This is a genomic window from cf. Phormidesmis sp. LEGE 11477 (assembly GCF_015207105.1).
Classification (GTDB): domain Bacteria; phylum Cyanobacteriota; class Cyanobacteriia; order Phormidesmidales; family Phormidesmidaceae; genus Phormidesmis.
Window position 1 is genome coordinate 1 of sequence record NZ_JADEXO010000015.1, and the last position, 57,671, is coordinate 57,671.

Sequence of the window (57,671 nt, forward strand, 5' to 3'; positions counted from 1 at the left end):
TCATTGAAGTTCTACAGGCGTTTGATGTGAATACGATTGTGATTGACACCAGCAAAATTGGCCCTGTGACTGAGCAGGTAAAGAATGACGTTGCTGTTATCAGCAGCTACTTTGCAGAAGACTCACAGCCAAGCGAAGCAGAATAAACTAGCGACTCTAGCTATCAGCAACCGCTGAGAAATCTTGTAACGTAGGCGATTCGCAAGCCTTTTTACGAATCGCCTTAGTAGCGCGGCTCCTATGTCTTTTGGGGCTCGTAGCAGTGCTTAAACAGCTTTTAGTTTTTCTACCCAATCGATGTCTTTAGATTTTATTTCTTTTGCTTTGGGCATTTTGCGTAGGCGCATCAGCTCCGAGATGGCAGCGATATCGCGATCGCGTCCAATGCCAGAAACTGCCATCGCCTGCTCACCTTCGACGTAAAATGCGAGAAAAGACTTATCTTCCAAGCTGCCTTGGATAACAATATCGTCGTAGTTTTCTGAATGGCCAACATACCGTAGCTTTAGATCAAACTGTCCGGTCCAAAAGAAAGGAACCGTTTCAAACATCACCTGCTGTCCGGTCATATTGCAGGCGGCAATTCGACCCTGCTGCATGGCTAGCTGCCAGTGCTCTATGCGTGTTGGCTGACCTGTGATGAAATGGGGAAACCGCGCGATGTCGCCTGCTGCGTAGACATCGGGTTTTGCCTGCAGGTACTGATTAACTAGAATGCTGCCGTCCTTTTCATTCATCAATAGCCCTTCTACAAAGTCTGTTGCAGGCTTTACCCCAATCCCGACAACAACCATATCAGCGGATAAAACTTCACCACTTTCTAGCTCGACGGTTTCTACCTTACCGTTGCCTCTGAGAGCGGTTGCCTTTTCACCCAGCTTAAACTTGACGTCGTTGTCGTCGTGAACCTGCCGAAAGAGTTTACCGACCGGTTCTCCTAGCACCTTTTCAAAAGGGACTTGATCAGGAGAAACAACAGTGACCTCTAGTCCTTGCTGCTTTAGGCTAGCAGCGGTTTCCATGCCAATAAACCCAGAGCCGATAATCACAGCTTTCTTCGACTGCTTTGCCGCTTTGAGGATAGCCTTGGCATCTTCTGCTCTACGCAGTGTAAAAACGTTGTCTAGTTCACTGCCCTCAACGGGCACCTGTTTAACCGCGCCACCAGTAGCGAGCAAAAGCGCATCGTAGCTGAGCGTTTCACCCGCGCCATAGGTGATCTGTTTGGCCTCTACGTCCAAGCCTGTTACTTTGGCAGACGTTCTGATTTCGATATCGTGCTGTTTGTAGAAATCGGCGGAGCGGAGCTTGGAGACTTCCCCAACTTCATCAGCTTGCAGATAGGCTTTGCTGAGCTTGGTGCGATCATAGGGAATCTCTTCTTCTGCGGTCAGAACGATAATCTTTCCTTGGTAGTCATTCTGTCTGAGTGTTTGCGCCGCCATATCACTAGCCGCGCCACCGCCAACGATAACAAAGGTGCGTCTGTCTATCTCAAAATCTGCTGCAATTAACTCCGGTGTGACGTGCTCGGTAATCTCTTCGGGTAGCTCGACGTAGACGGTGTCAGATTCGATATGAACTGGAAACTTCGCAAGGTTATCGCGACCGGGGGCGCTAAGGTGAGTGCCTGTGTCGGCACTAAAGCAGGCGTTGTGCCAGGGGCAGACGATGCGGCCATTGTGCATAACGCCTTCGGCGAGGGGTGCGCCGTAATGAGAGCAGTGAGGTGCGATCGCGCTAATTCCATGCTCAGTTTTTGCCAACAGAATCTCTTTGCCAGCGATGGAGAACTGCCGCATCTCTCCTATTTTGAGATCACCGACCTGACAAACTGATACTTGCTGAACGCCCATGAGAGTAATTTTTCTATTTTTTGGTCACCGGATGTATCTGAGCCTAAGGAAAAGCCCGTTTACTCACATCTCTCATCAGAGATATTCAGAGGTTAGTTCTTTGCGCTGACATCACTTTGATGCCTAAAGCTGATTTCGCCCAACGATCCAGAACAGGAAGACCAGCATCAGGCTCATGGCCCCAATCAGGTGCTCGAATCGCTCAACTACGCGAGGTAATTTAACCGATAGCTTTTGAAAAATCAGAAGATAGGCCAGCCAGCCGGCAGCAATAGTGAGCAGGGGTTTGACAATATTGCTCAAGCTATAGGCGTCATAGTAAAGAGCATTGGCCAAAACCAATCCGCCCAGCAGTAACACCAAGGCTGGCCAGAAACCGGGTTTGACTTTGTCTGCAGATGGCGCTGAGGTATGGGGTAGAAAAATGAACTTGGCAAATGAGATCGCGGTGCCTAACGCCGCGATATTCATGCTGACAACCTGCCAGGGAACTAGATTCTTTGAGGTCAAGACTTTAGCGCCAAACCCTGCTAGCAGTGGAAAACCCGAGATAGAAAAGCTTGCGATCACTAGCGTGATCCAAACGGGCGTAGGGATAGGATTTTCTTTGAGTACTTTGATATTGCGGCTCGGCAAGTTGCCAGTAATCAGAAACAGGGCTGATTTCACCAGGCCGTGAGTGAGGGCATAGAAGCCGCCTACAGCCGGTGCCGCCAAGATAAACCCGATCTGGGAGACCGTATGGAAGGCAAGAATGCGCTTACTATCTTTAGAAAATACGGCATAGCCAACGCCCAACAGTGCGGTTGATACTCCGAAGAAACGCACGATCGGATCGATCTCAGGCACTATGAGGGCAAACCGAATCATGGGGTAGACGCCTGTTTTGACCACTACGCCCGACAGCAGAGCGGATACGGGTGATTCCGATTCAGAGTGGGTGAGTGGTAGCCACAGCCCTGATACAAAGATGCCGCCTTTGGTTAATAGGCCAATAAAGATAAAGGCAATCGCCTCAGTTGGCGCGTTAGCTAACCCTGCAAAGGCAAACGAATTGCTTGACTGATACACCAGCACTGCCCCCAGCAGGTAAAACAGCATCGCTGTATTACTGACGAATAGATAACGCAGCCCTACCCAAACGGAACGATCAGTGCGAGGGTAGGCAATCAGCAAGAATGAGGCAACGCCAATCACTTCTAGAGCAACATAGACGCTGATTAGATCGGCGCTGACAAAAACAGCGTTAACGCTGCCATGCAGAATGATGACTTCGGTATAGAAGAACGAGCATTTATCGCTTTGCCAGCAGTAGAGAATAACCGCTAAGGTGACGACGGCATTGGTCAGAATAAAGAACCCGCTGAGATCGTCGATCAGCAAGCTGACCCCAAAGCTGTCTAATAGCTGAAAGCTGATAGGTGCTGGGTTGAGCACATGCCATAGTCCATAGGCCAACGAAAGCAATGAAGCTGTGATAGCCAAAATGCGATCAAGTCTGGGCAGCAGAGAGATGCTAAATCCCACAAATAAGGGCAGGGCAATCCAAGTCAGGCTCAAGTCAGCATGGTCTAATATCATGGTTGCGTTTAAAGCACTCTGTTGTATGGATAGTATTGGGTGGGCTAGCGGCTGTTACTCAGCATCAACCAACTTTCAAAACTAGATTTAGTGCTTACTTTAGGGTTTATGGCAGTTTATCAGACAGCATGGAGAGGAGAAATTCGGAAAGCATCTATAGTTCAACCATACAAGGCTTTCGGCATACAAGCAGGCTTTTGACATACAGGCTACACCTCGAACGAAGAACCAAAACTATGCCAAAACTACATTAGTGTGACTGTATTAGTGTGACTGTATCAACGTAGCTAGAGTTTTTGGATGGAGCGGTTTAACTTTAAGGTTTTCAGGCGGTTCTGGGCGATCGCACGTCCCTACTGGATAGGTGATGAGAAGTGGAAAGCGAGAGGGCTTTTGTTGCTGATCGTGGTGCTGCTGCTGGGCTATACCGGATTGAGCGTCGTACTAAACAATCAGCGAGGCGAGCTGATCTCGGCCCTGTCTGCAAAAAGTGAAAGTCGATTTTGGACGACGGTAGGCATATTCGTTGGCGTGCTGGTGGCCTATGCGCCGCTGTTGGCAGGCTACACCTATTTGCGCGATCGCCTGGGGTTAGAGTGGCGGCGCTGGTTGACCAACAGCTTTATCGGACGCTACTTCGAGGCGCGATCGTTCTATCAGATCAATCAGTTCAACCCAGAAATTGACAACCCCGACCAGCGGATCGCAGAAGATGTCAAAAGCTTTACGCAAGAGTCGCTGACGCTGGCACTGGTCGTGACCGATTCTGTTCTAGAAGTCATTGCTTTTAGCGGCGTACTGTGGGGAATTTCTCAAGAGCTGGTTTTGTTCCTGGTCGCTTACGCTGTGGTAGGAACCGTGCTGACCGTAGGCATCTTTGGTCAACCGCTGGTAAAGCTAAACTTTGAACAGCTCAAGAAAGAGGCGAACTTCCGCTTTAGTTTGGTGAGGGTGAGAGAGAATGCGGAGGCGATCGCGTTCTATCAAGGAGAAGAACAAGAATCCAATCAGATAAAAGAGCGCTTTCTCGCTGCTTTTAACAACTATAAAAGTCTGCTGATCTGGGAGCTGAGCCTGAACGGGCTGACAAACTTTTACGAGTTCATTCCCTTTGTATTACCTGCTATTGTCGTCGCGCCAGGCGTGTTTAGCGGCGATCTAGAAGTGGGCAAAGTCAGCGAGGCGCAGGGTGCGTTTATTCGAGTTTTCTTTTCTTTCAATGTGATTGTGGCTCGGCTTCAATCTCTGACGGCCTTTGGAGCCGGTATCGATCGCCTGTATGAATTCTCTGAGGCGATTGGATACGGAACAACAGAAGCCGCCGAAAAAGAAATAGCTGTAGAGAAAGAAGTAGCTGTAGAGAAAAAGATAGCTGAAAAGGAAATAACTGTAGAGAAAGAAATAGGCCGCGCTGAAGATCAAAATCGCGCTGAAGACAAGCGTGATGGAGCCACTGCGACAGCGGATCAAACGGTGGACGTAGAAGCCAAGCAGCCAAAGATTAGCTTTGAGACCTCTGGTGAACTGACGCTGCAATCATTAACCTTACAAACGCCAAACTACCAGCGCACCCTCATCGAAGATCTTTCGCTGTCGGTGGATGGGCAAAGCTCGTTGCTGGTGATGGGGCCAAGCGGCTGTGGCAAGAGTTCTTTGATGCGGGCGATCGCCGGGCTTTGGACCTCTGGAGAGGGGACAATTGCACGGCCTGAACTCGAAGATCTGCTATTTTTGCCGCAAAAGCCCTACATGATTTTAGGGAGCTTGCGTCAGCAGCTACTCTATCCCTACCCCCATGTAGAGATAGAAGACGATCAGCTCACTCAGGTACTGCAGCAAGTAAATTTACCCAACTTGGAAGCGCAGTTTGGTCTAGAGGCCGAAGCCGAATGGAGCGACGTGCTTTCGCTAGGCGAGCAGCAGCGGCTCAGCTTTGCCCGTATACTGCTTCACCAGCCCAAGTACGTCGTTTTAGACGAAGCCACTAGCGCACTAGACACCGCGAATGAAGCGCAACTGTACGACCAGCTAGCTAAGGCCAAGACCGCCTACTTAAGCGTTGGACACAGAGAGTCTTTGAAGCGCTACCATCAGTCCCTCTTACGCTTAGCAGAAGACCATAGCTGGCAGGTACTAGATCTCTAGCAATCTACGATGAGATCGAACCGTTATCAGATGTGGTCTTTTGTAATGCACGAAGCGCTATATAAAAACCGAGCTATAGAACTCCTATAGCTCGGAGAGATTGCTTCGTATTCGAGGTCAGACTGGCGTGTGAATGCAGCCGACGCTAGCTACAGATGAGCGCCAGCGTAAGCAACCCTACATCTATGCGTCAGCGACAAGCTGCTTAAAGCCTTTACCAGCAGAAAAGGCAGGGACAGTGGTTGCGGGAATTTTGATAGTCTCACCTGTTTGGGGGTTGCGGCCATCACGGGCTTTGCGATCGCGAGGTTCAAAGCTGCCAAACCCTACCAAGCTAACCTTGTCGCCCTTTGCGACAGATTCCATGATTGAATCGATCACCGCTGTCAAAACAACATCGGCATCCTTCTTCGAGACATCTGCCTTTTCTGCGACCATATCAATTAGTTCAGCTTTGTTCATGAAAGTGAGTGCCTAAAAACTTCGATAGTATTTGTAGCATAAGAACTCGATAGGTCACAAGTACTATAGGGTCAAATAAGCCCGTGTTTCCGGGGAAAAATCAAAGATTATCCGTTCTTGTGTGATATTTGACCAGTGAAAATCGATCAAAATTGCAAAATTAATCGTTTTTCTTTCGTTTGTTGCTTTCTTTTGCCTATAAATAGGGCTTTCGGGCTAGTTATAAGCCAATCGATTAAGAATGTTATCTTTTAAATTAATTAATGTTTTGGCCCGTGTTTTAGCCATTTTTCTCTTCACAGCAGCTCTTCAGATACGAAGGGCTAGACTCAAAGGCTGGCGTTAGAAACTCAATAGCGTTGTTTGTTTGGTGTGCGATCACATCAGAGAAACGTCATGAAACGCCATATTCAAGAGGACTTCAATTTCTCTAACGTCTGCTTGATCTGTTCTAATCCTTCTTTAGTACCTTGCTGGTCGTACGCATCACCCGCTTTTAGCAGACTTCTCACCGCCTTATTGTTATCGCCGACGTTGGCATAAGCCAGCCCCAGATTATGAAAAGCTTCAGCGCAGTTAGGCTCTTGGTTCAGTAGCTCAGTAAACTGCTCAATAGCGCCTCGATAGTCTCCCGCTCTGTAGGTGCCGACCGCCGCGATATAGAGCGTTTGCGCCGCTGTAGATAGCGGAATAGACGATGTTTCGACAACTGAATTGGGGAAGGGGACCTGATCGATTGGCCGCCGATAGGCACTCACCATCGAGAAAACTGCAAAGCCTGCTATGCCAAGCACGACAGCTATCCAAACCAGTAGATTGGGTAGCAAAGCTGGCAGAGAATTAGACGCTTCCATAAGATCCGCGCAAAAATTTCAATAGTTAAGGTCATCAGTTTACAAGCTTACTTGTCTGCATTTACTTGTCTGCACTTAACTTGATCTAGGCGATGTTATCTATCGGTTTGGCATACGCACTTAGAATCGCTCTATGATAGGAAGACAGACTTTTCACACGACGATCAGAGATGACGGCCCAATCGACCAGCTCGCCCCCCGCGTCCCTTTCTCCCGACGGCTCTGTTAGTAGCAGCTCCGATAGTAGTAGCTCCAACGGCAGTAGCTCCAACGGCAGCAGCTCTAACGGTAGCTACTCTACTAGCACCTCAGTGGGTGATTTAACCAGTCAGATCAAAAAAGCAGCCGCCTCAACATCTGGCAATCGCTACACCGGAGAAAAGCTCACCTGGGACTGGCGCGGCTACGACATCAAGTACGTTGCTCATGGCGACGGTCCACCGATTGTGCTGCTGCATGGATTTGGTGCCTCTATCGGGCACTGGCGTAAAAATATTCCTGAGCTGGCAGCGGCAGGGCATCGCGTCTATGCCATAGACCTGCTTGGCTTTGGCGATTCAGACAAGCCCGATCTGAGCTATAGCTTAGAGTTTTGGGTGAAGCTGATTCATGACTTTTGGAAAACGCAGGTTAGAGAGCCAGCGGTCTTCGTCGGCAATTCTATCGGGGCGCTGATGGCGCTGATGACCCTAGTCACCTACCCTGAAACGGCAAGCGGTGGCGTGCTGCTAAACTGTGCGGGCAGTTTGAACCATCGGCCAGAGGATCTGCCGGGTGGGCTGAGCTTTGTCATGGGTGCATTTGCCAAGCTAGTGAACTCTAGAGTGACTGGCCCACTGCTATTTAACCAGGTGCGTACGAAGGGGCGAATTCGTGGTTCTTTGAAGCAGGTGTATGGCAACCGCGAGGCGATCACTCCAGAACTAATCGATATTTTGCACGGCCCTGCCTGTCAGCCTGGCGCACAAAGGGTGTTTGCCTCTATTTTGAGCGCACCGCCAGGCCCGCGTCCTAGTGAACTGTTGCCCCAAGTGACTCAGCCTCTGCTGGTGCTGTGGGGAGAAAAAGACCCTTGGACACCGATCAAGGCAGCCGATATCTATCAGGAATTAGCAGCCGATCTCGATACAGGCGTCACCTTTCATTCAATTCCAGACACGGGCCACTGTCCACATGATGAACGGCCCGAGGTGGTAAATCGGATGATATTGGACTGGTTGAAGAAGATAGGGGATAGGAAATAGGGAATGGGGGATGAAGGATAGAGGTTGGAGGGTTGTTTGATGATTGATGAAGGCTATATCAAGTATCGGTGTGAATGGATTGAGAAAGATGCGATCGCACCCCAAACAGTCACAGACCTCACCCGCTACCGCAATGCACTGCACCAGCTTCAGCTAATCGGCGAATATCCCAACGGCATCGGATTCGGCAACCTCTCCCAAAGAACACTCCTTTCCCCCATCCCCCATCTCTCCACTCCCCGTTTCATCATCACAGGCACCCAAACCGGCCACCTCCCGACGCTTGCCGCCGCCGACTACGCCCTGGTTACCGACTTCAATCCCGCTCAAAACACCCTTACCTGCAAAGGGCTAAAAAAAGCTTCTTCCGAATCTTTAACGCATGGCATTATCTACAGCGCTCATCCAGGCATTGGCGCGATCATTCACGTACATAACGCTCGGCTTTGGCAGCAGCTACTGCATCAGGTGCCGACAACGAGTGCGGACATCGCGTATGGTACGCCCGAGATGGCAGCAGAAACGCAGCGTTTGTTTGAAGAAACACCTTTATTGCAACAAAAAATTTTCGTGATGGCAGGACACGAGGAAGGCGTGGTTACCTTTGGTGAAACGTTGCAGACGGCCTACCGAGTGCTGATCAACTGGGGAATGATGCTAGGCATCGTATCGGAATCTGCTCTGCAGCTACCACATGAACCAACTAGTTGAAGCGGGTAGTGCGGATTAGAAACTGGTGCGGATTAGAAATCAGACTCTCGATGTCCACAACTGCTAAGCGCTTGGCATAGTTTATCTATCCGGCTCTAGATCCCTAGCTCTAGATCCAGCGACGTAGGTATCTTTAAATCAGCCCGTCGGCCTCTCGTAGAATAGCTTAGGGCCAGTTCAATCGGCTCCGGCGGTAGATGGGTCAATCGCTCAGACCATTCGATCGCCACAATGCCGGGTTCTACCTCGATGCCTTCCCAGTAGGTTTCTAAGTACAGACCGTTTGTTTCAGCCGCAGACAGCCGATATAGATCTATGTGATATAGCGGCACTCGTCCTTTTGTATATTCATTGATCAGTGTGAACGTGGGGCTATCGATATCTTCAACGCCTAGGCCAGCGCCTAAACCCTGCACCAGCGTTGTTTTGCCACTGCCTAGATCGCCCTTTAGCAATAGCACGCTGCCAGTGGGCAACTGCTCACCCAGCGATCGCCCCAGTGCCTGCGTCGCCTGGCTGTTTGGCAGCTCAATGATCATCTGTCTACCTTCGACTCCCTGACGCCAACCCAATCCTGCTGTATAAACTATATACATTGGCCTCGGATCTAATCTTTAAATGATCATCACCGTAGCTAGTTTTAAGGGGGGCGTCGGCAAAACGACGAGTGCGATTCACCTGGCGGCCTTCTTGCAGGGGCAGGGGGAAACGGTGCTGATTGACGCTGACCCTAACCGTTCAGCATTGGGCTGGGCGAGCAGAGGCGAGCTGCCGTTTAGCGTCGTTGACCAGTGGGATGCAGAGGAAACCATCAAGCCTAGTAGCAATGTGGTGATAGATACGCCCGCTAGACCGATTCCAGAAGATCTTGCAGCCCTGGCTAGAACCTGTGATTTGCTCGTGCTGCCGACCACGCCAGATGTACTAGCGTTAGATGCGCTGGTGCTGACTGTGGAATACCTCAAGGCAATTAGTACCAGCCATTACCGCATTTTGATCACCTCTATTCCACCCAGACCCAGTAAGGCTGGACAGGAAGTCAAAGAACTTTTACAAGAAGCTAATCTACCTATCTTCGATCAGGGTATTCGACGGTTTGCAGCGTTTCAAAAGGCGGCGCTGCAGGGCGTTCCTGTCTATATGGTCAAAGACCAGCGGGCGGAGACTGGCTGGCAAGATTACGAAAATGTAGGCGGTGAGATTCTAGAAATTATGAACGTGCGAGATTTGGAAAACAACGCGACAGAAGAGCCTGAAGTGAAAGATTTCTTTTGAGGTGGATTGAATACAGCACCATTGAGACCCAACCCAATAGAAACTGAACTGTCATCGGGAAACCTTTGAATAGGACACTTTGTATAAAGGTAGACATTCAATGGGTTCGGTAAATACTCGCTCAAAACGATCAATCGCTAGTCTGGTAGGAATTAGCTACTTGATGGTTAGCATTCCTGCAGGCTCTTTCGGATTGGGCGTTGCCAAAGCGCAGACAACCAGCGCGGAGACAACCAGCGCAGAGACGGCGCAGAGCCCTAGAAGCGGTCACCAATGCTATGACCTGGCCACAGAACAGCCAGAACCGCTAGGTGAATTTAGAACCCGCCTACTCGACACAGCAGCAGTGGCAGCGCGGCGGGCTGACACGCCTGGGGAGAAGGCAGCCGCGCTGGTAGATGTCAGTAGAAGCTATGCGTGTTTAGGGCAGCGGGAACTAGCAGCTGCTCTGGCGGAAGAATCCTTGCCTATTGTTGAAGATTTGGCAGATGTCGGTGAGAAAGGGAGGTTGTTGGGTGCGATCGCTAATATCTACGGCGAACGGCTAAACGACCTAGAAAGGGCGAATGATATATTGCTTCAGGTAATCGAGCTAACTAAAACTACTGCTGAAGACTCAGCACTTCATCATCAGCTATCTCAACAAATTGTTCGTACGTATGCTGTTACGGGACAATACGCCAATATTCGTCGCTACATTGATTCTATTGAGACTATCTCTAGTCGAGAGAATGCACTGCGGCTAGCTGAATACACGCTAATGAACTCGGAAGCAGACAGCGATTTGATTGAAGAACTGTTTCCAGAATTTTTGCTAGAAGAAGAGCACTTTGAACATAGCGTACGGCCTATCTACTCTCACTTATTTTCACTTTCGGGCAGAGGTGAGGACGGTAGTGCGCCGCTTCAACAATCAGCAATTGATGACCTTATTGAGCAAGAAATTCAGACTATTGAGCTAGAGCAGAATGATTTTCATAGAATCTATAGCTACACTAATCTTGCTGATAGCTTACACAGGGCAGGATACTCAGAGAGAGCTGTCTCTGTCTTAGAGAAGGCTATAGAGTCGCTGGAAGACTTACAAAATTCAGAAGAGTCTTCTAATAGCGACTCATCAATGTATTTGGGTTCACAGGAGTTGCTACTCTACAGCAGTATCGTCGGTACCTTTTTTAGAATGGGTGAAGCTGATAGAGGGCTCGCCTTAATCGAGCAAATAGAAGATTCACCTGAAGGCTCAATGAAAAAGATAAGTATTCTGTTTCCACTGATCTTCTCTTTTGGTGAATCAGTTCTACCTGCCCAGGCAAGCAGCCTTATTGCAGAGCTAGAGCAGACAATTCGAGCATCTAATCAAACAGCCGACGAAACAGCCACTCATTTAGTGCTGATTGCCAACGCATACGGACAGATTGGAGAGGTTGAAAATGTTCGGCGCATTACGAGAGAACTATTAACTAGTGATGTTGACAGACTCGAAGCTCTCACAAGTTCTGGTTCTGTGATTCTCTTGTTATCTACCATAGGAGACTATGAGGATGCGATCGCGCTGGCATCCTCAATTGACGACGACGACGTTTATTCCGCACTAGCCATTAATCTTGCTACTCAATCCCAAGAAGATTTGGCGCAGCGAGTCTTCAGTGACATCACATCACCTGTACAACAGATACAAACGTTGACTTTGATGGCAGAGGAATATCATCGCCTAGAACACTCAGACATCGCCTTTGATCTATTTGTACAAGCGCTCAGTATTGCTGAGACTGCCGAATTAGAAAGCGGCGAAGCATACCTTGACTACTATGAGAATTCAGAATCTTGGCGTAGGGGGCTGATTAGAGATATCGTCTATTCGGCAGACAGACTGGGTTTTTCTGAACGAGTACAGCCATTGATTGAAAATGATTCTATTCGGATAAACTTTGGGCTGGACTCGACTGACCTAGAGACTGTCTTGGCAAAGGAAGGGGATATTCTAGCGCTACCGCTTGAGGATAGTGTCTTACGATCGATTGCTAGCCAAGCCGCACAAGAGCAGATGTTTTCTTTGGCAATCGAGGCCGTTGCCGCAATGTCGTCAGCCTACGAGCAGGTGAAAATTCTGACCACGATTACAGATTGCTACGTGACTAGCGAAACCACCGCAGATGCTGAAACCATCCGGCTGCTAGAAGCCTTGGCCGACAGCTACCGCTAGCAATCAGCTTCAGGATCGCAACTTCCCACGCAAGGAGTTTCAGTCTGAATCTTCCCGCCTCATGGCACAATTGGTAGAGCCAGAGAAATAAAACGCCGGATGATGAAAGACCTATTTAAGATGCTGAAGCGATTTGCCCTGCTGTTTGTGATTGTGCTGGCCCTGGGTCTGCAAAGCTGCTCACCAGGAGTCAGTCTGCAATCTTATAACGACAGCTACGAAGGCTATGAGTTCAAATATCCGACTGGCTGGGTACCCGCTCAGGTAGAAGGTGGCCCGGATACGGTATTTCACGACATCATCAGAGCTAGCGAAAATGTCAGCGTCGTCATCAGCCCCGTTTCTGGTGGCAAGACGCTACCCGATCTGGGCACGCCCTCAGAGGTTGGCTACACCCTAAAAGCATCACCTCTTTCGCGCCCGACGATCGCAATGTAGAACTGGTCAATGCTCAATCTTTTGAAGCTGGCGACAAGCTCTACTACATTCTTGAATACGTTGCTAACTTGCCCTCTGGTCAGCGTCACGACCTGGCTAGCGTCATTATTCGACGCGGCCAGCTCTATACGTTCAATGCTTCAATCCCCGAAGCTCGCTGGGAGAAGATGAAGGACACGATGAAGCAGACGGTGGCATCTTTCTCTGTCTACTAAATACTCTCTTGCTAGGTAGCTACGTTTAGCCGCTGCTTTGCTGCTTTTGCCAAAGACGCTCGGAAAAACCAAAGACTACTAAAGACGCGCTCATTCAGTTCCTTCCACTGTGAGTGCGTCTTTTTGCATTGTTTCTTGTTACGCTAGTTTCCTACGTTTCGCCCTAAAAAAACGCTTATGGCTGATATTCAATTCGTGCTGGCCTCTGCCTCGGTTGCCCGTCGAAATCTGTTGATAGAAGCAGGTATTCAGCCGTTTGTCTGTCCTAGCAACTTTGATGAAGATGCGGTGGTAATTAGCGATCCGCGAGAGCTGGTAGAGGTGTTGGCTCTGGGCAAGGCTGAGATGGTCGCACCCCAGTTCAAGAGTGCGCTAGTGTTGGGATGCGATTCTGTTTTGTCGATTAATGACGTTCCTTATGGGAAACCGGAAAGCAGGCAAGAAGCGATTGACCGATGGCGGTCTATGCGGGGTGGTTCGGGTGAGTTGCTAACCGGGTATGCGCTGATTGCGCCTGGACGAAAGCCCTTAGTGCGCCATCGAATGACGCGGGTGTTTTTTGCTAATCCTTCGGACCAAGAGATTGAGGCGTACATCGATACAGGTGAGCCGATGCACTGCGCGGGGGCGTTTGCGACGGACGGCAAGGGCAGTATGTTTGTGGAAAAGATCGAAGGCTGTCATACGAATGTAGTGGGCTTAAGCATCCCGATGCTGCGGCATATGATGGGAGAGCTAGGCTATCGGGCGATTGACTTTTGGGGGCAGTAGGCTATGAGCCGAGCGCAGGGCAGCTATGTAGATAGAAGTTTGAACTATCCGGCTAGACGCCGAAAAAGCTGGGCCCGTGTTGGGCGTAACGGCCTGATTACCGGCTTTTTGGTGCTGCTGCTGGCCTATGTTGCGACGTACTACTGGGCGGAAGGACTGTGGTTTGAGGAACTGGACTTTTTGTCTGAGTTTTTGCTGCGATCGCGCACTCAAATCCTACTGGGTGCGATCACTCTGTTCGGCAGTCTGGGCTTTGTCTTTGCCAATTTCAACGCCGCTGAGCAGCTCAAGTTCAACCGCAACTGCCTGCTGCCTAACCAGGCCAACCTCAGCATCGGTCTCGGACTAAGAACGCTGCTGCCGATTCTGTTCTTTCTGGGCTTTGCTATCAGTGGCAACTTATTACATCACGCTCAGATCGCAATCACTGAGCTGACGACGACAAGGGCAGCTATTCCGACACCGCTGGGCCTAAGCTTTCGTGAGAATTGGAAGCTAGTGCTCGATCTGATCGCTCAGCCGATTTTATTGGCTTTGGTAGTTGGCAGTGCGATCGCGCTAGTCACTTTTCCACTGAGTCTATTGCGCGTCGTGGCGGTTGTTCTTAGCCTCTGCTTCAGTATCATCGCCGTCGAAGAATGGGCGCGTGTTTTGCCAGCGCTGAATCCTTCTTCTTTCGATCAAATCGACCCGGTCTTTAAAGAAGAACTCAGCTTTTATATTTTTCGGTTGCCGCTGTGGGAACTCATAGAGTTCTGGCTCTCAGGGCTATTCGTATTTATGCTAGCAGCGGTGATGCTGGAGTACTTGCTAGCAGGCAATACCTTTAGTCAAGGACGCTTTGCCGGATTTTCTTCGGGCCAGCAGCGACATCTGTCTGCGATCGCCTCTGGGCTGCTAGCTGTCACCGCTATGGGCGATTGGATTCGCCGCTACGAACTGCTCTATTCTCCGCAGGGCGTTAGCTATGGCGCGAGCTTTACCGATATCTATGTGGGACTACCTGTGAATACAGCCCTGAGCTTTATTGCTTTGGGATTGGCCGTGACTTTGGCGGGTAGAGCCCTCGGCGGTAAGTTTTTGACTAGGCGAGTGAGGATCAGCGGCGGCATATTGAAAGCTAGGCCAATAGTGGGTGCGATCGCGATCTACCTGCTGCTAACTCTCATTGGCAATACCCTCGCCCCCTGGCTAGTTCAGCGCCTGATTGTCCAGCCCAACGAACTACAGCGCGAAATTCCCTACATCGAGCGCACCATTGCCTTCACCCGCGACGCCTTCGATCTGGCCAATATCGAAGCCAAAGAATTCGATCCGCAAGGTACCCTCACCACCACCGAACTAGAAGCCAACGAATCTACCATCGACAATATTCGTCTGTGGGATACCCGGCCCCTGCTAGAATCCAACCGCCAGCTTCAGCAGATCCGGCTCTACTATGAATTTGCCGACGCCGATGTCGATCGCTACAGCTTTGCCGAAACTGCTACCCCTGATGCCGACACCATCAGTCGCCGCCAAGTCCTGATCTCAGCGCGCGAGTTGAACTATGAACGAGTTCCCGCCGAAGCTCAAACTTGGGTCAACGAACATCTGATCTACACTCACGGCTACGGCTTCACCATGAGCCCGGTCAACACGGCGGGGCCTAGCGGTTTACCCGAATACTTCATCAAGGATATCGCCCATACGCCTAGCTCAGAAGCCGTCCGGCGCTCTATTCCAGTAGAAAAACCCCGCCTCTACTATGGCGAACTGACTAATACGTATGTCATGCCGAGTTCGCGCGTGCCCGAGCTAGACTTTCCTAGCGGCAGCGAGAATGTCTACAACCGCTACGACGGTCAAGGTGGCATCAACATCGGCCCGAGGTGGAAGCGCTTCTTGTTTGCCAAGCACCTAGGCGACTGGAAAATGCTGCTGACTGACGACTTTACCGCCGACACCAAGTTAATGTTTCGGCGCAATATCAAGCAGCGAATCAATAGAATTGCACCCTTTCTTCAATTCGATGAAGATCCCTACCTAGTCATTGCTGATGCGGGCGCTAATTTTGCGACGCCCGGCGAAGAGTCTGGAACCAACTATCTGTACTGGATGATCGACGCCTATACGACGAGCGATCGCTATCCTTACGCCGATCCGGGTACCAACCCCTACAACTACATTCGCAACTCAGTGAAAGTTGTGGTCGATGCCTACAATGGCTCCGTTCACTTCTATATTGCCGACGAGCGCGATCCCATTATTCGCACCTGGGCTCAAATCTTCCCGGCTATGTTTGAGCCGCTCTCAGCCATGCCAGAAACGCTAAGAGCCCACATCCGCTATCCGCAAGACTTTTCTCTGGTGCAATCTGATCAGCTATTGGCCTATCACATGACCGACCCGCAAGTCTTCTACAACCGAGAGGATTTGTGGCGTGCGCCCAACGAAATCTACGCTAGCGAAACCCAGGTTGTGAAGCCCTACTACCTGATTATGGAGCTGCCAGAAGAAGACGACACCGAGTTTGTTCTTTTGCGTCCATTTACGCCAGCCCAAAGAAACAACCTAGTCGCCTGGCTTGCCGCTCGTTCAGACGGGCAACAATACGGCAGGCAGCTTCTTTATCAGTTTCCCAAACAGGAGCTAGTCTTTGGCCCCGAACAAATAGAAGCCCGCATCAACCAAGAACCTGATATCTCGCAAAGAATCTCGCTTTGGAATACCCAGGGATCGCGCGCGAATCAAGGTAATCTTTTAGTCATTCCCATCGAACAATCTCTTCTATATGTAGAACCGCTCTATCTAGAAGCAGAACAAAACCGTCTGCCTATCCTGGCAAGAGTCATTATCGCCTATAAAAATCGGATTGCCATGGCACAGACGCTAGAGCAAGGTCTGCAGGCCATCTTTGGCGGCGAAGAGAGCGCTAGTCCAGCCATCATTAGAGAGTTAGATCAGCCCGACAGTGTTGAAGAACTGCTGTTACCCAGTGAAGACCCAGCTACGCCAGATGATAGCGCTCCAACAGAAGATAGCTGAGCCTTCTCCGATCGCCTTTACCACTCAACGCCTATGCATCACACGGGTACGAAGTGGCTCATCGTCAGATCAACCGCTGCCACCCCAGAGAGCCTAGCCAAGGTTTGATCTTCATGTTGGATCATTGTATTTCGACCCTTTTGAACAACATCTATGTTGTAAAAAGAGAGATCTCTAGCCAAGCCGATAAAGTCTATACCGACTTCAAAATCTCGAATAATATCGATCCCTTCTCGTTTTGCCAGCACAAAGGTATCACTATCTTCCCCGCCGTATAGCTGATCTTTGCCGTAGCCACCATAGATGATATCGTCACCCTGCTCGCCTCGAATGACGTCGTTGCCAAAATCGCCGTAGAGCCTGTCATTGCCGATGCCACCTAGCAGGTGATCGCGCTTATTCCCCCCGTACAAAACATCATCGCCACCCTCACCGCTGAGCATATCTCTGCCATTACCGCCCAGCAGGATATCGTTACCCAGCTTGCCTGCGAGCACATCCTTGCCGCCATCGCCTCTTAGCAAGTCACTGTCATCGGTGGCCGTCCTATTCGGGCCCCCCGTAACCGGAGCAGTAGGATCTTCTAGCACATCGATAAAAACAGCCGTTGGCACGCCGTATGTCCCGTCTGCGGCCATACTTTCAACAAAGATAGTATGCCGCCCAGGGGTCAGCCCCGACGTATCGATTCTAGGAACTTTCAGTCGCTCTACAGTATCGTCCAGCGGATTGCTAGCCGGTATCAGCTCAAACAGCTCTGTACCCGGTACCCACGAAGGCGTATCAAAGCTGTAGCGAGCCCCGGCAATATCTTTGAATTCTGGCAACTCTAGCCCTTCGGTAAAGCCTTCGGAACTCAGGTTGCCATCGTCGTAGCGAGTAGCATTAGACCTGATGTTGAGCGAGACAGGCATCCCTGCAAACACAGTTGGCAGATCCAGCTTGACATCTAGAGAGTCAGGTCCGGCGGACGTTTGATAGGGTCGAAAGGCTGACTTTGCCGCATAGTAAAGCGCGGGAGTAAACTCTGGCACAATAGTGTTTTCAAAATACTCAGAGTCTTCAAAAAACTCGGTGCCCAGCTCAATCGTGTAGGCGGCTGTGCCGAAGGTGTTGTACACCCAGCCGTCAGTCGTACCGTCCGTAGCATATAGTCCAATCGCCTGTTGAATGTCATAGGCTTCACCCTCAAGACCAGTAAAATAGCCAAACTTTAGGCCCAGATTACGCAGTCCCTCGCTATTGGGAGCGGGTTCTTCTGTATCGCCAAAAGGGTAGAGGACTAGATTGCCAAAGCTGTGAACATCGAGATAAACGCCTGTAGTATCGTCGGGTGCAGGTGCGAATTTGTCTTCAGGCTTTTGATCTGGAAACAGGTCTAGCAGGTAGTCGCGAGCGGCCTGACTTTCAGGTTCAGAGAAAGGAAAAGGGCCGCGATAGACATTAGAGCCAGGATTACCGCTAGAGCCACCAGGCACCTCGCCAAAGCTAGAGTCGTAGTTGCGGTTTAGATCTACGCCGTAGGTTGGAAAAGGAGCGGCTTCCAAATCTGGATCTGGATTGGGGTTGGCATTCTTGCGCCAGGAATACCCTTGCTCTGCCAGCTTGCGTCCGTCTGGGTTGAGAATTGGAACAATGTGAATCTGAGTGTAGTCCAACAGCCAGGTCGCTTCTGGGTCGGTGCCATAGCCACTGACTATCTCTTCTGCAAAGCGTGTCACCAATTCGGTCGTCGTATACTCACGGGCGTGAATAGCGCCCTGCACATACAAAATTGGCTTTTCGTAACCAGGAATATCGGTTTCTTTGTTAGTGAGCTGTAGCGCTTTGATATCGTAGCCCTCTGGGCCACCCGGTGTGACTTTGTTGTAGCTATCGCCAATGTCTACCCAACTAGCTAGGGTAGAGTTTTCGTCAGCCAGCGATTCTAGATTGCTATAAGTTTCTTCTACCGTGCGATAGCTGGTGAATCCGGGTATGGTGCTATCTGTAATTTGAACGGGAACATCTTCTAGCTGAAGGCCATTGTAAGCAGGGTCGTCGCTAACCACTTCAATCTGGACATTGCTGATTTGGTTTTCACCTTCATCGATGTCGTCTGCAACCGCACTGACAACAGACAATTGCGACTCAGACCAGTTTTGTGGTGTGAATGTCATTGAGTCGATGGACTGAAGCTGCTCGCCATCTACTATGAAATTTAGCGTTACATCCGAGCTAGGCCGACTCTGTAGCGCCAGTTCAAAATTTAAAGGATCGGGCACGTCGTCTTCACTAACCCCTACGTCTCCTGCTGGCAGAATCACGCCCGGCGGCAGATAGTCGACGATTTCAATATTGTCTACAGCCCAAGCGAATGACCAGTCGCCATCGAAGCGAAAACGAATCTGTGCCTCTTCGCTGCCAGCGACGGTTTCAGTTAGATCAACTAGCTGAGGGCCGCTGAACTGTCCAGCGCCATCTTCGAGATAGGCGACATCCCAGGTTGTCCCGCCGTCAGTCGAGGTTTCGATGTAGATTTGGCTGTCATATTCTGGGTCGGTAAAGCCAAAATACCACTGGTCGTATTGCAAAAAAGCGCCTTGAGCGTCGCTGGCATCGAAAGTAGGAGAGATCAGAACGGCGCTTTCTTCGACATCATCATTGGATAGCGCGTCGCTGTCGTAGATGGCGACAGGATCGTCGAACGGCTCTGCGCTAACGAAGCTGCGATCGCCTGGATTATCAAATCGCCACTCATCAGTTTCAGGATTACCTTCAAGCAAAGCCTGAGTCCATCCTGGTGGAGGCGTTGCACCGCTAGCACCATTGAAATTTTCAGAAAACAAAGTCGTGGCTATCTGCTCTGACATTGGGGAACCTCTGAGTATGGAAGCCTCTGGTAGACCCTGTAATACTAGAAGAAACCAATTTAGAAAAATCAGCCTTTCTATAGATTAGTAAGTTGTTCTTTTGAAGGCGTCATAACATTACAGACAGCGCTAGTAGCCCAGTCTTTGACAACTGTCTTTGTCGACTATTGAGAGAGACCAGTGTTTAAACAAATAGTTGTTGTACTTTTAATAAGTTTTTGTTTCAACCAGACCAAGTTGCAGTCGTTTTCAACCAGGCCAGCGGGCACCTATCGCTACACTATGCCTGAAGAAGGTGATCTTGTAACTTTGCTCTTACGCAAAAGCGGCTCAGTAGTAATCGGCGTTGAGCTGATCAGTAGACGAGAGCAGATAACAGTACGCTATTGCTTTCGAGGGCAGGCGGAGGGCGATCGCATCAAACACATCACTAGAGTCGCCCCACCGTACAGCCCCGCTTCAGATTGGGAATCTAGACAGACTTTAGATCTCACTGAATTGAGTCTTTTGCCAAATGAAACGAATCTTTCCTTAGCTGAACAAACAGCATTAGAGGACTGTCTAAGCATCTTCTGGCGCTAACGTTCGTAGTATGGCGGTTGTTCTAGTCCTCTAGGTCTTCGATATTTTCAATCTCATTGATGCTTAGCCCAGTTGTTTGGCTGATTGTTTCTACAGGCAAGATTCCTAAGAGCGATCGCGCAATATTAATTCGAGCCTTTTTCTCACCTATAGCCACTCCTCTTTCTCGGCCTAGCTGCTCTGCCTTGCGAAAAGAGTTTCGGTAGTCGTGAATGAACTGCTGCCGCTTTTCAAAAATCTCTAGCTCTTCAGGGCTGAGTTTACTCTGGCGAGCAACTTCAAAAGCATCCCGGATGGCGCTCACCTGATCTAGGCTGCTGGGCACCGTCTCTAGCTCGTCCGCAGACTGGAGGAAATATAGCCACTTGTCAGTGAGATCTTCTAGTTCGTCTAGGCTTTTATTAAACTTTGGCAGCTCTACAAAGATCAGCTCAATATCATCGCTGTATTCAGTCAGCGCATCTTTTTCTATCAGGCGATAGCGCGAAATTACTTTGTCAAGATGTTCAAACATCTCAAAATCAGTGATGGTCAGAGCAATAACCAGATTGAGTAAGGTGTAATCTTCACCGGTCTTCAGCTGAGTGGAGTAAGACTTTGCCGCGTTGTAGAGTACTCGCTTTTCAAAGCCCAAGACGTTTAGCACCTGCATCTCGATGATGACTGTCCTACTGTCAGCCAGCAGCGCCTTGATATCCAAGAATGAGTTTTTTATGCCCTCAATTCTCGGTGCCTGGTAAGGATCGAGAATATCTAAGTCCTGAATAGTCGGATTGGAATCGTAGAGAATCGCATTCAAAAAGCTGATCAAGATGTCTTTACTTTGGGGTGAGCCAAAGATCTTCTTGAAAGCAAAGTCAGTCTTCGGATTGATAAAGGTGAGCATTGGTCTAGCGCTCAAAGGCTGTGTATCTGCATTCTAATAGGAAACGAGGATGCCCATAGAAAGAACATCCTCGCTTTTGCCAAGACTATTTGGCTATATGAGCTAGCTAGATTGAGCAGGCTAGATTAAGCGCTAACTTACGTTTATCCAACCAAATGCGCTTCTAGGAACCACAGGCGCTTGTCAATAGTTCGAGAAATCTCGACGTAGAGATCGTTGGTGTCTTGATCGCCTAGCTCGTCTGCTTTGTCGATGCTTTGGCGTAGGTGCTTGGCGTAGGCGGCATAGCGATCGGCTAACGCGGCTACATGATCCATGCCGCCTACCGCGTCGAAGTCGTATTCTGGCAAAATGGACTCGCCAGCGGCAATGCGTACGGTACCCATTGCGGTACCCGCCAAGGCGGTGACTCGTTCAGCCACCATGTCACTATATTCTTCTAGCTCATCTGCCATTTCATCAAAGAGTAGGTGTAGCTGGTAGAAGTCTTTGCCTTTGACGTTCCAGTGCGCCTGTTTGGTCTGTGTCCGCAAGTCAGTTGTAGCTGCGAGGGTGCCGTTCAGCATGGCAGCGACAGCCTGGCGGGTGTCTAGGGGTAAATCAATCCGAGTGGGATAGAAAGCAGTCTTAGATGTGGTTGCAACCATGGTGTCCTCCAGTGAATGTAGGAAGTGATAATTCATCGGGCCTTACTAAGGGTACATAGGAATTCTTCTTTGAATAGAAGAGCTCCGATTGACTCAAGACTTAAATGGCCATTCACTTCATTTGATTTCTTAAGTATACTCATAACGACTTCGTTTTAGCAAGCGTTTTTTCAGTCTTCGAGTAAGGCGCATACAATTGCTGCTGACCTGAAGCCCGACAGGTATGTCAGCTCGCTCACTCTCACTTACAACTTTAAGTTCTGATAGGTCAACAGCTATACGAAGATTGAGGTTGCGCTTCAGCAGATTAGCCGAAGCTACCTCCGTTTCCATCCGGCCTAGTGATGCTTCTGAACAAGCGTAAATCCTGCTGCAACGGTGAAGATGGGCTTTGTAAGATTCGGTGTTCAAAATCATTGAGCTTACGCTCGATTAATAGTAATATTCCTGTACTATTCATAAGCTTTAAAGGAAAAGGTACTTTTGTCAGAATCAATAGTCAATGTGGTCGAGAAAGTCTATGAAGCTCTCGAACCGTTAGAGTCAACTGAGCGAAGACGTGTTCTCAAATCTGTGATGGCTTTGCTAGACGATAGTTGGCCAGTAAACTTAGACAGCTTAGATGAGAAGTCTGAGAGTCTTACTGACCAGAGCATTCCGTCTAAACTAGTTAGTGACGTAGCAGAGCTGAACGATAAGGCACAACGCTGGATGAATAGGCACGATATCGATATGGAAATACTTGAAAACTTCTTTCATTTCTCGGCTGACGGTAGTGTTGAACTAATTGATCTTCCTGAAGAGAGTAATACAAAATCTAAGCAGACGGTAGCAACATATTTAATGGAAGGCATCTTATCCCTTTTTGGAAGAGGACACCCATCTTTTGATGATGAAGATGCTAGAGCTTACTGCGAGAAATTTGGCTGTTTCGATTCAAAGAATCATACTAAGAGTGTGGAAAACTTAGGGAACAAAATTACCGGCTCGAAGGATAAGGGTTGGGAGCTGACTAATCCTGGCCTCAATGCAGCCGCAGAGTTGATAAAGGAGAAAGCTAGTTAACAATATGAATCTATCGGGACTATTTGCAGCACTTCCAGATACGCTAAGAGACGAGCTATTTGAATGCTATAAGCGAATAACTCAGAACTATGCAGAGCATCGTTGGGAGCCAGCAGAACTCAATGGCGGCAAACTCTGTGAAGTAGTTTACTCTATCGTTAACGGAGTCCTCATAGGAAATTTCCCTACGACTGCTAGCAAACCTCGAAACATGGTTAGCGCATGTCAGGCACTGGAGAGAATTCCTGAAGATACTTCTCGGATAGGAGATCGTTCACTGCGAATTCTTATTCCCCGACTTCTTCCCTACTTGTACGAAATTCGCAACAATCGAGGTGTTGGACATGTGGGTGCTGAGGTAAACCCGAATCATGCAGACGCTGAAGCTGTTATGTCTCTTGCAAGCTGGATAATGGCTGAGCTTATTCGCATATTTCATAATGTATCACTTACAGAAGCTCAGGCAGAAGTAGATGCTTTGGTAGAAAGAAGGCATCCCCTTGTTTGGGAAATCGATGGTACTAAACGTGTCCTCAATCCAAAGATGAGAAAAGCGGATCAAGCCCTCGTGCTTCTGTATTCATCCAAAAATTGGGTAGACGTTGATAATCTTTGCAACTGGATCGAATATAGCAATCCCTCAGCGTTCAAGTCTCAAGTGCTCAAGCCCCTTCATGAAGAACGTCTCATTGAATACCAGACAGATAGCCACCGTTCTCGTATCACACCCAAAGGAGTGATGCATACCGAAGAAAGTCTACTCTCATAGATATTTATGACTGAAGTTGGTTATCTATAGTGCTATAAAGTATCGCGACTTTGCCAAGTTCCGCCTGAAACCATAGTTAAGGACAGCCGTGTTCCTTTTATGATACAGATTTCGAGCATGACATGAGCGGTTTAGCATCTGTCTCGCTCAGAGGGCTGTTGGTATACTGCTCTCTATGGTGAGTTCACAGCGGCGAAAAGCTATTCCCAAGAAGTATCAACCCTATGTGGCGCATTGGCAGCAGCGTAAGGTTCAAAGGCGATCGCGCCTAAAGCAACGCCACCAAGATGGCCTAAAGCAAGCCAAAGAACTCGCCGACATCCTCAAGGCTGACTTTGGTGCGACGAAAGTGGTTCTATTTGGCTCCATGCTTTCAGTGAATGACGTTCACATGAAATCAGACATTGATTTGGCCGTATGGGATCTTCCCTTTGGGGACTACATCAAGGCATTGACTGCTCTAATGTGGAATGCTGAAGAATTCAGCGTAGACCTGGTGCGGATCGAAGAAGCGCCGCCCAGTTTGAAAGATTATATAGCCGACAAAGGCTTGACTTTAGGCGATAGCGTTCCTCAAGGTGACGAGCTGTCTCGCGATTACACTGCTATGCATAACCATGTTGTCCTGATTGCGCGAATTCAAAGAGAGCTAGCTCATATCGCGACCCAATACGCCCAAATGGAAGAGCAATTAAACGTTGCGAAGGAAACCGGACAAAATGCTTACTGGATGGCGGTGAGCCTTGGCCTGCACGGAATCTACACTGGATTCGAGAAGATTTTTGAGCAGATCGCTAGGGAAGTGGATGGCAATTTAGGAAAGGGTGAGCGGTGGCATAAGGCACTGTTGGAGCAGATGGCTGTGGAGATTCGAGGGGTCAGAGCTGCGGTGATTGATGAGCAGACGCTGAAGGCGCTGTCTCAATACCTCTCTTTCCGGCACGTTGTGCGTAGTAACTATGCCTATCAACTTGAACATGACAGAATTGAGGCTAATTTCCGAATACTAGAGAACTGCTATGGCTCGCTAGTTCAGCAACTCAACAGCTTTTGCCAATTTCTATCGTCAATTGATTAAGCATCACGCTGCATATGCTCTAAGCGTTGGTGATAGCGATACAATTGCCTTTGTACTTACTGCGCTTTATAGATCCACCTAACCCCACTCGAAGCTTTTATGACTGCCGTTGCACCTGCAAAGACATCTTTGGAAAACAAAAAATTTTTCGCGGTTTTTGAGCCGGACTCTCAGCGCTGTACTACTCGTATTTCAATACTGCCATAGAGGTCTGTTGGTATACTGCTCTTAGTGGTTAAGTTCGCAGCCTATGGTGAGTTTGCAGCGGCGAAAAGCTATTCCCAAGAAGTATCAACCCTATATGGCGCATTGGCAGCAGCGTAAGGTTGAGAGGCGATCGCGCCTAAAGCAACGCCATCAAGACGGTTTAAAGCAAGCCAAAGAACTCGCTGACATCCTCAAGGCAAAGTTTGGTGCAACGAAAGTAGTCCTGTTCGGCTCTATGCTGTCGGTCAATGATATTCGCATGAAATCAGACATTGACCTAGCCGCATGGGATATCCCGTCTAAAAACCACATCAGCGCACTTGCCGCATTGATGAACCACTCTAGGTCGTTCGCAGTCGATCTAGTTCGTATCGAAGAAGCTCCGCTCAGCCTAAGCGCTTATATTCGAGATAAAGGGCTGGTTTTAGGAGACAGCATCCCTCAAAGCGACGAATTCATTTCAGAAGAGTCTTCAATGCCGAAGTACAACGCGCTAATTAGTAGAATTCGTCAAACTCTAGCCGATATTGACGGAGAATACGACTACGCCAAAAGCCAGGCTGCGCTGGCAGAGGAAACGAAGCAAGATGTCTACTGGACAGCAGTTGGTTTAAGCCTGCATGGATTTTATACGGGCCTGGAAAAAACTTTTGAGCGAATTGTCGATAAGGTTGATGAAGGTCTAGTGAGTAGCCAGTCAGGGCAATGGCATAAGGATCTATTAGACCAGATGACTTTGGACGTGCCTGGCACCCGTCCACCTGTTATCGACCAGACGACTCGTCAGTATCTTGATATGTATCTATCGTTTCGACATGTGATTCGTAGCAACTACACACATCGCCTCGATCCAGAGAAAATCGCTGATAACTTCTACATGCTAGAGGACTGCTACAGGCTAGTAACCAAACAGTTAAATGACTTTTGTGACTTTCTAGCATCCGTTGATTAAGCATGTTGCAGTATCGACGCTAAACACAGACGATAGCGATACAATTGCTGGTGTACTTACTACGTATCGACTCACCTATCTACACCCAAAGCTTTTATGACTGCTGCTGCACCTGTAAAGACTAAATACGAAGCTGTCATTGGTCTAGAAACCCACTGTCAGCTCAGTACAGAAACAAAAATCTTTTCGACTAGCTCAGCCGCTTTTGGCGCAGACCCTAATACTCATGTAGACCCAGTCACGATGGGCCTACCGGGAGTATTGCCTGTGCTAAACGAGAAAGTTCTAGAGTACGCGGTCAAAGCAGGACTGGCGTTGAATTGCCAAATCGCCCCCTACAGTAAGTTTGATCGCAAGCAGTATTTCTATCCCGACTTACCAAAGAACTATCAAATTTCTCAGTTCGATCTGCCGATCGCTGAGCACGGCTGGCTAGAGATTGAGCTGATCGAAGACGGTGAGCCAGTGCGTAAGCGAATCGGGGTGACCCGTCTGCATATGGAAGAAGATGCTGGCAAGCTGGTGCATGCAGGCAGTGACAGTCTGGCTGGCTCTACATATTCTTTGGTGGATTACAACCGGGCGGGCGTGCCGCTAGTCGAGATCGTATCGGAGCCAGATATACGCTCTGGGGCAGAGGCGGCGGCCTATGCAGAAGAGATTCGGCGAATTATTCGCTATCTGGGCGTGGGCGACGGCAATATGCAGGAAGGATCGCTGCGCTGTGACGTGAATATTTCGGTGCGACCAGTGGGCCAAGAGGAATTTGGCACGAAGGTTGAGATCAAAAACATGAATAGCTTTAGCGCGATCGCAAAAGCCATAGACTACGAAATCGAGCGCCAAATTGCCGCCGTAGAAGCAGGCGAGCCGATCTATCAGGAAACCCGCCTGTGGGAAGAAGGACCGCAGCGCACCAAAAGTATGCGCCTAAAAGAAGGCTCTAGTGACTACCGCTATTTTCCTGAGCCGGATCTGCCGCCAATTGAAGTCACTGCCGATCAGCTTAGTCAGTGGAAGTCTGAGCTGCCTGAGCTGCCTGCCCAAAAGCGAAAGCGCTATGAGGAGGCGCTAGGACTGTCGGCTTATGATACCGGAGTGATAGCGGACGATCGCGCGGTGGCTGAATATTTTGAGCGGGCGATCGCAACCGGGGCCTCTAGTAAGCTCGTCGCCAACTGGATCATGAGCGATATTGCTGGCTATCTTAATGCTGAAAAGCTCAGCATCACTGATACCAAGCTATCGGCAGAAGCGCTAGCTGAGATGGTCAAACTGATTGAAGATGGCACTATCAGCAACAAGATTGGCAAAGATATGCTGCCCGCCCTGCTCAAGAACGGCGGCTCGCCGAAAGAAATCGTGGAAAGTAAAGGGCTCAGCCAGATCTCTGACCCGGCTGAAATCGAAGCGATGATTGATGAGGTGATCGCGGCTCATCCTGACGAGCTTGCTAAGTTTAAGGCTGGGAAAACCAAGCTCAAAGGTTTCTTTGTCGGTCAGGTGATGAAGCGCACCGGGGGCAGAGCCGATCCAAAGCTGACTAATCAGCTTTTGGGCAAAAAGCTCAGCAGCTAATATTGCGTCCTAAAGAATTGAATTTTTGGCCTAAATTCTAGAGTACGGACGCAAAATCCTTTGATTGAAGCGTAGAGGGGGTTACACCCCTCACCCCCTTGTGTCATAATAGATACATGTAGATGCACCCTGATGGTAGGGAGAGCCCAACGCGGCTCTCCTTTTTTTTGCTTATCTAGCAAAAATGCAGTTATAGGAGCTCCTTACAGATCTATTCGATATTCAATTTCTACAGATTGCTTGGCTAAGCCCATGTTGTACGCAGCATCAAGCAAATTGTGCCAAAAGTTTACGGGTACAGGATTTGCATCCCCAAGGTCAATCAATTCGTCTAATGCAAACTCAAGTTCATTATGCTCAAGCCAATTCCTGTATCGGGCTAGAGTACCGCCATCCTCACCAGGTACTAACGCAGCAGGTAGGCATGCTGATGCAGAATCTAAATGTCTTCTGGTTAGGTTCCAAGAATCTTGAATGCTCATGTCTAGAGGAAATAAGCGGCGTATAACGATCGCAATCAGCAACTTCATGCTTCAAAGGTCGTGGGGCATACCCATCAAGTATCGATGTTCTTAAGCTGGTCAACCACGGTTTCGATGACAGAGTGCTAAGAGATAGCTATTCCTCATTTACTCCGGTGATCGGATGCAACAGGTTCGCTTCGATGAGTAAGCGCCTTTCTTCTATAAGCTCCGCACGATTCAGTCTGAGAATTTTTGCTGTTACTCGCCCTCTTGCAGATAGAGGTAATAGTGAACCACTATGCAGCGAGAAGTGCTCCTGCCATACATCAATACGCGGGTTATAGAATGGGCAGAGTTTGCCTGTTTGAGGATCGATAGAGGCAATGTCGCTACCTTTGTACTGATTACAGACAGAACATGAAAGCGCTAAGTTATCGATCTTGGTGAGCCCACCGTGCTTTTCTGCGATGATGTGGTCTATGGAGAAAGGTATGAGCGACAACTTCTCAGGCACAAGACAATATTCGCAGTAGCCGATTGCGCGCTCATGTACCTGCTTTCTTAGCATCGTCGGAATGTAAGTGCTGCTCATAGCTAGCTAGCACTATTCAACTTGATGTAAGCCTTGGTTTTGGCGATGCGTACAAGATGTTCTGTGTATTCGTATCTTTGCCACAGTTTCTTTTCATCAGGTGTAAGTCCAGTGGTGCGACTTTTTTCTAGAAGGTGATTGATCTGTTCTTGCAGCTCAGCAGAAGGTCTCAAGGCAAGCGTTTCTTCGGGCGTAGGCAAACCTGCTAAAAACTCCAAGACAGCAGTGAGCCCTGAAAACCTATCTTGAGCATTGGCTTCTAGCTCTCGCAATCCAAATTCTAAGATCTGTGGGATTTGATCTTGAACGGTGTTGAGCCGAGCCGCAAGATCATCTGGTAGATCTAAAGTTATTTGCATAGTTCTGCATCCGGTTAGCCTACAAAGATAGCCTAGCTTACTTGTCGTATTGCTTCTTGCTGGCAAAGCTCAAAAGCCTAGGTCGGCGATCGCACTCTCCGCCGCTCTAAACACCATCTCATCAGGCATCTCTGCCCAGTTTGTATCTCCAATCTCTCTATAAAACTGTTCATCATAGGGCCGGGTTCTGACCACTACGGGCATTGGCACCGCATGGCCTAATAGCAGTGCCTGCTGCTTAGAGTCCAGCTTAGCCAGCACCGAGCGCAGGCTTTGCCCACCCGAGACGCCAGTGAAGATCGCATCGATGTCTTTTTCATCATTGAGTAGTGCGGTAATTCTTGTACCGACTTGAGACATCACCTCATTGTCAATTCCCGAAGGTCGCTGATCGACGACTAGCAAAGTGACAAAATACTTTCTCATTTCTCTAGCAATGACGCCAAAAATGGTTTGTCTTGCTGTCGCCGGATCTAGAAATCTGTGCGCTTCCTCGATGGTAATTACCAGCGGCTGAGGGCGATCGCATGGATTCTTACTCTGCAAGAACCGATCGGCCTTGCGTACGTAGCTAGAATGAATCCGCCGCGCAATCACATTAGTTGCCAGCATGTAAGAAAGCATATTGCTCTGCGAGCCAAATTCAATTACCACATGCTTTCCCGCATCGATGGTTTCAAGAATCTGATTCACGTAGTTGTGCGGGCAGCTACTGCGAATGTATTTCAGCTCTGCTAGGCGGGTGAGTTTGCGCTGTAGGGCCATAATCGAAGATTTGCTACCCATCTTCACTTCGCAGAATTCTTGGATCTCTTCGTTGCTCAGTTGCAACAGTCTGTTGATCCAACTGCTGCCAAATTCATTCCTCAAGATAATGGCATTCTCTAAGCTCGCTTCCGACAGATTCAGTTCACGACTAATCAACATCAGATCTTCTACATCGATCTGATCGAAGCTGATGTAAAGCTCTTGAGCGTCGCTGACCCCTCGCCGCTTGGTTGACTCAGGATCTAGGGTGAATATTTGCACCTGTCCTGGAAATAGCTGTCGCAGTCCTTTGACGGTGCTGAACTCTTTGCCTTCGCTGACCGCTTCCCAGCCGTATTCCGAATGCATATCGAAAATTAGATTGACCGCTGCCTGCTTGCGGATAATGCCCGAAAGGATCAGACGAGTCAAAAAAGATTTGCCAGTACCCGATTTACCAAAGATACCGTTGCTGCGCTCGACAAACCGATCGAGATCGATGCAGATAGGCACGTCCATATCAATCGGCTGACCAATCGCAAAGTTTCGCCGATGCACGTCATCTTCCCAGCCAAAGACTGCCCTGAAGTCTCTTTCTGAAGCGTCGTAAACCTGGCTGAAGTGTCCAGGAATTGTCTTGACGGGCAAAAGCTGAAGCGGCGCACTCGAATCCGTTTCATGAGTCGGATCAGTGTCCGGCGTAAACATCAGCATCGGCGTTAGATCGACTGTCCCATAGGTTCCTGAACCTGCCAAAACCTCTTGCAAAAAGATATTGTTTGGATCAGGGGGGCTAGCGACAATCCGCTGGCTAGCCATGCCGAGGGCGACGTCGGTCAGCATGCAAAAGAAGCGCGATCGCACGCCTTGCACGACCAGAAACTTACCCACCCGCATCTCTTCGACTAGCACATCTGGATGCAGCCGCACTTCCAGCCCCTTACTCAAGGAGCCCTGGATGACAGACCCTAACGGACGCAGCTCTTGCATGTCTAAATACCTTTTGGCCCTTCAGCCTAGAATTAACAAACTCTAGATAATGGGATTATGGTAACGGAAAGCGTCTGCTTAGTACACTAGAACTGAACGCCGACACCGCCTTGGATAGCTGTATTCGTATCTCCGCCGATGGGGATAATCGCATTGCCAAAGACCACTAGCCGATTATTCGTAAAGGCGTAGTCTGCACCGGGTTGGAGCACAAAGCTAGTGCCTTCGCCCATCACAGACCCCTCGCTGGCGAAGGTGACACCCGCACCGAGGTAGACGTCTAGGTTGAAGTTGACCGGGTAGTCGTAAGAAACGGTAGGAGCAAAGGCGGACCCTTCACCGAGAAAGGCTGCGCCTCGAACAGAAATTGGCAGCTCTAGAATATTGTAGCGACCGTTCACAGAAACGCCGATCTCACCATCTCCAAAAGCCCCACCAATTCCGATGTAGCTACCATACGCCGCTTGGGCTTTGGCGACGGTTGGGGTAGACAAGGCGATCGCCAGACCACCGACTAGCGCTCCTGTTGCCAATCTAGCCAGACGGCTGCCGAATCGAGTGATCATGTAGTCTTCCTCACAGTTGTACTTGTCGTAAATCAAGCGGCGTCACCAATCAAGACAGACGCAGAACGTTGGAGCAGTCCAACAATATCAATTGATTTACCGCACGTAATAACCTACCACGGGGACAGCAGTCAAGCGATAGAAGAAAAATGTCAGTACCGCAGATTGAAAGCTACAGATTAAAGGCTACAGAATTTGAGATAAGAACGCCTGGCTTCTCTCTTCTTTAGGATTGCTGAAGAACTCATCGGGTGTGTTTTCTTCTACTAGAACACCGCCGTCCATCAGCACTACCCGGTCAGCGACTTCTTTAGCAAAGCCGACCTCGTGGGTTACACACACCATGGTCATACCGTCTTTGGCCAGGTTACGCATCACATCAAGGACTTCGCGAACCATTTCAGGGTCAAGCGCAGAAGTCGGCTCGTCAAACAGCATGACTTTGGGCTGCATGGCGAGCGATCGCGCGATCGCCACTCGCTGCTGCTGCCCCCCTGATAGCTGACCGGGGAACTTGTAAGACTGCTCAGCAATGCCGACTCTGTCCAATAGCCGCATGGCAATTTCTTCTGCTTTGGCCTTGGGCCATCGGCGCACCCAAATCGGCGCTAGCGTCACGTTTTGCAAGACGGTCAGATGCGGAAACAGATTGAACTGTTGGAATACCATACCGACTTCTCGGCGCACTTCTTCAATGTCTTTGATGTCGTTGGCAATGCGGACACCATCGATCTCAATACTGCCTTCCTGATAAGGCTCTAGCGCATTGAACGTCCGAATAAAAGTTGACTTACCTGAGCCTGAAGGCCCCATGACTACAACCACTTCACCTTTATAGACATTCATACTCACGCCTTTGAGTACATGAAAGCCGTTGTCGTACCACTTATTCACGTCTTTGGCGACAATTACCGCCTCCGCGCCCACAGAATTGCGGGGCACAGCAGGCGTTTGAATTTCAGGTTGAGTCATTACAAAAAGTCCTCTAAGCGAGTAATATCAACATTATCGCAGGTCAGTATTGAGCGCTGCTTCTACCCGGCGGCTGCCATAGGTCATGCCGTAGCAGAACACCCAATAGATCGCGCCAATAAAGACATAAGCCGGGGCGAAGTCACCTAGATAATTGGGGTTGGCCAGCAGATTTCGGGTAATGCCCAACAGCTCTAGTAATCCCACAATGCCTAGCAGCGTCGTATCTTGGAACAGACTGATAAACTGCCCCACGATTGCCGGAATTGCCGTCTTCAGCGCCTGCGGCAGTACAATCAGCGCCATCGTCAGCGGTTTGTTTAAACCTAGCGACTGTGCTGCTTCCCCCTGACCTTGGGGCACAGACTGCAGTCCGGCTCGAACATTCTCAGCTAGGTAGGCAGCACTAAAAATAGTCAGTCCAATGATGGCTCGAACAACTGGATCTGGCCGCATGCCCTCCGGCAAGAACAGTGGAATCAGCACCTGTCCCATGAACAGAATAGAAATCAACGGCACCCCACGCACCAGCTCGATATAGGTTACCGAGAACAGCCGAATCAGCGGCAGCCTGCTCTGCCGACCTAACGCCAGTAGAACGCCTGCCGGAAAGCAAAGGGCAATACCGCTGACGGCCAAAAATAAAGTCAGCGTTAGGCCGCCCCAGGAGTTTGTCCGCACAGACTCTAAACCAAACTCTAAGCCGAGCCGGGTCGGCAGCCACCCCATCAAGACAAATACAGCGGCAAAACCAATTAGGAACAGCGCCACCTTGCCTATGTTCTCAAGCGTCCGTGGCTCTGAGAATATCCAGATCAGCCCCACACCGATGAGGACACCGACGACTCTCATCACCCACAAAAAGACGGACAGGCTAAGTGCTCCACTAAGAGTAGGAAAGAGAAGGTTTCCTAAGATGTAGAAGCCCACGTAAAAGCCAATAGCCAGCAGCGCTAATCTGCCAAGCGTCTGCGTCACTACTGGCACGCTAAGGCGAGAAGCAAGCTGCCAGCCGACGACCAGCCCTAAGCCAATTTGAAAGAGAACGGCATAGAGCAGGCTGTCTACAAAAGCGTTACCGCCTAGTAGATACAGCACCACAAAGTAAGAGATAAACCATCCGGCGGAAATGAACTGCGCGGCCTTAGAAAAGCTGCGTCCTATCCGCTGGCCTGCGATCGCGCCTAAAGCTAACAAAGCTAAACTGCCCAGCGAATAGACCAGATAGGGCCTAGTCATCGGCAGAACAATCAGCAACAGCGCCGCTATGCCGAGCGCTACAAGAACAGGCAAAGAAAATAGTCGCTGTTGATTGCGCGCTAGAATCCCCCAGCTCAACCCCGCCAAGGTCAAGACCAGTGCCAAGATAGTCCAGACTCGCCAGTAAGCCTCAGACGGATAAAGCCCTACCATGTACTGAGCAAAGTTCTCGGTAACAACGGCCCAAGGCGCTTGGACAAAGGCCCAGGTCAATATGCTGTAGAGCGCATAGATGATGATGCCACCTAGCACAATCGTTAAAACGCTGTTGAATGGACTATTGAATAGGTGCTTTTGAGTCCAGGCGATCGGGCCGGATCTTTGGACTCGGGGGGCACCGCGTTCTATCGGTCTAGAGCTGGTCATGAATGAGTGTCCTGTCCTGTCTGAGCGTTTTGTCGAGTGTCCTGCCTGAGCGTTTTGGCTTAGCGTTCCTTGAACTGAACTGCTTTGTTGAGCTGGTTCATGTTGAGAGAGATCAGCAGGTTGAGGGTGAGATAGGTCGCCATCATCATCAAAAACACTTCAATCGGCTTTCCGGTCTGGTTGAAGGTGGTATTGGCGAGGTTGTATAGCTCGGGGTAGCCGACGGCAAAGGCCAAACTAGAGTTTTTGGCCAGGTTGGCAAACTCGCTGTTAAGCGGTGGAATCAAGACTCGCAAAGATTGGGGGAAGACGACTAGCTGCATGGCTTTATCGTTGCTCAGACCGACTGAACGAGCGGCTTCCCACTGTCCACGCGGCACCGATTGAATGCCAGCACGTACAATCTCGGCAATAAATGCGCCTGTATAGAACGTCAGCCCTGTCACCGAAGCCACGTAGTTGACGGACATTTCTAAGCCACCCGATGCCTGCCCATTTTCTGCAATTTGAGGGGTGTTCCAATTAAAGGCAAATATCAAAATGGCTAGGGCTGCAACCCCAATCGCAATCATCACGCCCATCAATAGCTTGCCGTCATTGCCATCTTCCACCATAGATTTCAGGCGAATTCTCCAGATGATGAAGATAGCCACAGTCAAGATCGCGATCGCAATCACCCAAAGTCCTTCTGGGTTAGTCAATAAGGCAATAGCAGCCCCCTTAAAGAACAGCAGATCCTCTGCAGAATTACTCGCTAGCAGAAAGTAATCTACGATCACCACCGCCACAATGACCGCCAATGCGCCCAGGCGCTCAAGCCAGCCAGCAATACCGGCGGCAAACCGTCCATATCGAAACTTGTTAATAGAGTTCCACAACAGGCCGAACAGCAAAAGTGCTAGCCCTAACAACATGAGCGCGATCCAAACTTCACCCGGCAGCCCCGGCCCCGGTACGCTGATGTTTCTATTGTTGGCGACGACCCAAGCGGTACTAGGACTCGGTAAAACAATTTGGTTCGCTTCAGTCGGCACTGCTAGAAAGACGGCTGAGTACCAGAACACGAGCTGTAGCAACAGCGGCACATTACGGACTAAGCCGACATAGGTACGGCTGATTTTGTGCAGTAGCCAGTTGTCAGAAAAACTAGCCACGCCTGCGCTCACCCCGACGATTGTCGCAGTAATAATGCTGACAAAGATCAGTCTCAAAGAGTTGACGATACCCGCCTGAATCACTTTGGCATACGAGTCTTGGGTTTCATAGCCCAGCATATTCTCGCCAATGCCAAAGCCCGCTGGATTTTGTAAGAAACTAAAGCTAAACTCCGTGCCCTGGTTCCGCAGGTTTTGAGAAAGATTACCAAATAGATAAGAGAAAGTGACAAACACAGCAATAGTCACAATTATCTGAAAGGCAATCTGCCAGAATCTTTCATCTCTAAGCAGCGATCGCAAGCTATAGGCTCGAAGCAGCGATCGCAAGCTGTAGAGAAGCTGGGTTAAGTGTTGTGCCATAGCCTTCAATTAATCGAAAATACGTCGCTATCTCAAGAGACAGCATTCCTAACAGGTTTTTAGGTTCTATGTCTCTAGTTCTGTTTATACTCGCTTGATGATGCCACCCCAGACTAACCCCAACTTAGAGGCAACTATGCAGCAAAACTACACGACATTCCGTCTCATTGTTTACAAAATCAGATGCCTTATATTCTCAACCCTGTTTAGTCTCAGCGCTATTGTCAGCGCAGTGCCTCGCTGTTATAAGAGAGAATTGGTATGGATATCATAATCCTTTCGCACCAGCAACTTGGGCCTGATACGAAACGTATTATTTGATCCGACTTCCTGGCTTTAAACGAGCGAACGCAGGCAACCAAAACAATTGGTTACCTGCGCTCACTTATAAATAAAAAGGGTCAGATAGAAAAGGTTAGACAGACAAGGATAATCTGGCTATGTTTAGCGACCTAGCGAAATGGAGGAGAGTAAAGCAGTCCACCATCAGTCCATAGAGCGTTCTGACCACGCGGCAAGTTGAACTGGGAGCCTTCACCCAGGTTGCGCTCGTAGATTTCGCCGTAGTTGCCGACATGCCTGATGGCACGAAGCGCGAAGTCATTAGGCAGATCCATATCGGTACCCAATGTGCCCTCCTCACCTGCAAATCGTCTGATATTAGGGTTCTCGGTATCGGCTACAGTCGACTCAATGTTCTCAGAGGTCAAGCCTAGCTCTTCAGCCTCAACGAGTGCGTATGTTATCCACTTAACGGCATCAAACCAGGCAGAGTCATTGTTGATAGTGACAGGGCCTAGCGGCTCTTTGGACATGGTGACATCTAGCAGAACATGCTCATCGGGATTGGTCAGCGTACTGCGACGAGCAATTAGCTGAGACTTGTCAGAGGTCATCCCTTCGCAGCTACCGGCTTCGTACGCTGCATAGGCCGCGTCCGCGTCTTGGAAAGTCTGAGGGTCAAAGTTGACGCCTAGCTGACGCATTTGATCCGCTAGGTTAAGCTCAGTGGTTGTGCCGGCTTCTACACAAACCGATCTGCCTTCAAAGCCAGCTAGCTCAGTGATACCATCTGCTTCTCGCACCAGCATCCCTTGACCATCGTAGAAAGTAGTTGGCGCAAACTCCATCCCAACCGAGGTGTCTCGGCTAATTGTCCAGGTCGTGTTGCGAGCGAGCATATCGACTTCGCCACCTTTCAACGCCTCAAAACGCTCAGTCGAATCCAGGTTGCGATAAACCACCTGATCGGGGTCGTCGAACAGCGCAGCGGCAACTGCTTTACAGGTATCGACATCCAATCCAGAATATTCACCCGCTTCAACAAAGCTAAAGCCAGGAATACCGCCATCTACGCCGCAGATTAGCTCGCCTCGGTCCAAAACGGTTTGCAAACGGCTACCAGCACTGCCAACTGCATCACCGTCGCCATCGCCATCCGCTGCGCTGGTGTCTCCGCCTGGGGCAGCACAACTGGCCAACGTCATTACACTCATGCTCGCGGCGAGCATCAAACTCCATTTTTTCATTTTCAATTCACGCACTTCCGATACAAGGAACTCAACGGGCCTGATGAGTTGTCGATAGCAACCGAGGTATCTAATGATGATCGCTGATCGCACCCAGAAGAGATCGCAGTTAGGATCGCATCTAGAATTGCTAGCGAAAGACACCACAGTGCGTCTATACAACCTACCAGGCGGTAATTGCGCTCAACAGTATCATCTTTTTCACGGAGATAATCGGTGCTTGTGGCTACGGTCCTAGTCTCGGCAGCACCTATATGATTGTGCGAACGAGGCTAAGATGGCCGCTGGGCTAGGATTTTCGGCGATTGTGTGACGTAAATTACAAATGTGTTATCAATGCGTTCTCTATATGTGCTACTCAGCTTTTTGACAGATTTGAAGAGGTGTCAGCAGGTTGTGTAGGTGGTGACACCCGCCGTTAAATTATGCCTTTAGAGATCATGGCTTAGAAAATCGTGTCTTTGGAGAAATGCGCTATTAAGCCTGTTGGGCCAAATCTCGAATGAGCGGAATTCGAGTCTGGATGTACTGATCGACCGTAGGCAGGTGGCGCGAATCGAAAGTAGGGTCCGCTTTGAGGATATCAAGAATCCATTTTGAAAGACTAGAGTCGTCTAGAGAGGCAAGCCGCTGGCTGCGAGAGGCTTCGAGGATAGACCAAAACTGACGCAGAAGACGAATATCCATACATTAAATCCTTTAGATTGTCTTTATATTTACCGCATATCCGAAGAGTAAAACAGTGACTCATACTTTAAAACATTGTTCTTAACAGCGTTGTTATTACCGTTACATCCCTTCATTTCGTCGCTGTAGAAAACTGTGTCTTTGTATTGGTATGTGTATCTTTTTATCGACGTGTCTAAACAAACGCCATCAGGCGATCTAGGGTAGCGATCGCCCCGTCCGTAGTCTGCCCACTTACACTAAAAACCATTGATTCGCCGTAGACCCTCTGAGCCGGGTGGTCTAGCGTATTGGCCGCTCCACTAGAGGCAATGACGGCGGCTTGAGTGCAGGTATTCATCAGCGCGATCGCCTGCCCTCTAAGCGCTAGCTTTTGAGCATAGTTACTGATAGGTAAGGCAGCTATCTCAGGCAAATTTGACTGTAAACAGGTCAGCTTGAGCTTAAGCTGACTGGCAATATCGTGATCTATATTCCGCCGGTTTAAGGACTGTCCTAGTACGTCTATCCCGGCCCCAGCGCAGCCCAAGATTAGCCCTAGTGGACTGAGCGGGTTAGCGCGATCGCGTTCCTCTATCCATCCTTTGGGCCTATGCGCGACGACCTGCGCGGCTGGCAAGAGCCAATGTTCCATCTCCACCGCGACCGTATTCATGGATGACATCGCTGCAAGCCGCATTGGGTCACCCACCGTGATCTTTTGATCGCTGACTGTCTGTGTCACCAGCGGTATCAGGCCAAACACCGCCGAGCCATCCGCCAAAACCGCAGCGCCGACAAATTCGCTAAACAGTCCTGCGCCTGTTACCCAAGGAACCTGACCGCTGAGCCGATAGCCATCAGCAATGGGGTCTGCTCGCAAAGGCGCAGGCTGTCGGCGCAGCTGAGAAAAGCCCACCCCAACGCAGCGATCGCCCGTCGCCATCTGGGGCAAATATCTCTGCTTGAGCGCTTCATTTTCACCGCTAAGGATGAGGCTAGCAGCACTTTGGTGCTGAGTCTGAAGAAAAGCTAGCGCCCCTGAACAGCGGGCGATCGCACTTTGAAACTGCTGATACTCTTGCCCATCTAATCCCAATCCCCCGCTATCTAATTTCTCGCTATTTGACCTCGACGCCTCTGATCCTGATGCCTCTGCCTCTGATGACTGGGCTTGTGTCTCAGACAATTTCTTAAGCTGCTCCTTAGGCAGTTTCGGCGCTAGCCAGCCTTTTGCACCCAGCTCTAGAAAGGCTGAAAATAGCCTATCTGGCTGACGATCTAGCTGCTGCGCGACGGGCACAACTCGATTAGCCAGATGCTGCTCTAATACTTCCAACTTGGCAGCTTTTGACTCGACCTCTAATTTGAACTGGCTGTCGGTATTGGGATCAGTCTTGGTTGGAAAAGGCATGAACAAATGACGGGGCGGCTAGATCGCTTTGAGTTAAATTGCTTTGACTATGATAAAGAGAAGGAAAGGTATCTGCACTTTGTAATAAGTCTCTTTTTATGAAACTGCTGTGCATCAGCAACGGCCACGGTGAAGATGTGATTGCCGTACGCATCCTCAGCGCCATTCGTCAGCAGAATCCTGCTATCAATCTCTATGCCCTGCCTATTAGCGGCGAAGGCAGCACCTACCATCGAGCTAATATTCCGATAATCGGCAAAGCCAGAATCCTACCTTCAGGCGGATTTTTGAACCGGGATCCGCAGCAGCTTGCCAAAGACATGAGCGGCGGCCTGATAGCGCTGACCAAATCTCAGATCTCAGCCCTCAAGACCTGGGCCAAAACCTCCTCACCAGAGACCTTTTCACCAGAGACCTCTTCATCAGAGAGTTGTTACAACCGCCATATCCTTGCGGTAGGTGATATTGTGCCGCTGTTGTTTGCCTACTACAGCGGACTGTCCTATAGCTTCGTGGGCACTGCCAAATCTGAGTACTGGCTGCGAGACGAGTCAGGAAAGCACCCATCGCGCGGCCTTTGGAGTCGATTTGAAGGCTGGTCCGGCTCCATCTACCTACCCTGGGAACGCTGGCTGATGTCGCAGCATCGCTGTCGCAACATCTTTGTTCGTGATGAATTTACCGCTGATCATTTATCAAAGCGAGGTCTAGCCGCTCAATATGCTGGCAACCCGATGATGGATAACCTCTCGCCCGCTGGCGCGCTACCACAACTACCCCAAGAACAAAATCCAACCACACTGAATGTCTTGTTACTCCCCGGTTCTCGGCAGCCCGAAGCCTACGAAAACTGGAGCCGCATACTAGCAACTTTACCCAGTCTGATAAAAGCACTTCCCTACCGGACCCTGGTCTTACTCGGCGCGATCGCCCCTAGCCTTTCGCACCAAAAACTCATCGACTCACTTCCCACCGAGTGGACAGTCACCGATAGCACTCCGGTCACCTACCAACATCAAAACGCTACCCTGCTACTGACTAGCGCCTACAGCGATTGTTTACACACAGCCGATATTGCGATCGCCACTGCAGGCACCGCCACCGAGCAATTCGTCGGCCTAGGTAAACCCGCCATCACCCTCCCTGGCAAAGGGCCTCAGTTTACAAAAGCCTTTGCCACCGTCCAAGCCAAGATGCTAGGCCCTTCCATTCAGATAGTAGAAGAGGTCAATGCTGTTGGTAGTGCGATCGCCCAGCTCATCCAAGACCCAGAACGCCTCCAGCTAATTGATCAAAATGGCAAGCACCGCATGGGCAAACCCGGCGCAGGCAAAAGGATAGCGACAAAAGTCTTAGCAACGATGAACGATCAACATTAAAGCTAAAGAATAGTTGGCCAGGCTAGCGTTAGCAGCATAACAAGATTGCTAAACCAAAAGCAGAACACCAGCCACAATATGCTGGTCAACAGCTTATGCCTAGATCGCTGCTTTTGAGCCGAGTGAATAAGCCGTAGCCCTTGCCAAAGCTGCCAAACGCGAAATGCAGTATAGAGCGTGCCAACTGTAATGACCAGACTAGGCATCCAGATCTGACTAAGGATCTGTTCGGTGACAATCTGAATGCTCAGCAGCAGCGAGTAAAAGCCAAATATCTTTCGCGCTATGGCCTGCCTAAACCCGATCACAAAAGCAGCGGCTGGCAAAATGACGCCAATGGCGATCGCCAAATTCATCCATACGCGAATAAACCGCACCCCACCGTCTGCAAACTCAATTGTCTGAGCATCGGTAGCAAATCTATTGAGATCAGATAGCCTGTCGCGATCGCGATCAGCGTTGATAGCACAACGAAACCGATTGACGTTCTCCAAGTCATCGACTGCTGGCTAAAGCGGTTAGATATTCGCATAGTCACAGGCACGCTTACATTAGAGGTTTGTTTGATAAAGACCTGATGGTTATGCTGCCAGGCTTTTCTATAGCTTAAGTCAGCCACAAGATAGCTTTTCCTACCCCTTAACGTAGCCCTTGCATCGCTTGAATAAGACTACAGACCAGCGAAGAACTTCTCAGCTTTCGCTTGGTAATTAATTGTTCTTCGCTAGAAGTCCTTCAATCGATGAAAACAATGAACTCATCTACCTGTTTAGAACAGCCTCATCTAGACAATCATTTGCGGCGATTAGCGATTGCGGCTCAAAATGAACCAAAAGCAAGTATAGCAAGACAAAGAGCTCTCACTGAGTTGATAGGCACCTTACTAGCGTCGCGTAAGCTATGCCGCCCTCGTCTCGGACAATTTCAACTGCTATACGAAGATATCTACGCAGAGGCGCTTCAACGCTTGTTTGTGTTTGTGTGCGATCGCATCGACAACTACAACCCGCAAAAGGGCGAAGTCTTGCAGTGGATTAACTTCCTACTCAGCCGTCGATTTTTTATCGAAGCCAGCAGAGATTATCTACCCGTTGCATACAAAGGACTAGATGTTAGAGAGGTTAAACGGCTAAGCTTGGAGTATCTAGACTCAAGTAACCCTAGCGAGCTAAATCCACAGCTAACGCCCTCACTTTCGCAAGAAGTAAAAGCCTGTTTGATAGAAGATCCTGAGGGTCTGTTTGGGGCGGCTAGCATTGTTGATCATCCTAGAGCTAGCTTTCAGCACATCGCAGTTAAGCGGTTAGAAGGCTACTCCTGGCAAGACCTCGCTGTTGAACTTGGGGTGCCAGTACCTACGCTCAGCAGTTTCTATCGCCGTTGCCTAGCTCGGTTCGCTTCAAAGCTTAGAGATTATCTCTTATGAGCTAAGCATCATCTAGAGCAGTGACATAACGACTGAAAAGCGACAAACAGCTATTAACGATATTAAGCAGTGACTCAAACTTTAAAGCAGGCGCATCAGTATGACAAAGTTTGGCTACTGCTAGACGAACAGGGTTCTCTACAAGGCATAGAGCGGCTCTAAGCGCGACCCTTAGCTGAGTTGATTGCTCTAACGAACGCCTGCTGTTTTACTCTGTAGGCCACGGAAGTGCGCTCAGTGGCGATGATAGCCTAGAGGGGTTTTCATTCCTCAAGACGATAGGCTAGGAGACAACAAAAGCTACTTGATCATGTCAAGGTTTGAAGCAACCTCTAGAGATATAGCAAAGCGCGGATGCATACTCTTCGAGAAGGCACTAGCGAAGCCATGCCGAAGGCTATAGCCCACGCACTTTGTCTGGGTAGGCGTTCCCTAGCGCCGTACGACGACGCGGGTTCCTACCGCTGTCTTGGCAGGCGTTCCCTAGCTTGGTGCGCGTTTTCTAGTACCGTGCAACGACGCAGGGTTATGGCACTTTGCATTATAGAACAAGAGGTGTAGCCTTTCTATGTGTAGTGAGCAAGTGCGGAAAGCTACAAGTGTTAAATAAGCGCTCAGAAGCCTCTTAGTCTTAACGTTCTCTTTAGAAAAGCCGCATAATCACCTCAGCGGTAGCAAGAGATATAGACAAAAGCTAGCGGTCAAGCTGGTTAGACTTCAGCGATACGTCGCCGAAGTTCGTTGGTAACGTTATTAAACACATTCAGGAGCTACCAGGATGAGCACGGCTAAAGCATTGCCGCTTTGGGTACAAGACAGAGATGACGTGATTAAGGAAGATGCTGGCGTCAAATGGCGCTATGGCGATCGCCCTAACTACTCTCGCAACAACGCTATCTCAGCAAAAGAGAGGCGAGTTCATGCAGAAGGCTCTTTAGATCTCATCGCTCACAATTTAGTGAGAACATTTGAGATGGAGGCCACCTTCAAAACAGACCCTCAGCAGTGGATTTCTGTAACTGTAGATAAGTTCCGCATGAGTACCAACGGCGGCGAAGCGCATACTGCTCAAGACATTATCAACGAAGGAACCTACAACATTTTTCTTAAGGACTCGGAGCATTATCGCGCCTCTGAAGAAAACTTTGAATCCTCCTACAGCCTGTTTCATACGGCTTTTCCTGATGGCTTTCATTGGGAACTAATAGAAGTTGTTGCAGGGCCACCTGCTGTCGTATTCAAGTGGCGACATTGGGGATATTTCACAGGCCCTTACAAAGAGACTCAACCGACTAGCGAAAAAGTTGAAATTGTTGGCCTAAGTGTTGCAAAAGTGAACGACGATCTTAAAATTGAATCCGTAGAACACTTCTTCGATACCAACAAGTTTTTGACAACGTTGTCTGGTGGGAGCGGTGCTAAAGCCTCTAGTAGCGGTTGCCCAGTAGCCCACTAGATTAGAGAACCCATTTAGCGTCTTTACAGGCTGAGTTTATTTTTTAGTTTGTAAAGACCTAGGTGGGTTATTCAGCGGATTTAGCGAATGTCTCGGCGGAAAGAGCACCCCGTTTTTCTACCTTAGAACGCCCTTTTGTTTAAGTCTCCAAGTGTAGATACAAATTGCGATTAGGATGATCCAGTCAAATGTAGTACCAGAAAGTCCATCAATCTCGATATTGAAAAGACTGATGCCCAAGAGGACAGCAAACAGGTAAAAAGCAACTTTTCGAAGTCGAACAAGAGCGATCGCAGCGGCTAGACAAAGGCAGCTATGGGTAATGAGGAAGAAGGGAGCGTTACCTGTTAATTTGTCGTTGATAGAGGCTGCTAGCTCGGGTGGCAAATCGGGTGGAACTGAAACAATCCCTGACAAAAATAGGAAGGCCGAGAGCAAAAACCATGCATTGAGAAAAATATAGGGGACAGAAATGAGCCAGACCCAAACAGGTCTTTTTCTAACGCTTGATTCAGTCATAGATTCTCCTAATCTCTTGATGAGTTGAGCTATTTTCTAAGACACGAGCTTTGAATTGAAGCTAAAAAGAGTTTAAAAGTGAAAAAACTCGTTTGTTATGTTCATCAGTGCGTCGAATTTTCGTTTGTTGTAGCAGTGAGCTTTGTATTAGATGCTCAGGAATAGAAGGCTACAATTATGCAGCTTTTCTGCAAAGGTACTAGGTAGGTGTTGTTGCTTGGCTTTTCTCTTGTAGAACGCCGCCGTCAATCAGCAGCTCGTTGTAGTAGACTCTCTTTAGAAGAATCAGCCCACGTAGCGTACTGCCAATGACCAATCGCGTCTACATAGCCACTAGTTTAGATGGCTACATTGCTACTCCTGGAGGTGGGCTTGACTGGCTCTACGCAGTACCTAACCCAAATAACGACGACTACGGCTACGCAGACTTCATCGAAGGTATTGATGCAATCGTCATGGGTCGTAACACTTTTGAGAAGGTTATGACCTTCGATACGTGGCCGTATAACAAGCCTGTTTTTGTTCTAAGCAACAGTCTGGCTCAGCTACCTGAAGCGGTAAAGAACAAAGCTGAGAAGGTTAGTGGGGATCTTAGAAAGCTGGTTCAGCAGTTAGGCACAAGAGGATACAGCAATCTGTATATAGACGGCGGCAGTGTCATTCGTAGCTTTCTAGCTGAAGATCTGATTGATGAAATGACAATTACAACAGTACCCGTATTGCTTGGCTCAGGAATTCCCTTGTTCACTCAGCTATCAGAGGCGCTGACGTTCGAGCATCAGAAAACTGAGGTGTTGAGTTCTGCCTTAGTCAAGACTCACTACATCAGAACTAGATAACACTGCTTAGCGAAATAGTGAGTGTTTACTGCTCCAAACACTCATCCTAAAAAGCTTTACCGTCGAGAGCTTCTGGAGACTTCTTCGAGCGAGCGGCTAAGGTAGCGAGCGCCAGTGGTCTGAGTAGCCAGTACTTCTTAGATCTAGACGTAGCAACGAGATCGTATCTTCAGCCTGTTCTAACAACCTCTCTAGGTAGCGAGGTGACTCAGGTAAGTTCCTGCGCCTTAAGTCTATTGTTTATTCCTTCTAACTGACCGATTTATGGCGATAGATAAAGCGCTGGAGAGAGCTGGATAATTAAGCATATATAAACGTTAGAGCATTCCCGCAGTAGGATAGCAATAATGGACTCAGCATCGAGGAAGTTTGAAGAATGTGGGAGTGGCTAAAGCAGTGGCAGCCAAAGATAAAGATCAGCAAGCGGCAGGTAGCAGGCGCGATCGCCACTCCGGTCTTTGTCTGGATGGTATGTTGGCTTTGGTTATCTCTAGAGCGTAGACCTCAGCCTCATCAGCATCGCGAAATTCTCGTCAGCAGTGCTGGAATGGTCGCAGCGATCGCAGGCGGAATCTTCTTGGTTCTCAATCTCCGCACTGCCAACAGAGACGTAGATATGCCTGATCTTAGCAGTGCTGATCTTAGCGGTATCGACCTCAATGGAGTTGACCTCACTGGTGTTGACCTCAGCGGAGCCAACCTCAGCGGTATCGACCTCAGTGGTATTGACCTCAGCGGAGCTAACCTTAGATACGTTAACCTCAGCGGGGCCAACCTTAGCAGTGCTAACCTCAGCAATGCTGAGTTTGGGTATGCCGATCTCAGCAACGCCGATCTCAGATATGTCAACCTCACCGGAGCCGACCTCAGACACGCCAACCTCAGCGGTGCCAACCTTAGCAGTGCCTTGCTCAGAAATGCCAACCTTAGTGAGGCGAATCTCAGCGGTACCTTGCTATTTTTTATTAACTCAAGAGAAGTTCTAAATCTTGAACCGCTTCAATTAAAGGCGAAGCCTTCGCCCTTTTTATGTAATGTTGCACTACCTGCTTATTCTAGCCAACCAAAGCTAGATCCCAATCGTGACTGTAGTCGCATTCCCCAGCTTCTGCGCGATCGCTATGATATTCCACTAGAGGAGGCTCAAGAGATAGTTGATGAAGCTAGGCAACATCGGTGGGACTAGCCAAAGCTGGAGTTTTTACTGCTAGAGGTTGATATTCATCATGGCTGACACGTAACTGTAAGCAGTTGCAAAGAGGTGCAGCTAGACAGAGGCTTTATCGCAGAAGTTATAAGACTTTATCGCGAGCAACTGAATGAACCAGACTCGAAGATAGATAAAACAGCGAGAAGCCAATTAAAGGGTGAAGTACTTCTAGATGGAAGGGCGTTCTAATGTGAATGCTACAAAACTGTAGCCCTAGCAATATAACTATCCCCATTGAGAGCGATCGCACTTTGTTCGGCAGTAGAACAAACCAGGTTCCAGCCCAAAGCAATAGCGATAATCCGCTGTACCCACGCACTAGCCAAACATGAACGTTCCACCAAGCAGAATCGTCAAAGTAAGCAACGCCAACCGTCAATACCTGAGCCACTAAACATAGGTTGAAGACTATAGCCATCCCATAGAAAACACCTTGTTTCCAATCAGTAGGATCACCGCCTAGACGAAGTGTGTCTGTAGGAGGCTCAATTTCTGTATTCATTGTCATCGCTTAATTCCCCTGTTCTACGCTGAAACCCAAGCTGTCTGTTGCAAAAGACAAAGCCTTTTTGACTAGCTCAGGCCCTGCTTTCTCAGGTGAACCTGTATCAAATGGCGGCACCGGATCATACTCCATCAGAAGCTGCACAATCTTAGCGACTTCCTCACCGTAGAGCGTTTGGGCGACAGTAAGACCAAAGTCAATACCAGCGGTTACGCCGCCGCCTGTTATCCGGTTTCTGTCAACAACAACGCGCTCTGTTCCCACCTCAACGCCAAAGCTGGCTAACTGCTCACGTGCGGTCCAGTGAGTAGCGGCGCGATAGCCGCTGAGCAGACCTGCCCTAGCTAGAAATTCAGAGCCGCCGCATACCGAGGTTACAAACTTGGCAGTGCTTCCTTGTTTCGCTAGAAACTCAAGGATCTCTACGTCGTCTACAACAGCATTCTGGCCGAGGCCGCCACCGATGCAGATAATGTCTAGCGGTGGACAATCTGCGAAGGTCGTGTCTGGTGAAATGACCATCCCGTCATCTGTTGTGATGGATTCTAGTGTTTTCCACAAACGGTAGAGGTGAACGCCAGGAAGTGAGCTGAATACGGTCTGCGGCCCTACAATATCTAGCGCCGTCATCCCTGGATAAAAAACTAGACCAATCGCGTAGCTGGGTCTATCTAATATGGATCTGTCTGACATAGGTTAAGCCTTTTTGCTTGCTGTGTAGTGGAACGGTTGTCTTGTTCCTATACTAGGGATGACAACCGGCTAGGCATAGACCTCGATCGAGTACTCTTTAAGCAAAACAATGACCTCTCTACAGCCGCTATTTGAAGCTATCGAGAAAATTGATGACGAAGCACAGATGCGATCGCAGCTTGCACCTCAGCTTGAAGCGTACTTTGAGGCAAAACGCTCTGGCATCTTTTTCTTTGACCAGGAAAAGACCATTAATCCTAAGATTCGACAGGTTCTAGATATTGTTCTTTCTACAGAGCGCAATCCGCTCGCTAGGTACATCGCAGAGCGTCATACGCCAGTTCATGAAGAGATGGTGACAACACCAAAAGCTTGGAGATTGATTTGTCCTCGCCTAGATCATTGGCATGTGATGGCAGGGCCAATTATCCACAGAGGCCAAATAATCGGCTCAGTCGGCTGTACACGCGATCAGACTATGCCTGCTTTTAATACTCAAAATGTGGCGAATTTAAGTGCTATTTGTTTACATCTGTCAGTACGGACTACGGCTATACGTACTGCACAAAGCTCACCCGTGGATTCTTTTTCAACAAACTTGACCAGCGACCATCTGACACCGCGTGAGATAGAGATCGCCAACTTAGTCGCACTTGGCAAAACTAACGCAGAAATTGGGACTGAACTTTGGATTACAGAAAATTCTGTCAAGCAGGCACTAAAGCGGATGTTCCGCAAGCTTAAGGTATCGTCACGCACGCAGATGGTGACACAGCTCTCTAGAACAAAGCGTCTCTTGTAGGCGAATGCTTATAAGCAACAACCTTATTTACTATAGCTCAGATCTTGCACCAATCTCGATAAGCCGCTCCAGGTAGAGAATGGATAACTATTTCAAAGCCATAATGAGTCGCAATATCGACATCCCGCTTGATTTGGTTGAGCAACTGAGTCCAAAGTACAGAGGGCAAAAGTTTCTCTAGAGTCAACCGGGCAGTGGCCTTCCAATCTAAGACGGGCGGCCAAACCCAGAGGTCAATCCAGTGTGCCAACAAATAAGCAATGAAGGAGAGAATCAGCCAACGATAGACGCCAATTTTAGTGCCTTGCCCAAAGCAATGCAGGCCAAACTGATGCTTAGCCGTTTTGAAGAAGCCCTCAATCGCCCAGCGTTTCCGTCCTAAGCGGACGAGATAAACGGCAGAATAGGGATGAGTCGAAGCAACAAAGCGCAACTCTCGTTTGTTGTCAGCGCGCTTAAGCCAAAACCAAGAAATCGTCAGTGGATAATCGACATCATTGAGATAGACCTGTAGTCCTCTCTTTGCATGGTCCGGCAGGTCTTTTAGCTTGCGGCCATCTTGTAGACATCGACTGTTTCTCATGCCGACGACGGCTCTCCACTTTCGCTGACGAACGGCCCCGATAAACTCGGCAGTGCCAAATTCAGTGTCTGCCTGTACAATCACCGTTCTGCCTTTGACCAGAGACTTGGGTAAGCTCGCCAACAGCTTACAGGCCAGTCGATTGGGGCTCGGTTGTCCCTTGCCTCTCCAGACACGGAAACTCCAGGGTATACGCCGCTCTCCAATGATGATGTAGAGTACCACCAGATGCAGACCCCGCTTGCCATTGAGCATTCGCACCCAAGGCTCAGGCGCGTCCTCATCATCGGTGGGTGTACTCAAGTGCCAAAACTTGCCTGCTTTTTTCAGTGTGCTCAAATCTATCAATACGCGCATAGGCACATCTTTACGCACAGGATGTGTTGCCAGTTGGTCTAGCACGGCAGCACGGGTGGTCCGAATCACGGCCCTGGTAGACCAACGATAACGATTGAAAAATCGACTCAGCGCACTGGCTGATTTGATCCGCGTATGTTCGCCCAAGGCATGACCTTGGGCGTCTAAAGACAGGCCGAAAACCGCTTTTAGACTGGCTTTTTGATAGACACTAGGCATCAGAGAAATTAGGCTATACACTAGCGTTTGGGCGTGCTGAAGCATGGTTGTAATGACCGTCTTCGTTTTTTTCTTACGCCCTTTTTTCCAGATTTTGGCCCGCAATGCAACCCTTACTGAGAATGGTGCAAGATCTCAGTTAGTTTTATTGTCTGTGGCTTTCGGGATATAAAAGACCGCTAGAAGCCGTCGCGCAATCAATCCTTTAACGTTCTGGTATACCAAGCATGGATAAAAAGCGTCTGCAAGAACAATACAGGAGACTCAAAACCACTCGATGAGATGAGTGAGGCAACTTCGTCAGGTGGTAATACGGCAGCTCCTTTTCCGTGAGAGGCCAAGAACTTTTCAACATCCTCCTGCGGATACCCGGCATACTCAAGCATCCGCGTCCAAACCTCACACGTACTGTGATAGGCCGGAGTTGTCATATCGGAGGCCAAGTCCGCACTGACTAGATGTCCCTGCGGGCGCAGGCGTGAAGCGATTTGACTGAAGAACTGTTGTCTTGCTTCTCGCTGCATAAAAAAGTGAGAAACGAGAAAGCACGTGACAGCATCGAACAGTTCTGAGTTGGGTAGCGAGTCAAGATAGCCATTGTGCCATGTGCAACGCGAGGCAATTCCGAGTGCTTCAGCTTTTTGACGGCAGGTATCTAGCATCGCTGCCGCAGGATCAATCGCCGTGAAGCGCCATTGCGGAAATTCTTGCGCGAGGTAGATGAGTTCTAATCCAGTGCCAACACCTACGCAGAGAATATGTGCATCAGCCGGCAAATCAAACAGTACCAGCTGCGTTAGCAGGTGAAGGGTATCACGCAACGGAGCTAGCTTAGCTGCTCTAGTGTCGTAGGAAGCCGCTCGCTCTTCATCGAAAACAACAGAGCTTTCTTGATCAGACATCAGATATGAGGGGTAATAACGGCTCTAATTTAGACCATAAAAACATAGAAGCTACCTTCAAGTCCTCTACAAATAGTCGATACTCCCCTCTCATTTAGCCGGGACTCTTATTCAGCCAGGCATTACGTCCACTGTCGGTAGATTACAACCCTGCTATCCTACCAATGCGTAAGTTCTATCGAAAAAACGCTCTGTACAATATGCCTTGTACAATATATGGACGCTAACCGAACTCCCTGTAGGACTCCAACCTACTATCCCTTTCGGGGGGTTTGGGGAGCCTAGGCCCCAAGCAGTATATTAAACCTCCCAGCAGAAGAGGGGGGTAGGGAGCCTATTTATGTTATTGGCCCCATCTCTTATTTCTAGCCTCTTATCGTCTTGCCTCTTAACCCTAGATCATCCGACCTATGATTACCTCCACCCTTACAGCCCTACCCTCTCTCACAGAACTTGCTCAACAAACCCAACAAGCCGCTAGAGAACTCGCTCAATTCTCCAGCGATCAAAAAAACGCAATCATCAGTGCGATCGCCCAATCCCTAGAATCCGCCGCCCCCGAAATCATCACCGCCAACCAAAAGGATTTAGAAGCCGCCCTCACCAGCAATCTAGCCAAGCCTCTCTACGGTCGCCTAAAACTAGACCCGATCAAACTTAACAGTGCTATCAAAGGCGTTCGCAGCGTCGCCGACCTGCCCGATCCCACCGGAGAAATCACTCTCCACCGCGAACTCGATCAAGGTCTAGTGCTCAAACGCATCGGCGTGCCCCTGGGCGTTCTTGGCATCATCTTCGAATCGCGCCCCGATGCCGTCATGCAAATTTCTACCCTCGCAATCAAGTCCGGCAACGGCGTCATTCTAAAAGGGGGACGCGAAGCCATCCACTCCTGCACCGCTCTCGTCAAAGCCATCCGTCAGGGCCTGACTAACGCCGGGGCCAATCCCAACGCTGTCCAGCTTCTGACCACCCGCGAAGAAACCAACGCCTTGCTATCTCTTGATAAGTACGTCGATTTAATCATCCCTCGCGGTTCAAATCAGTTTGTTCAATACGTACAGGCAAACACCAAAATCCCTGTTCTAGGTCACGCCGACGGCATCTGCCATCTGTATGTAGACAGCGCCGCCGATATCGAACAGGCTACAAACATCGCTGTCGATGCCAAAGTCGGCTACCCTTCCGCCTGCAACGCGATCGAGACCCTGCTAGTTCATAACAAGATCGCCGATGATACACTGCCCACCCTAGCCAAAGCCCTTCAGGCAGAAGGCGTAGAACTGCGGGGAGATAGCAAAACCCGTCAGATTTTGCCAGGTATCAGCGCGGCTACAGAAGAAGATTGGTCAACAGAATACAGTGACCTGATATTAGCTGTGCGAGTGGTAGAGTCAGCAGAAGCAGCGATCGCGCATATCAATACCTACGGATCGCGGCACACAGAAGCGATCGCCACCACCGATCAATCCACCGCTGATACCTTCATGGCCAAAGTCGATGCCGCAGGCGTTTACCACAACTGCTCTACCCGCTTTGCCGACGGCTTCCGTTACGGATTTGGCGCAGAAGTCGGCATCAGCACCCAGAAAATGCCCCCTCGCGGCCCCGTTGGCTTAGAAGGCTTAGTGACTTACAAATATCAGCTCGTTGGTGATGGGCATATTGTTGCAACCTACACAGGCGCAGACGCCAAAGCCTTTACCCACAAAGATATTTAATTTAATGGACATTATTCACATCAACGACATCAAGGCTTTCGGCTATCTTGGCGTATTACCCGAAGAGAACGTTCTAGGTCAATGGTTTCATGTCGACTTAAAGATCTTCATCGATCTCTCAAAAGCTGGCAAAACTGATGCCTTAGAAGATACCCATAGTTATGTAGAGATTGTTCAAGAAACAAAAAGACTGATTCAAACAAAGCAATATAAGCTGATCGAAAGTCTTGCTGACGCTGTGGCAACCTATGCCCTGAGCAGCGATCAACGTATTCAGAAAATCAATGTAAAGGTGACTAAACCGACGCCGCCTATCCCTAACTTTGATGGTACAGTTGCCGTCGAAATCAGCCGGGAACAATCAACAATGGCTTGATCAAGCGCGCGAACCCTATTGGATGATATCTGCAGCAAAAGAACTTTTCTTTTTACCGTCGAGTGAACGCCATTTCATTACCGTTTATTCTAATTCTGTAGGCACTGAAACAATCTTTACCAAGTACAACAGTGGCATTGTCAGGGGCGATCGCTACCTTCACATCCGGCACAATCACCGTCCCGATTACCACCGATCTTAGCTGGGCAATCGATAGCTCCATCGGCGTCCCATCTGCCAGATACACATACTGATAGCTAATTTCCTGCAATCGTAGCTGCTTTGCAATTCGCTGAGTAATGATCGAATGGGGTGCATTGCGATCGATCACCACATCAAAATTAGCAATGCCATTGAACATAGCCTCTACTACTGGCAAATGACGGCTAAACGATTTGATTGTAAGAGTAGTCCCTTTGCTGTTGCTCCTTGTGGGTTGGGTATCAGCCTGTTGTATAGACCAGTCGCTTTCTACAGCCTGCTGAGCGCTGGTTTGATCTAGCTGATCTAGCCAAGGTGATGTCTCTTCGTTGCCTTCGTTTGCTTTGGCTAGATCCGATGAAGGCGACAGATTCGATGGAGGCACAAAGGGAGGCAGATCGCGCAGTGGCTCAATTGCGTCGATGCATCGCTGCGCGTTCTCTTTATCTTTCTCGTTGAGATAGCACCGAGCAGCTTGCTTGTAGGCAGCGATTGCACTCTCCCCATCTCCCAACAATCCCAGCGCCTTGCCCAACAGCCGATGTCCGCCTGCCAGCTCTGGACGAAGCGTGATCGCCTGCCGACTATCCGCGATCGCCCCTTTCACCTGATTCAAACTCAACCACACCAACGCCCTGGCCAAATATAGTTCTGCTGTCGGCGTTAGCTTAATGGCCTTGGCATAATCTGCGATCGCCCCCTCTCTATTTCCCAGCCGCTTGCGAATCCGGGCTCGCTGCACATACACCTGCGCCCACCCCGGCTCCACCTGGGCCAGCTCGTCCAACAGCGGCAACGCTTCAAACAACTGCTCTACAGCGATCAAAGACTGCGCTTGTCTAAATTTCTCTGCTGCCATTTCAGAAGTCATATATTTCCCGACATTCTCTGTCTTCTAGATTAGACTTAATCGGAAATTAGGTTAATTCGCTAGAATAACCAACCTATTGAAGTAGCAGTGTGTGTTGCGATGAGAATGAAGTTTCGTAATCGAGTGGAGAACAATGTCTAATAGCTAAAGACGCCGTTAACCAGTACGGATTGACGCTGTCTGGTGTGACCACAACATATCTGCATTTGTCACCATCTCATGTCCGGCCTCAATATTTATCAGCCTCTCACCACCACTACCGAACGACCTTTCAAGGTTTCTCTCAGCTCAGTTGTTATTCTTTCTTCAATCGGAGGGATCTGCTCGCGACGGTCAAAAATAACTAACCACCCCGTGCCTAGTCCCAGCTTTCCTAGATACCCATCCAACTGCTCTAGTCCACGTATGAGAGGGTCGGGTCGCCCGTCTCGCCATACCTTCAGCTCAATTGCCACCGTTTCTTGCCCGTAGCGTAAACACAAGTCCATTCTTCCAGCACCCAACGCATACTCGCGATCTAGTGTGCCACCGCCGTTCACTACCCGATGTAAAAACGCCATCATTACTAGATGGGGCGCAATTTCATGATACGGCGCGCTCTTTAGCAGTGGATCCCCGTGCCGCCGCCAGAACTGTAAGAAGGCCGTTAATAGAGCCTCTGAGTCTAGTTTGCCTTCTGGGGTCAACCACGTCGGTGCAATTTGCGGCAAAGACGCCATCGGTACTACTGATAGCACTCTAGGCAATACCTCTTTGTAAATCGGATTGGCAATCACCAGCCCACCTTGTGGGCTTTTAACACACAGACCCAAATCCAAAACGAACTCAATATCTTCGTTAGAAACACTTTCCAACTCTTGACCTGCCAACATCGGCTCAATAATGGCTCTAATTCGCGGCTCCCTAAGCCTTGCCGCTAAACTATCAAGATGGGTATCTTGCCGCTGAATCAAAATCTCCTTTGCCTGATTGACATGTTCTACCGTCAACGCAGTGGCTGGGTCGGGAGCTAGCTGTTCGACCATTTGCCTGGCCAATGCATTTACCAACCAAGGCTGACCTTGCGTTAAGCCATAGGCTTTTTCTACCGCCGCCGGGGTAAAAAACTGTCCGGTATCTGCCGTATGCTGGTGATATAGGGTAGCTACTTCTGCTTGAGTAAAATTTCGTAGCGTCAGCGACTCAACTTTAATGTTGAAGGGACTTGCTGTTCCTAGTCGCTTGCTCCCACCCGAAGCAACCTTGTAATCTCGGACATCTCGCAGGCCAATCAAGGCCAAAGATTTTGGAAAGGCTCCAGGCCGACGAGGATAGCCATCTCTCAATTGACGAAGGACAGAGAGCAGAGTGTCGTCTTGTAACGAGTCGATTTCGTCAATAAAAAGGACAATCGGTTTCGAACTCTCACGTGCCCAAAGACTAAGCGCTTGACCAATACTATGTAGCGAAGACCAGTCCGGGGGATGAAGGTCTGATGGTAGCCAGAAAGTTGCGGCATCTTTCCAGGCTCGTAGAATAACAGTGTCGGCGCTCTCACGACTCTGGGCATCAGTCTGGGCGTAAGCTGCACCGACTTCTACAGAGACTATCAGCGCCGCATATTCGCCCTCATTAGTCAGTTCTTGAGCTAGCGTTAGCATGGCAGTTGTTTTGCCCGTTTGCCGAGGTGCATGAACAACGAAATAGCCATCTTGCTCAATGAGGCGCTTGATAGAGGGAAGTCGATCCATCGAGGGCAGCATATAGTGCTTGGCAGGATTGCAAGGGCCAGCTGTGTTGAACCAACGAGACATAAGCACGGACTGCTGTAATGAAGGCTTCTGTAAGCCTATCTCATTGGGGCAAAGAAGAACTTTAGAACAGCCAGCGGCACCTGAATGTCATTTCGCTACCACTGATTCTGATGCTGCCGACCCTGCAGCAGTCTTTATTTAGAACAACCGTTTCGGCGTATAGAGCGAATAATCTTGCTAACACCGACTTGCTAACACCGAGCGAGTTCTGTTGGGCGGGCATCCACTCTCAACTGTCTACCTAACAGCACGGTATCTGTCTTTGACCACATCCCGTTTTGTTATCCTTTACTCTTGCCCTCGCCTTCGAGATTATTAACCATCGCCATCACATCCTCACACCACGATAGCCAAGAGGTCTCGTAGGCAATGCCGCGCTTCAGCGTGAGGTATTTGAACTGCGCTTCTAGATCGCGATCGCTATTTCCAAGACTATCTCTTGAAAGGTATTCCGTTTCGATCTCGCGATATTCCTTAAGCTGAGCGCTGTGAATTTGCTGCCTGTGCTTCACCTCGTTGACTAAAAGCTGACGCGGCATCTTGTGGCCAATCAAAACTTTCACCAACAGGTCCTCCCGAATAGGCGTCGGCTCAGTCGGCTCGGTATACCAGCGCGTCAGTTCTCGCCAGCCGCCTTCTGTGATGCAGTAAATTTTCTTGTCGGGCTTACCTGCTTGCGGGACCGCCTCAAAATTGACCCAGCCATTTTTCGTTAGCTTGCCGAGCTCTCTGTATACCTGCTGCTGCGTAGCCTTCCAGTAGCAGCTGAGCTCTTCATCAAAGTGCTTACTGATGTCGTAACCGCTGTCTGGCTGCTTAGAAAGCAGCGCCAGAATAGTGTGCGATAGAGCCATTTTATTCTAGGAAGAAATCAATAAAAGCTGGATTGACATATCCAACATGTTGAGTATACTTTAACCAGATATTACACAACAAGTTGAATATCAACTAATTGAGTATGAATGCGACTTCCTCCCACTCAAGCACCCCCGACAATTCCTCTGCTCGCCAGTTGCACAGTACTCAAACTGATGATTGGAAAAGACGCTGGATTTCTCTACCTGCTGCTAGCTGGAAGCTACTTTTAGCAGTGCCGCTGGTACTAGTGCCTGCAATCTGGCTAGTGAATTCGACCGGCGATGACAATTCTGTGATCGAAACAGTACAGCGCCTGCCCGTAGATACAATGCGGTTGCGCGCCGCAGATAGCTATTCGACAGAGCGGGTTTATTCTGGAGAGCTGGTTGCCCGGCGCAGCAGCGAGTTGGGCTTTGAGCGAGGTGGCACGGTTACCGCGCTGTTAGTCGACGAAGGAGATGTGGTCAGTGAGGGTGAGCCGCTAGCGCGCTTGGATGTTCGAGATTTAGAAGCGCAGCGATCGCAGCTAGAAGCCCAAAGAAGGCAGGTGCTAGCTCAGCTGCAAGAATTAGAAACTGGCCCTCGCCGGGAAGACATCGCCTCAGCAGAAGCGGCAGTCAGCGACCTGAGAAATCAGCTAGAGCTAGCGGAACTGCAGGCGCAGCGGCGAGCCGATTTGTTTGCTCAAGGGGCGGTTTCTGCTGAGGAACTAGATGAAAGGCAGTTTGGGGCTAATGCGATCGCCGATCGATTGCAGCAAGCCCAAAGCCAACTAGAAGAACTACGCAACGGGACTCGGCAAGAGCAGCTCAGCGCTCAAGCAGCCGAAGTAGATCAGATAGATGCCCGCATTCGCGCCATTGACGTATCGCTAGATAAGAGCGTGCTGTATGCCCCCTTCTCAGGCAAAGTCTCTCAGCGGCTAGTGGATGAAGGATCGGTGGTCGGCGGTTCTCAGCAAGTGATGCGGCTAGTAGAAAACGGCGCGATCGAAGCGAAGATTGGCGTTCCAGAGCGGGTGGCTCAGCGGCTAGCAGTAGGAGAATCGCAGACGGTGCAGGTGGGGTCGCGAAACTACTCAGCAATCGTGAGCGCGAAACTGCCAGAGGTAGATGAGAATAGCCAAACGGTGACTGTAGTGCTAGAGATTGCACCGGACAGTGATTTGACGATTGGGGCAACCGCAACGTTAGCCGTCAGTGAGCAGCAGGCGTCGTCCGGCTATTGGCTACCAAGTACAGCGCTAGTGGCAGGAGAGCGCGGACTGTGGTCTGTGTATGTGCTGACTCAAACGGATGAAGGGGCAGATGGAGACGCCTATCGGGTGGCCAGGCGCGATGTGGAGCTATTGCATTCTGAGAACGATGGGGAGACGGCGCGATCTTTCGTAAGAGGGCTGGTGTCAGAAGGCGATCGCATCATCACCAGCGGGACTCATCGAGTGGTTGTAGATCAGTTGGTGGTTCCGAGCGATATCTCTTCTAATCAAGCGACTTCTAATAATCGAGTCATTTCCAAAGAGATTATTTCTAGCGAGCCAATCTCGAACGAGGCAGCACAATGAATATGTTTTATCGGAATCGGCAGCTTCTGTTTCTGACGCTGACGCTGATTGTTGTTTGGGGCGTGTCTGCCTTTTTGACCTTGCCTAGACTAGAAGATCCTGAGATTGTTCAAAGGAATGCTTCGATCACAACGCTCTTTCCAGGGGCAAGCGCTGAGCGGGTTGAATCGCTAGTGACCGAAAAGATAGAAGAGGAATTCTCTGATGTTGAAGAGATTAGCAACATCGAATCGACCTCTAGCCCAAATATTTCTGTCGTTCAAATAGAGCTGAAAGATACAGTCGCCGATGTTACACCCGTCTGGGCAAGAATTCGTAGTCAGCTAGAGGATGTGTCGCCAGAGCTGCCGCCGGGCGCACAAGATCCGGTATACGAAGATGCGGATGTGGCAGCGAATGCCTTGATTGTAGGGCTGAGCTGGGATTTGGAGACGCCTGTGAATGCTGCGCTGCTACAGCGAGTGGCAGAGGGGTTAGAAGATCAGCTAGAGGCGATTCCAGGTACGGATAAAGTAGAGCTGTTTGGCGTAGCAGACGAAGAGATTCAGGTTGTTGTA

At 49.5% G+C, this 57,671-nt stretch carries 51 protein-coding genes and 1 pseudogene (1 of these 52 running past the window's edge); 24 read left to right on the forward strand and 28 right to left on the reverse strand.

Going from position 1 to position 57,671, the window contains the following annotated elements:
* Nucleotides 1-266: 266 nt before the first annotated feature.
* Nucleotides 267-1,856 (reverse strand): FAD-dependent oxidoreductase, encoded by a 1,590-nt coding sequence (locus IQ256_RS06995; protein ID WP_193854824.1) that lies wholly within the window; start codon nucleotides 1,854-1,856, stop codon nucleotides 267-269.
* Between the two features lie 123 nt (nucleotides 1,857-1,979).
* The gene (locus IQ256_RS07000; protein ID WP_193854825.1) at nucleotides 1,980-3,437 is read right to left on the reverse strand and encodes a cation:proton antiporter; all 1,458 of its coding nucleotides are present in this window, start codon (nucleotides 3,435-3,437) and stop codon (nucleotides 1,980-1,982) included.
* A 300-nt stretch (nucleotides 3,438-3,737) separates the two neighbouring features.
* On the opposite strand from IQ256_RS07000, the gene IQ256_RS07005 reads away from it, so the two are divergent.
* Nucleotides 3,738-5,582 (forward strand): ABC transporter ATP-binding protein/permease, encoded by a 1,845-nt coding sequence (locus IQ256_RS07005; RefSeq protein ID WP_193854826.1) that lies wholly within the window; start codon nucleotides 3,738-3,740, stop codon nucleotides 5,580-5,582.
* 183 nt (nucleotides 5,583-5,765) lie between these two features.
* Here the strand turns inward: IQ256_RS07005 and IQ256_RS07010 are convergent, their stop codons facing one another.
* Both IQ256_RS07010 and IQ256_RS07015 read right to left on the reverse strand, forming a co-directional pair.
* The gene (locus IQ256_RS07010; RefSeq protein WP_006456006.1) at nucleotides 5,766-6,044 is read right to left on the reverse strand and encodes an HU family DNA-binding protein; all 279 of its coding nucleotides are present in this window, start codon (nucleotides 6,042-6,044) and stop codon (nucleotides 5,766-5,768) included.
* Between the two features lie 410 nt (nucleotides 6,045-6,454).
* Nucleotides 6,455-6,898 (reverse strand): tetratricopeptide repeat protein, encoded by a 444-nt coding sequence (locus IQ256_RS07015; RefSeq protein WP_193854827.1) that lies wholly within the window; start codon nucleotides 6,896-6,898, stop codon nucleotides 6,455-6,457.
* 170 nt (nucleotides 6,899-7,068) lie between these two features.
* Here IQ256_RS07015 and IQ256_RS07020 point away from each other — a divergent pair, with 170 nt between their 5' ends.
* A complete protein-coding gene (locus tag IQ256_RS07020) occupies nucleotides 7,069-8,142 on the forward strand; it encodes an alpha/beta fold hydrolase (RefSeq protein ID WP_228024648.1) in 1,074 nt (357 codons plus the stop codon).
* 39 nt (nucleotides 8,143-8,181) lie between these two features.
* Nucleotides 8,182-8,853 carry a class II aldolase/adducin family protein gene (locus IQ256_RS07025; RefSeq protein WP_193854828.1) on the forward strand — a complete coding sequence of 224 codons (672 nt, stop codon included), beginning with the start codon at nucleotides 8,182-8,184 and terminating at the stop codon, nucleotides 8,851-8,853.
* Between the two features lie 95 nt (nucleotides 8,854-8,948).
* Here the strand turns inward: IQ256_RS07025 and tsaE are convergent, their stop codons facing one another.
* Nucleotides 8,949-9,449 carry a tRNA (adenosine(37)-N6)-threonylcarbamoyltransferase complex ATPase subunit type 1 TsaE gene (gene tsaE / locus IQ256_RS07030; protein ID WP_228024649.1) on the reverse strand — a complete coding sequence of 167 codons (501 nt, stop codon included), beginning with the start codon at nucleotides 9,447-9,449 and terminating at the stop codon, nucleotides 8,949-8,951.
* A gap of 22 nt (nucleotides 9,450-9,471) precedes the next feature.
* Between tsaE and IQ256_RS07035 the strand changes: the two genes are divergently transcribed.
* From IQ256_RS07035 to IQ256_RS07055, 5 genes and pseudogenes are all read left to right on the forward strand, one after another.
* Nucleotides 9,472-10,128 (forward strand): ParA family protein, encoded by a 657-nt coding sequence (locus IQ256_RS07035; RefSeq protein WP_193854829.1) that lies wholly within the window; start codon nucleotides 9,472-9,474, stop codon nucleotides 10,126-10,128.
* Between the two features lie 163 nt (nucleotides 10,129-10,291).
* Nucleotides 10,292-12,331, forward strand: coding sequence for a lipopolysaccharide assembly protein LapB (locus IQ256_RS07040; protein ID WP_193854830.1), 2,040 nt, complete (start codon nucleotides 10,292-10,294; stop codon nucleotides 12,329-12,331).
* Nucleotides 12,332-12,451: 120 nt separating this feature from the next.
* A pseudogene (gene psbP, locus IQ256_RS07045) lies at nucleotides 12,452-12,984 on the forward strand (photosystem II reaction center PsbP).
* A 177-nt stretch (nucleotides 12,985-13,161) separates the two neighbouring features.
* The gene (locus IQ256_RS07050; protein WP_193854831.1) at nucleotides 13,162-13,755 is read left to right on the forward strand and encodes a nucleoside triphosphate pyrophosphatase; all 594 of its coding nucleotides are present in this window, start codon (nucleotides 13,162-13,164) and stop codon (nucleotides 13,753-13,755) included.
* Nucleotides 13,756-13,758: 3 nt separating this feature from the next.
* Nucleotides 13,759-16,782 (forward strand): UPF0182 family protein, encoded by a 3,024-nt coding sequence (locus tag IQ256_RS07055; RefSeq protein ID WP_193854832.1) that lies wholly within the window; start codon nucleotides 13,759-13,761, stop codon nucleotides 16,780-16,782.
* A gap of 38 nt (nucleotides 16,783-16,820) precedes the next feature.
* Here the strand turns inward: IQ256_RS07055 and IQ256_RS07060 are convergent, their stop codons facing one another.
* Nucleotides 16,821-19,634, reverse strand: a complete 2,814-nt coding sequence (locus IQ256_RS07060; protein ID WP_193854833.1) for a M14 family zinc carboxypeptidase — start codon at nucleotides 19,632-19,634, stop codon at nucleotides 16,821-16,823.
* 282 nt (nucleotides 19,635-19,916) lie between these two features.
* Here IQ256_RS07060 and IQ256_RS07065 point away from each other — a divergent pair, with 282 nt between their 5' ends.
* Nucleotides 19,917-20,216: a hypothetical protein gene (locus IQ256_RS07065; RefSeq protein ID WP_228024650.1), complete on the forward strand. Its 300-nt coding sequence runs from the start codon at nucleotides 19,917-19,919 to the stop codon at nucleotides 20,214-20,216.
* Nucleotides 20,217-20,238: 22 nt separating this feature from the next.
* Here the strand turns inward: IQ256_RS07065 and IQ256_RS07070 are convergent, their stop codons facing one another.
* A complete protein-coding gene (locus IQ256_RS07070; protein ID WP_193854835.1) occupies nucleotides 20,239-21,102 on the reverse strand; it encodes an Rpn family recombination-promoting nuclease/putative transposase in 864 nt (287 codons plus the stop codon).
* 143 nt (nucleotides 21,103-21,245) lie between these two features.
* Nucleotides 21,246-21,749 (reverse strand): DNA starvation/stationary phase protection protein Dps, encoded by a 504-nt coding sequence (gene dps / locus IQ256_RS07075; protein WP_193854836.1) that lies wholly within the window; start codon nucleotides 21,747-21,749, stop codon nucleotides 21,246-21,248.
* A 483-nt stretch (nucleotides 21,750-22,232) separates the two neighbouring features.
* Between dps and IQ256_RS07080 the strand changes: the two genes are divergently transcribed.
* The 5 genes from IQ256_RS07080 to gatB all read left to right on the forward strand — a co-directional run bounded on the left by IQ256_RS07080 (nucleotide 22,233) and on the right by gatB (nucleotide 27,398).
* The gene (locus tag IQ256_RS07080; protein WP_193854837.1) at nucleotides 22,233-22,814 is read left to right on the forward strand and encodes a hypothetical protein; all 582 of its coding nucleotides are present in this window, start codon (nucleotides 22,233-22,235) and stop codon (nucleotides 22,812-22,814) included.
* A gap of 346 nt (nucleotides 22,815-23,160) precedes the next feature.
* Complete coding sequence (locus IQ256_RS07085) at nucleotides 23,161-23,583, forward strand: hypothetical protein (protein WP_193854838.1); 423 nt, start codon at nucleotides 23,161-23,163, stop codon at nucleotides 23,581-23,583.
* A 175-nt stretch (nucleotides 23,584-23,758) separates the two neighbouring features.
* Nucleotides 23,759-24,661 carry a nucleotidyltransferase family protein gene (locus IQ256_RS07090; protein ID WP_193854839.1) on the forward strand — a complete coding sequence of 301 codons (903 nt, stop codon included), beginning with the start codon at nucleotides 23,759-23,761 and terminating at the stop codon, nucleotides 24,659-24,661.
* A gap of 250 nt (nucleotides 24,662-24,911) precedes the next feature.
* The gene (locus tag IQ256_RS07095; protein ID WP_193854840.1) at nucleotides 24,912-25,820 is read left to right on the forward strand and encodes a nucleotidyltransferase family protein; all 909 of its coding nucleotides are present in this window, start codon (nucleotides 24,912-24,914) and stop codon (nucleotides 25,818-25,820) included.
* Between the two features lie 96 nt (nucleotides 25,821-25,916).
* Nucleotides 25,917-27,398, forward strand: coding sequence for an Asp-tRNA(Asn)/Glu-tRNA(Gln) amidotransferase subunit GatB (gene gatB, locus IQ256_RS07100; RefSeq protein ID WP_193854841.1), 1,482 nt, complete (start codon nucleotides 25,917-25,919; stop codon nucleotides 27,396-27,398).
* A 203-nt stretch (nucleotides 27,399-27,601) separates the two neighbouring features.
* Here gatB and IQ256_RS07105 read toward each other — a convergent pair whose 3' ends face one another.
* The 11 genes from IQ256_RS07105 to IQ256_RS07155 form a co-directional block, all read right to left on the reverse strand.
* On the reverse strand, nucleotides 27,602-27,928 hold the full coding sequence (locus IQ256_RS07105; RefSeq protein WP_193854842.1) for a hypothetical protein: 327 nt from the start codon (nucleotides 27,926-27,928) through the stop codon (nucleotides 27,602-27,604).
* Between the two features lie 88 nt (nucleotides 27,929-28,016).
* Nucleotides 28,017-28,454 (reverse strand): HNH endonuclease, encoded by a 438-nt coding sequence (locus tag IQ256_RS07110; protein ID WP_193854843.1) that lies wholly within the window; start codon nucleotides 28,452-28,454, stop codon nucleotides 28,017-28,019.
* Nucleotides 28,455-28,456: 2 nt separating this feature from the next.
* The gene (locus IQ256_RS07115) at nucleotides 28,457-28,813 is read right to left on the reverse strand and encodes a hypothetical protein (protein ID WP_193854844.1); all 357 of its coding nucleotides are present in this window, start codon (nucleotides 28,811-28,813) and stop codon (nucleotides 28,457-28,459) included.
* 69 nt (nucleotides 28,814-28,882) lie between these two features.
* Nucleotides 28,883-30,550, reverse strand: a complete 1,668-nt coding sequence (locus tag IQ256_RS07120) for an ATP-binding protein (protein ID WP_193854845.1) — start codon at nucleotides 30,548-30,550, stop codon at nucleotides 28,883-28,885.
* Between the two features lie 86 nt (nucleotides 30,551-30,636).
* Entirely contained in the window at nucleotides 30,637-31,116 is a 480-nt protein-coding gene (locus tag IQ256_RS07125; protein WP_193854846.1) for a hypothetical protein, read from the reverse strand.
* Nucleotides 31,117-31,302: 186 nt separating this feature from the next.
* Nucleotides 31,303-32,088: an amino acid ABC transporter ATP-binding protein gene (locus IQ256_RS07130; protein ID WP_193854847.1), complete on the reverse strand. Its 786-nt coding sequence runs from the start codon at nucleotides 32,086-32,088 to the stop codon at nucleotides 31,303-31,305.
* A 33-nt stretch (nucleotides 32,089-32,121) separates the two neighbouring features.
* Nucleotides 32,122-33,714 (reverse strand): amino acid ABC transporter permease, encoded by a 1,593-nt coding sequence (locus tag IQ256_RS07135; RefSeq protein WP_228024651.1) that lies wholly within the window; start codon nucleotides 33,712-33,714, stop codon nucleotides 32,122-32,124.
* Nucleotides 33,715-33,773: 59 nt separating this feature from the next.
* Nucleotides 33,774-35,231 carry an amino acid ABC transporter permease gene (locus IQ256_RS07140; protein ID WP_193854848.1) on the reverse strand — a complete coding sequence of 486 codons (1,458 nt, stop codon included), beginning with the start codon at nucleotides 35,229-35,231 and terminating at the stop codon, nucleotides 33,774-33,776.
* A gap of 452 nt (nucleotides 35,232-35,683) precedes the next feature.
* On the reverse strand, nucleotides 35,684-36,742 hold the full coding sequence (locus IQ256_RS07145; RefSeq protein WP_228024652.1) for an amino acid ABC transporter substrate-binding protein: 1,059 nt from the start codon (nucleotides 36,740-36,742) through the stop codon (nucleotides 35,684-35,686).
* Between the two features lie 495 nt (nucleotides 36,743-37,237).
* Entirely contained in the window at nucleotides 37,238-37,447 is a 210-nt protein-coding gene (locus tag IQ256_RS07150; protein WP_193854850.1) for a hypothetical protein, read from the reverse strand.
* A 175-nt stretch (nucleotides 37,448-37,622) separates the two neighbouring features.
* Nucleotides 37,623-38,840, reverse strand: a complete 1,218-nt coding sequence (locus IQ256_RS07155; RefSeq protein ID WP_193854851.1) for an acyl-CoA dehydrogenase family protein — start codon at nucleotides 38,838-38,840, stop codon at nucleotides 37,623-37,625.
* Nucleotides 38,841-38,938: 98 nt separating this feature from the next.
* Here IQ256_RS07155 and IQ256_RS07160 point away from each other — a divergent pair, with 98 nt between their 5' ends.
* On the forward strand, nucleotides 38,939-40,219 hold the full coding sequence (locus tag IQ256_RS07160) for a lipid-A-disaccharide synthase-related protein (protein ID WP_193854852.1): 1,281 nt from the start codon (nucleotides 38,939-38,941) through the stop codon (nucleotides 40,217-40,219).
* A 2-nt stretch (nucleotides 40,220-40,221) separates the two neighbouring features.
* On the opposite strand, the gene IQ256_RS07165 is transcribed toward IQ256_RS07160, so the two are convergent.
* Nucleotides 40,222-40,713: a hypothetical protein gene (locus IQ256_RS07165; RefSeq protein WP_193854853.1), complete on the reverse strand. Its 492-nt coding sequence runs from the start codon at nucleotides 40,711-40,713 to the stop codon at nucleotides 40,222-40,224.
* Nucleotides 40,714-40,970: 257 nt separating this feature from the next.
* Here IQ256_RS07165 and IQ256_RS07170 point away from each other — a divergent pair, with 257 nt between their 5' ends.
* A complete protein-coding gene (locus IQ256_RS07170) occupies nucleotides 40,971-41,645 on the forward strand; it encodes a sigma-70 family RNA polymerase sigma factor (RefSeq protein ID WP_193854854.1) in 675 nt (224 codons plus the stop codon).
* A gap of 778 nt (nucleotides 41,646-42,423) precedes the next feature.
* Nucleotides 42,424-43,101 carry an ester cyclase gene (locus tag IQ256_RS07175; RefSeq protein WP_193854855.1) on the forward strand — a complete coding sequence of 226 codons (678 nt, stop codon included), beginning with the start codon at nucleotides 42,424-42,426 and terminating at the stop codon, nucleotides 43,099-43,101.
* Between the two features lie 117 nt (nucleotides 43,102-43,218).
* Here the strand turns inward: IQ256_RS07175 and IQ256_RS07180 are convergent, their stop codons facing one another.
* Nucleotides 43,219-43,620, reverse strand: coding sequence for a hypothetical protein (locus IQ256_RS07180; protein ID WP_193854856.1), 402 nt, complete (start codon nucleotides 43,618-43,620; stop codon nucleotides 43,219-43,221).
* A 308-nt stretch (nucleotides 43,621-43,928) separates the two neighbouring features.
* On the opposite strand from IQ256_RS07180, the gene IQ256_RS07185 reads away from it, so the two are divergent.
* Complete coding sequence (locus tag IQ256_RS07185; RefSeq protein WP_193854857.1) at nucleotides 43,929-44,459, forward strand: dihydrofolate reductase family protein; 531 nt, start codon at nucleotides 43,929-43,931, stop codon at nucleotides 44,457-44,459.
* A gap of 376 nt (nucleotides 44,460-44,835) precedes the next feature.
* Nucleotides 44,836-45,645: a pentapeptide repeat-containing protein gene (locus tag IQ256_RS07190; protein WP_193854858.1), complete on the forward strand. Its 810-nt coding sequence runs from the start codon at nucleotides 44,836-44,838 to the stop codon at nucleotides 45,643-45,645.
* Nucleotides 45,646-45,751: 106 nt separating this feature from the next.
* Here the strand turns inward: IQ256_RS07190 and IQ256_RS07195 are convergent, their stop codons facing one another.
* Both IQ256_RS07195 and IQ256_RS07200 read right to left on the reverse strand, forming a co-directional pair.
* Nucleotides 45,752-46,177, reverse strand: a complete 426-nt coding sequence (locus tag IQ256_RS07195) for a DUF6220 domain-containing protein (RefSeq protein WP_193854859.1) — start codon at nucleotides 46,175-46,177, stop codon at nucleotides 45,752-45,754.
* A 3-nt stretch (nucleotides 46,178-46,180) separates the two neighbouring features.
* Entirely contained in the window at nucleotides 46,181-46,867 is a 687-nt protein-coding gene (locus IQ256_RS07200) for a DJ-1/PfpI family protein (RefSeq protein WP_193854860.1), read from the reverse strand.
* A 109-nt stretch (nucleotides 46,868-46,976) separates the two neighbouring features.
* Between IQ256_RS07200 and IQ256_RS07205 the strand changes: the two genes are divergently transcribed.
* Complete coding sequence (locus IQ256_RS07205; RefSeq protein WP_193854861.1) at nucleotides 46,977-47,669, forward strand: LuxR C-terminal-related transcriptional regulator; 693 nt, start codon at nucleotides 46,977-46,979, stop codon at nucleotides 47,667-47,669.
* A 37-nt stretch (nucleotides 47,670-47,706) separates the two neighbouring features.
* Here IQ256_RS07205 and IQ256_RS07210 read toward each other — a convergent pair whose 3' ends face one another.
* Nucleotides 47,707-48,873, reverse strand: a complete 1,167-nt coding sequence (locus IQ256_RS07210; RefSeq protein ID WP_193854862.1) for a transposase — start codon at nucleotides 48,871-48,873, stop codon at nucleotides 47,707-47,709.
* Between the two features lie 152 nt (nucleotides 48,874-49,025).
* Nucleotides 49,026-49,730 (reverse strand): class I SAM-dependent methyltransferase, encoded by a 705-nt coding sequence (locus IQ256_RS07215; RefSeq protein ID WP_193854863.1) that lies wholly within the window; start codon nucleotides 49,728-49,730, stop codon nucleotides 49,026-49,028.
* A 410-nt stretch (nucleotides 49,731-50,140) separates the two neighbouring features.
* On the opposite strand from IQ256_RS07215, the gene IQ256_RS07220 reads away from it, so the two are divergent.
* Both IQ256_RS07220 and folB read left to right on the forward strand, forming a co-directional pair.
* Entirely contained in the window at nucleotides 50,141-51,451 is a 1,311-nt protein-coding gene (locus IQ256_RS07220) for a glutamate-5-semialdehyde dehydrogenase (RefSeq protein ID WP_193854864.1), read from the forward strand.
* A gap of 4 nt (nucleotides 51,452-51,455) precedes the next feature.
* Entirely contained in the window at nucleotides 51,456-51,827 is a 372-nt protein-coding gene (gene folB / locus IQ256_RS07225) for a dihydroneopterin aldolase (protein ID WP_193854865.1), read from the forward strand.
* Between the two features lie 52 nt (nucleotides 51,828-51,879).
* Here the strand turns inward: folB and IQ256_RS07230 are convergent, their stop codons facing one another.
* The 3 genes from IQ256_RS07230 to IQ256_RS07240 form a co-directional block, all read right to left on the reverse strand.
* A complete protein-coding gene (locus tag IQ256_RS07230) occupies nucleotides 51,880-52,899 on the reverse strand; it encodes a retroviral-like aspartic protease family protein (RefSeq protein WP_193854866.1) in 1,020 nt (339 codons plus the stop codon).
* A gap of 239 nt (nucleotides 52,900-53,138) precedes the next feature.
* Nucleotides 53,139-54,692 carry an ATP-binding protein gene (locus IQ256_RS07235; RefSeq protein ID WP_193854867.1) on the reverse strand — a complete coding sequence of 518 codons (1,554 nt, stop codon included), beginning with the start codon at nucleotides 54,690-54,692 and terminating at the stop codon, nucleotides 53,139-53,141.
* Between the two features lie 281 nt (nucleotides 54,693-54,973).
* On the reverse strand, nucleotides 54,974-55,546 hold the full coding sequence (locus IQ256_RS07240) for a PadR family transcriptional regulator (protein ID WP_193854868.1): 573 nt from the start codon (nucleotides 55,544-55,546) through the stop codon (nucleotides 54,974-54,976).
* A 104-nt stretch (nucleotides 55,547-55,650) separates the two neighbouring features.
* Between IQ256_RS07240 and IQ256_RS07245 the strand changes: the two genes are divergently transcribed.
* Nucleotides 55,651-57,114 (forward strand): efflux RND transporter periplasmic adaptor subunit, encoded by a 1,464-nt coding sequence (locus IQ256_RS07245; protein WP_193854869.1) that lies wholly within the window; start codon nucleotides 55,651-55,653, stop codon nucleotides 57,112-57,114.
* Nucleotides 57,111-57,671, forward strand: partial view of an efflux RND transporter permease subunit gene (locus tag IQ256_RS07250; RefSeq protein WP_193854870.1) — the start only. It continues 2,580 nt past the right edge of the window; 561 of the gene's 3,141 nt are visible here — the first part of the coding sequence; the start codon lies at nucleotides 57,111-57,113; the stop codon falls past the right edge of the window. Before IQ256_RS07245 ends, IQ256_RS07250 begins: the two co-directional genes overlap by 4 nt.

Bases quoted from the DNA above. Each gene is read 5' to 3' on its own strand.
- IQ256_RS07130 (WP_193854847.1), bottom strand. From the start codon at position 32,088: ATGACTCAACCTGAAATTCAAACGCCTGCTGTGCCCCGCAATTCTGTG.
- IQ256_RS07040 (WP_193854830.1), top strand. From the start codon at position 10,292: ATGGTTAGCATTCCTGCAGGCTCTTTCGGATTGGGCGTTGCCAAAGCG.
- IQ256_RS07125 (WP_193854846.1), bottom strand. From the start codon at position 31,116: ATGATCACTCGATTCGGCAGCCGTCTGGCTAGATTGGCAACAGGAGCG.
- IQ256_RS07060 (WP_193854833.1), bottom strand. From the start codon at position 19,634: ATGTCAGAGCAGATAGCCACGACTTTGTTTTCTGAAAATTTCAATGGT.
- IQ256_RS07210 (WP_193854862.1), bottom strand. From the start codon at position 48,873: ATGCTTCAGCACGCCCAAACGCTAGTGTATAGCCTAATTTCTCTGATG.
- IQ256_RS07230 (WP_193854866.1), bottom strand. From the start codon at position 52,899: ATGACTTCTGAAATGGCAGCAGAGAAATTTAGACAAGCGCAGTCTTTG.
- IQ256_RS07215 (WP_193854863.1), bottom strand. From the start codon at position 49,730: ATGTCTGATCAAGAAAGCTCTGTTGTTTTCGATGAAGAGCGAGCGGCT.
- IQ256_RS07220 (WP_193854864.1), top strand. From the start codon at position 50,141: ATGATTACCTCCACCCTTACAGCCCTACCCTCTCTCACAGAACTTGCT.
- IQ256_RS07150 (WP_193854850.1), bottom strand. From the start codon at position 37,447: ATGGATATTCGTCTTCTGCGTCAGTTTTGGTCTATCCTCGAAGCCTCT.
- IQ256_RS07005 (WP_193854826.1), top strand. From the start codon at position 3,738: ATGGAGCGGTTTAACTTTAAGGTTTTCAGGCGGTTCTGGGCGATCGCA.
- dps (WP_193854836.1), bottom strand. From the start codon at position 21,749: ATGGTTGCAACCACATCTAAGACTGCTTTCTATCCCACTCGGATTGAT.
- gatB (WP_193854841.1), top strand. From the start codon at position 25,917: ATGACTGCTGCTGCACCTGTAAAGACTAAATACGAAGCTGTCATTGGT.
- IQ256_RS07050 (WP_193854831.1), top strand. From the start codon at position 13,162: ATGGCTGATATTCAATTCGTGCTGGCCTCTGCCTCGGTTGCCCGTCGA.
- IQ256_RS07235 (WP_193854867.1), bottom strand. From the start codon at position 54,692: ATGTCTCGTTGGTTCAACACAGCTGGCCCTTGCAATCCTGCCAAGCAC.
- IQ256_RS07195 (WP_193854859.1), bottom strand. From the start codon at position 46,177: ATGACAATGAATACAGAAATTGAGCCTCCTACAGACACACTTCGTCTA.
- tsaE (WP_228024649.1), bottom strand. From the start codon at position 9,449: ATGTATATAGTTTATACAGCAGGATTGGGTTGGCGTCAGGGAGTCGAA.
- folB (WP_193854865.1), top strand. From the start codon at position 51,456: ATGGACATTATTCACATCAACGACATCAAGGCTTTCGGCTATCTTGGC.
- IQ256_RS07185 (WP_193854857.1), top strand. From the start codon at position 43,929: ATGACCAATCGCGTCTACATAGCCACTAGTTTAGATGGCTACATTGCT.
- IQ256_RS07205 (WP_193854861.1), top strand. From the start codon at position 46,977: ATGACCTCTCTACAGCCGCTATTTGAAGCTATCGAGAAAATTGATGAC.
- IQ256_RS07025 (WP_193854828.1), top strand. From the start codon at position 8,182: ATGATTGATGAAGGCTATATCAAGTATCGGTGTGAATGGATTGAGAAA.
- IQ256_RS07070 (WP_193854835.1), bottom strand. From the start codon at position 21,102: ATGCTCACCTTTATCAATCCGAAGACTGACTTTGCTTTCAAGAAGATC.
- IQ256_RS07170 (WP_193854854.1), top strand. From the start codon at position 40,971: ATGAACTCATCTACCTGTTTAGAACAGCCTCATCTAGACAATCATTTG.
- IQ256_RS07065 (WP_228024650.1), top strand. From the start codon at position 19,917: ATGCCTGAAGAAGGTGATCTTGTAACTTTGCTCTTACGCAAAAGCGGC.
- IQ256_RS07015 (WP_193854827.1), bottom strand. From the start codon at position 6,898: ATGGAAGCGTCTAATTCTCTGCCAGCTTTGCTACCCAATCTACTGGTT.
- IQ256_RS07180 (WP_193854856.1), bottom strand. From the start codon at position 43,620: ATGACTGAATCAAGCGTTAGAAAAAGACCTGTTTGGGTCTGGCTCATT.
- IQ256_RS07155 (WP_193854851.1), bottom strand. From the start codon at position 38,840: ATGCCTTTTCCAACCAAGACTGATCCCAATACCGACAGCCAGTTCAAA.
- IQ256_RS07245 (WP_193854869.1), top strand. From the start codon at position 55,651: ATGAATGCGACTTCCTCCCACTCAAGCACCCCCGACAATTCCTCTGCT.
- IQ256_RS06995 (WP_193854824.1), bottom strand. From the start codon at position 1,856: ATGGGCGTTCAGCAAGTATCAGTTTGTCAGGTCGGTGATCTCAAAATA.
- IQ256_RS07035 (WP_193854829.1), top strand. From the start codon at position 9,472: ATGATCATCACCGTAGCTAGTTTTAAGGGGGGCGTCGGCAAAACGACG.
- IQ256_RS07190 (WP_193854858.1), top strand. From the start codon at position 44,836: ATGTGGGAGTGGCTAAAGCAGTGGCAGCCAAAGATAAAGATCAGCAAG.
- IQ256_RS07135 (WP_228024651.1), bottom strand. From the start codon at position 33,714: ATGACCAGCTCTAGACCGATAGAACGCGGTGCCCCCCGAGTCCAAAGA.
- IQ256_RS07140 (WP_193854848.1), bottom strand. From the start codon at position 35,231: ATGGCACAACACTTAACCCAGCTTCTCTACAGCTTGCGATCGCTGCTT.
- IQ256_RS07145 (WP_228024652.1), bottom strand. From the start codon at position 36,742: ATGCTCGCCGCGAGCATGAGTGTAATGACGTTGGCCAGTTGTGCTGCC.
- IQ256_RS07105 (WP_193854842.1), bottom strand. From the start codon at position 27,928: ATGAAGTTGCTGATTGCGATCGTTATACGCCGCTTATTTCCTCTAGAC.
- IQ256_RS07115 (WP_193854844.1), bottom strand. From the start codon at position 28,813: ATGCAAATAACTTTAGATCTACCAGATGATCTTGCGGCTCGGCTCAAC.
- IQ256_RS07110 (WP_193854843.1), bottom strand. From the start codon at position 28,454: ATGAGCAGCACTTACATTCCGACGATGCTAAGAAAGCAGGTACATGAG.
- IQ256_RS07095 (WP_193854840.1), top strand. From the start codon at position 24,912: ATGGTGAGTTTGCAGCGGCGAAAAGCTATTCCCAAGAAGTATCAACCC.
- IQ256_RS07000 (WP_193854825.1), bottom strand. From the start codon at position 3,437: ATGATATTAGACCATGCTGACTTGAGCCTGACTTGGATTGCCCTGCCC.
- IQ256_RS07160 (WP_193854852.1), top strand. From the start codon at position 38,939: ATGAAACTGCTGTGCATCAGCAACGGCCACGGTGAAGATGTGATTGCC.
- IQ256_RS07240 (WP_193854868.1), bottom strand. From the start codon at position 55,546: ATGGCTCTATCGCACACTATTCTGGCGCTGCTTTCTAAGCAGCCAGAC.
- IQ256_RS07090 (WP_193854839.1), top strand. From the start codon at position 23,759: ATGGTGAGTTCACAGCGGCGAAAAGCTATTCCCAAGAAGTATCAACCC.
- IQ256_RS07120 (WP_193854845.1), bottom strand. From the start codon at position 30,550: ATGCAAGAGCTGCGTCCGTTAGGGTCTGTCATCCAGGGCTCCTTGAGT.
- IQ256_RS07200 (WP_193854860.1), bottom strand. From the start codon at position 46,867: ATGTCAGACAGATCCATATTAGATAGACCCAGCTACGCGATTGGTCTA.
- IQ256_RS07175 (WP_193854855.1), top strand. From the start codon at position 42,424: ATGAGCACGGCTAAAGCATTGCCGCTTTGGGTACAAGACAGAGATGAC.
- IQ256_RS07055 (WP_193854832.1), top strand. From the start codon at position 13,759: ATGAGCCGAGCGCAGGGCAGCTATGTAGATAGAAGTTTGAACTATCCG.
- IQ256_RS07020 (WP_228024648.1), top strand. From the start codon at position 7,069: ATGACGGCCCAATCGACCAGCTCGCCCCCCGCGTCCCTTTCTCCCGAC.
- IQ256_RS07010 (WP_006456006.1), bottom strand. From the start codon at position 6,044: ATGAACAAAGCTGAACTAATTGATATGGTCGCAGAAAAGGCAGATGTC.